At 70.8% G+C, this 44,121-nt stretch carries 33 protein-coding genes and 1 pseudogene; 14 read left to right on the top strand and 20 right to left on the bottom strand.

Going from position 1 to position 44,121, the window contains the following annotated elements:
- Positions 1–312 precede the first annotated feature (312 nt).
- Complete coding sequence (locus ASG29_RS03775; protein ID WP_055980266.1) at positions 313–2,367, top strand: TonB-dependent receptor; 2,055 nt, start codon at positions 313–315, stop codon at positions 2,365–2,367.
- Between the two features lie 7 nt (positions 2,368–2,374).
- On the opposite strand, the gene ASG29_RS03770 is transcribed toward ASG29_RS03775, so the two are convergent.
- From ASG29_RS03770 to ASG29_RS03755, 4 genes are all read right to left on the bottom strand, one after another.
- Positions 2,375–3,034 carry a hypothetical protein gene (locus ASG29_RS03770; RefSeq protein ID WP_055980264.1) on the bottom strand — a complete coding sequence of 220 codons (660 nt, stop codon included), beginning with the start codon at positions 3,032–3,034 and terminating at the stop codon, positions 2,375–2,377.
- An 83-nt stretch (positions 3,035–3,117) separates the two neighbouring features.
- Positions 3,118–3,426 (bottom strand): hypothetical protein, encoded by a 309-nt coding sequence (locus ASG29_RS03765; RefSeq protein WP_055980261.1) that lies wholly within the window; start codon positions 3,424–3,426, stop codon positions 3,118–3,120.
- Between the two features lie 129 nt (positions 3,427–3,555).
- Positions 3,556–4,173, bottom strand: a complete 618-nt coding sequence (locus ASG29_RS03760; RefSeq protein WP_055980258.1) for a hypothetical protein — start codon at positions 4,171–4,173, stop codon at positions 3,556–3,558.
- A gap of 1 nt (position 4,174) precedes the next feature.
- Positions 4,175–5,992 carry a DUF885 domain-containing protein gene (locus ASG29_RS03755; RefSeq protein ID WP_055980255.1) on the bottom strand — a complete coding sequence of 606 codons (1,818 nt, stop codon included), beginning with the start codon at positions 5,990–5,992 and terminating at the stop codon, positions 4,175–4,177.
- Positions 5,993–6,321: 329 nt separating this feature from the next.
- On the opposite strand from ASG29_RS03755, the gene ASG29_RS03750 reads away from it, so the two are divergent.
- The gene (locus tag ASG29_RS03750; RefSeq protein ID WP_055980252.1) at positions 6,322–9,153 is read left to right on the top strand and encodes a TonB-dependent receptor; all 2,832 of its coding nucleotides are present in this window, start codon (positions 6,322–6,324) and stop codon (positions 9,151–9,153) included.
- A 47-nt stretch (positions 9,154–9,200) separates the two neighbouring features.
- On the opposite strand, the gene ASG29_RS03745 is transcribed toward ASG29_RS03750, so the two are convergent.
- From ASG29_RS03745 to ASG29_RS03710, 8 genes and pseudogenes are all read right to left on the bottom strand, one after another.
- Complete coding sequence (locus ASG29_RS03745) at positions 9,201–10,808, bottom strand: phytoene desaturase family protein (protein WP_055980249.1); 1,608 nt, start codon at positions 10,806–10,808, stop codon at positions 9,201–9,203.
- A gap of 18 nt (positions 10,809–10,826) precedes the next feature.
- Complete coding sequence (locus tag ASG29_RS03740; protein ID WP_055980247.1) at positions 10,827–12,212, bottom strand: M20/M25/M40 family metallo-hydrolase; 1,386 nt, start codon at positions 12,210–12,212, stop codon at positions 10,827–10,829.
- 65 nt (positions 12,213–12,277) lie between these two features.
- A pseudogene (locus ASG29_RS03735) lies at positions 12,278–13,300 on the bottom strand (family 43 glycosylhydrolase); the annotation flags it as partial.
- The gene (locus tag ASG29_RS03730; protein WP_055980241.1) at positions 13,297–14,331 is read right to left on the bottom strand and encodes an arabinan endo-1,5-alpha-L-arabinosidase; all 1,035 of its coding nucleotides are present in this window, start codon (positions 14,329–14,331) and stop codon (positions 13,297–13,299) included. The gene ASG29_RS03730 and the pseudogene ASG29_RS03735, both read right to left, overlap by 4 nt.
- Positions 14,328–15,866, bottom strand: a complete 1,539-nt coding sequence (locus ASG29_RS03725; protein WP_055980238.1) for an alpha-N-arabinofuranosidase — start codon at positions 15,864–15,866, stop codon at positions 14,328–14,330. The genes ASG29_RS03730 and ASG29_RS03725 overlap by 4 nt, the downstream gene beginning before the upstream one ends.
- Positions 15,866–16,852 carry an AraD1 family protein gene (araD1, locus tag ASG29_RS03720; RefSeq protein WP_055980235.1) on the bottom strand — a complete coding sequence of 329 codons (987 nt, stop codon included), beginning with the start codon at positions 16,850–16,852 and terminating at the stop codon, positions 15,866–15,868. Before araD1 ends, ASG29_RS03725 begins: the two co-directional genes overlap by 1 nt.
- Before the next feature lie 108 nt (positions 16,853–16,960).
- Positions 16,961–17,902 carry a Gfo/Idh/MocA family protein gene (locus ASG29_RS03715; RefSeq protein WP_055980232.1) on the bottom strand — a complete coding sequence of 314 codons (942 nt, stop codon included), beginning with the start codon at positions 17,900–17,902 and terminating at the stop codon, positions 16,961–16,963.
- The gene (locus ASG29_RS03710) at positions 17,899–18,639 is read right to left on the bottom strand and encodes a FadR/GntR family transcriptional regulator (RefSeq protein ID WP_055980229.1); all 741 of its coding nucleotides are present in this window, start codon (positions 18,637–18,639) and stop codon (positions 17,899–17,901) included. Before ASG29_RS03710 ends, ASG29_RS03715 begins: the two co-directional genes overlap by 4 nt.
- A gap of 143 nt (positions 18,640–18,782) precedes the next feature.
- On the opposite strand from ASG29_RS03710, the gene ASG29_RS03705 reads away from it, so the two are divergent.
- From ASG29_RS03705 to ASG29_RS03695, 3 genes are read left to right on the top strand one after another with little or no spacing between them, the layout of a single operon-like run.
- Positions 18,783–19,652: a 2-dehydro-3-deoxygalactonokinase gene (locus ASG29_RS03705; protein ID WP_055980826.1), complete on the top strand. Its 870-nt coding sequence runs from the start codon at positions 18,783–18,785 to the stop codon at positions 19,650–19,652.
- On the top strand, positions 19,649–20,269 hold the full coding sequence (locus tag ASG29_RS03700) for a 2-dehydro-3-deoxy-6-phosphogalactonate aldolase (protein WP_055980226.1): 621 nt from the start codon (positions 19,649–19,651) through the stop codon (positions 20,267–20,269). The genes ASG29_RS03705 and ASG29_RS03700 overlap by 4 nt, the downstream gene beginning before the upstream one ends.
- The gene (locus ASG29_RS03695) at positions 20,257–21,204 is read left to right on the top strand and encodes a family 43 glycosylhydrolase (RefSeq protein ID WP_055980223.1); all 948 of its coding nucleotides are present in this window, start codon (positions 20,257–20,259) and stop codon (positions 21,202–21,204) included. Before ASG29_RS03700 ends, ASG29_RS03695 begins: the two co-directional genes overlap by 13 nt.
- A gap of 91 nt (positions 21,205–21,295) precedes the next feature.
- On the opposite strand, the gene ASG29_RS03690 is transcribed toward ASG29_RS03695, so the two are convergent.
- From ASG29_RS03690 to ASG29_RS03675, 4 genes are all read right to left on the bottom strand, one after another.
- Entirely contained in the window at positions 21,296–22,450 is a 1,155-nt protein-coding gene (locus tag ASG29_RS03690) for a cellulase family glycosylhydrolase (RefSeq protein ID WP_156457851.1), read from the bottom strand.
- 17 nt (positions 22,451–22,467) lie between these two features.
- Positions 22,468–23,601, bottom strand: a complete 1,134-nt coding sequence (locus tag ASG29_RS03685; protein WP_055980217.1) for an aldose epimerase family protein — start codon at positions 23,599–23,601, stop codon at positions 22,468–22,470.
- 70 nt (positions 23,602–23,671) lie between these two features.
- Positions 23,672–24,544: an SMP-30/gluconolactonase/LRE family protein gene (locus ASG29_RS03680; RefSeq protein WP_055980214.1), complete on the bottom strand. Its 873-nt coding sequence runs from the start codon at positions 24,542–24,544 to the stop codon at positions 23,672–23,674.
- A complete protein-coding gene (locus ASG29_RS03675; protein WP_055980211.1) occupies positions 24,544–26,334 on the bottom strand; it encodes an IlvD/Edd family dehydratase in 1,791 nt (596 codons plus the stop codon). Before ASG29_RS03675 ends, ASG29_RS03680 begins: the two co-directional genes overlap by 1 nt.
- Before the next feature lie 226 nt (positions 26,335–26,560).
- On the opposite strand from ASG29_RS03675, the gene ASG29_RS03670 reads away from it, so the two are divergent.
- The 3 genes from ASG29_RS03670 to ASG29_RS03660 are packed head-to-tail and all read left to right on the top strand — an operon-like array spanning position 26,561 to position 31,019.
- Positions 26,561–29,464 (top strand): TonB-dependent receptor, encoded by a 2,904-nt coding sequence (locus tag ASG29_RS03670; RefSeq protein WP_162242929.1) that lies wholly within the window; start codon positions 26,561–26,563, stop codon positions 29,462–29,464.
- 17 nt (positions 29,465–29,481) lie between these two features.
- A complete protein-coding gene (locus tag ASG29_RS03665) occupies positions 29,482–30,054 on the top strand; it encodes a hypothetical protein (RefSeq protein ID WP_055980205.1) in 573 nt (190 codons plus the stop codon).
- On the top strand, positions 30,051–31,019 hold the full coding sequence (locus ASG29_RS03660) for a family 43 glycosylhydrolase (protein ID WP_055980202.1): 969 nt from the start codon (positions 30,051–30,053) through the stop codon (positions 31,017–31,019). The genes ASG29_RS03665 and ASG29_RS03660 overlap by 4 nt, the downstream gene beginning before the upstream one ends.
- Before the next feature lie 11 nt (positions 31,020–31,030).
- On the opposite strand, the gene ASG29_RS03655 is transcribed toward ASG29_RS03660, so the two are convergent.
- Together ASG29_RS03655 and ASG29_RS03650 are read right to left on the bottom strand one after the other, a co-directional pair.
- Positions 31,031–31,780, bottom strand: coding sequence for a response regulator transcription factor (locus ASG29_RS03655; protein WP_055980199.1), 750 nt, complete (start codon positions 31,778–31,780; stop codon positions 31,031–31,033).
- A 109-nt stretch (positions 31,781–31,889) separates the two neighbouring features.
- The gene (locus ASG29_RS03650; RefSeq protein WP_082515583.1) at positions 31,890–33,269 is read right to left on the bottom strand and encodes a sensor histidine kinase; all 1,380 of its coding nucleotides are present in this window, start codon (positions 33,267–33,269) and stop codon (positions 31,890–31,892) included.
- A gap of 292 nt (positions 33,270–33,561) precedes the next feature.
- Here ASG29_RS03650 and ASG29_RS03645 point away from each other — a divergent pair, with 292 nt between their 5' ends.
- Together ASG29_RS03645 and ASG29_RS03640 are read left to right on the top strand one after the other, a co-directional pair.
- Positions 33,562–33,888, top strand: a complete 327-nt coding sequence (locus tag ASG29_RS03645) for a hypothetical protein (RefSeq protein WP_055980196.1) — start codon at positions 33,562–33,564, stop codon at positions 33,886–33,888.
- Positions 33,889–34,062: 174 nt separating this feature from the next.
- Complete coding sequence (locus tag ASG29_RS03640; RefSeq protein WP_055980193.1) at positions 34,063–35,022, top strand: PAS domain-containing protein; 960 nt, start codon at positions 34,063–34,065, stop codon at positions 35,020–35,022.
- A gap of 15 nt (positions 35,023–35,037) precedes the next feature.
- Here ASG29_RS03640 and ASG29_RS03635 read toward each other — a convergent pair whose 3' ends face one another.
- Positions 35,038–35,274, bottom strand: a complete 237-nt coding sequence (locus ASG29_RS03635) for a PilZ domain-containing protein (RefSeq protein ID WP_055980190.1) — start codon at positions 35,272–35,274, stop codon at positions 35,038–35,040.
- Positions 35,275–35,342: 68 nt separating this feature from the next.
- On the bottom strand, positions 35,343–37,397 hold the full coding sequence (locus tag ASG29_RS03630) for a FecR family protein (protein ID WP_055980187.1): 2,055 nt from the start codon (positions 37,395–37,397) through the stop codon (positions 35,343–35,345).
- A 177-nt stretch (positions 37,398–37,574) separates the two neighbouring features.
- On the opposite strand from ASG29_RS03630, the gene ASG29_RS03625 reads away from it, so the two are divergent.
- From ASG29_RS03625 to ASG29_RS03610, 4 genes are all read left to right on the top strand, one after another.
- The gene (locus ASG29_RS03625) at positions 37,575–39,221 is read left to right on the top strand and encodes a ShlB/FhaC/HecB family hemolysin secretion/activation protein (RefSeq protein WP_235532748.1); all 1,647 of its coding nucleotides are present in this window, start codon (positions 37,575–37,577) and stop codon (positions 39,219–39,221) included.
- Positions 39,221–41,494 carry an EAL domain-containing protein gene (locus ASG29_RS03620; protein ID WP_055980184.1) on the top strand — a complete coding sequence of 758 codons (2,274 nt, stop codon included), beginning with the start codon at positions 39,221–39,223 and terminating at the stop codon, positions 41,492–41,494. The genes ASG29_RS03625 and ASG29_RS03620 overlap by 1 nt, the downstream gene beginning before the upstream one ends.
- 400 nt (positions 41,495–41,894) lie before the next feature.
- Positions 41,895–43,403: a tryptophan halogenase family protein gene (locus ASG29_RS03615; RefSeq protein WP_268796204.1), complete on the top strand. Its 1,509-nt coding sequence runs from the start codon at positions 41,895–41,897 to the stop codon at positions 43,401–43,403.
- Positions 43,400–44,071: a DUF6445 family protein gene (locus ASG29_RS03610; protein WP_055980176.1), complete on the top strand. Its 672-nt coding sequence runs from the start codon at positions 43,400–43,402 to the stop codon at positions 44,069–44,071. Before ASG29_RS03615 ends, ASG29_RS03610 begins: the two co-directional genes overlap by 4 nt.
- Positions 44,072–44,121: the final 50 nt, after the last annotated feature.

The following is a 44,121-nucleotide window of genomic DNA, read 5'->3' as shown; positions in this document are numbered from 1 at the left end:
AAAGTGTAACGCAGACCGCCGCTCCCTTCATCGAAGCAGCGACGTCAGGCCGGCCGGTAGTTAGCCCTTCCGTCAGCCCGGTGCGCGACACTCCGTGTGCTCCGCGCCTCCGCGTGAACCCAAACTTCTTTGCGTCTTCGCGGCTTCGCGCGAACACCCTGCACCGGTAAATCGAATGTCGATCTGGTCTAGCGCGGGCGCCCCTGCGATGGCCGGGGAGACGGGCGTCGCCTCCCCGATTGCCGGACGCGGCGTAACCCGGCATGGCGGCAGGCGGCCTTCCGTGCCCGTGATGCCCTTCGAGGAACGCCGATGATCCGACGCCTGCTGTCCGTCCTGCCGCTGCTGGGGATCGCGCATCCCGCGCTCGCGCAGGACGGCGACCTGGTCGTCGTCGGCCGCGGGCTGGCGCAGCGTCCCGGCGACCGGGCGTTCGACGTCGTCACGATCGACGCCGACCGGATCGCGGAAAGCGCCAGCAACCGGCTCGACGGCGTGCTCGCCGACGTCGCCGGCCTGCAACAGTTCCGGCGCCTCGATTCGCGGTCCGCCAATCCCACCAGCCAGGGGATTTCCCTGCGCGGGATCAGCGGCAATGCGTCCAGCCGCGCGCTGCTGCTGCTGGACGGCGTGCCGCAGGCGGATCCGTTCGGTGGCTGGGTCGCCTTTCCCGCCTATGCCACCGACCGCATCGGCCTGATCCGCGTCACCCGCGGCGGGGGCAGCGGCTATTTCGGTGCGGGCGCGCTGGCGGGAACGGTGGAGGTCGAGAGCGCGACGCCCACCGCGGCCGCACCGCTGGCGGGGCGCGTCGCCTACGGCAGCCGGGCGTCGATCGATGCGCAGGCATCCGCCGCCCTGGTCCGCGGCGCTGGGTTCGCGACCGTGTCCGCCGCCTATGCGAAGGGCGACGGCTTCGTCCCCGTCGTGGCCGACAGCCGCGGGCCGGCGGATCGCCCCTCGCCCTACGAACAGGTGTCGGGCGCGGTCCGGGCGGTCGTCGCCGTCGCGGCCGATACCGAGCTTCAGGCCAATGTCGCCGCCTTCACCGACCGGCGGGAACGCGGCACCGCCTTCTCCCGCAACCGCAGCGACGGCGCCGACGCCAGCGTTCGCGTCGTCGGGCGCGGACGATGGGGCTATTCCGCGCTCGCCTATGTCCAGGCGCGATCCTTCGCCTCCTCGATCGCGGCGGTGAACGCGGCGCGTACCGTCGCCACCCGGACGCTGGACCAGTACAACACCCCCGCCGACGGCACCGGTGCGCGGCTGGAGATCGTGCCCCCGGTGGGCGCGGGGCGCGACCTGCGCATCGGCGCGGACCTGCGCACCGCGACGGGGCGGACGCAGGAATTGTACACCTATGTCGACGCGCGGCCCACGCGCCGCCGCGTGGCGGGGGGCAGCAGCCGCAGCGTCGGCGCCTTCGTGGACGGCAGCGCGGACATCGGCGCGCTGACGCTGACGCTGGGCGGGCGCATCGATCGCTGGCGGATCGGCGACGGGTCCCTGCGGGAGACGACGATCGCGACCGGCGGGACGCTGACCGACACGCGCTTCGCCGATCGCACCGGGACCGAATGGACCGGCCGGGCGGGCGCCGCCTGGACACCGGTCGCGCCGCTGACGCTGCGCGCGGCGGGGTATCGCGGCTGGCGGTTGCCGACGCTGAACGAATTGTACCGCCCGTTCCGCGCCGGCGCGGACGCGACCGCCGCCAATGCCGCGCTGGCGCCGGAGCGGCTGGTCGGGATCGACGGCGGCGTGGTGATCGCGCCCGCGACGGGCGTGTCGATCGCGGCGACGCTGTTCTGGAACCGGCTGGACGACGCCATCGCGAACGTGACCGAGGGGCGCGGACCCGCGATCTTCCCCGGCGTCGGCTTCGTCGCGGCGGGCGGGACCTATCGCATCCGTCGCAACCTGGACGCCATCCGGTCGCGCGGGGTGGAGGTGGACGCGCGCGCGGCACTGGGCCGCGCCTATGTCCAGGGATCGTGGAGCCACGTCGATCCGCGCGTCGAGGCATCGGGGATCGCCGCGCCGCTCGACGGCCTGCGCCCCGCGCAGACGCCGACCGACATGGTGTCCGCGACGGTCGGCTGGCGCCGCGACGGCGTCGCCGCCTCCGCCACCGTGCGCCACGTCGCGCGACAGTTCGAGGACGACCAGAACACGCGCACCCTCGCGCCCGCGACCACCGCCGACGCCTATCTCGCGCTGCCGCTGGCCCGCGGGATCGCGGTGGAGGCGCGGGCGGAGAATCTGTTCGACGCGCGGGTCGAGGCGGGCATCGCGGGCACCGGCATCGTCGAGCGCGCGACGCCGCGGACGGTGTGGATCGGCGTGCGGCTGGGCGGCGGCTAGCGGCGCGTCATGCGGGCGACGCCGCGACGCGCAGCCGCGGAAAGACGTCCTCGATCGGCAGCGTGTCGGGCAGGATGTACACATACCCGCCCTTCCGGCGGAACGCGGGGCGCAGGACCTTCGCATCGAACGCGCGCGGTACGTTGATGCAGCCGAAGGTGATGCGATTGTCCTGCGCCGTCGGCGACAGCATCCGCTCGCGCCGCCGCTCCTTGCGCGCGGCATCGGCCGGGATCGCGTGGATCGCGACCGACGTCGCATAGTCGACCCACAGGATCCGCTCCTTCCCGAACGCCAGCCCGAACTTCGCCAGGAACCGGCCCGCGGGCGTCGTCTTCTCCGCCGGGCCGATCTCCGCCAGCTTCTTGCTGCCCACGCCCGGGCTCGCCTCGTCCCCCGGCGCGATGCCGATCAGGACCGGGACTTGCGCCACCGGCCGCCCCCCGGCGTCGAACAGGTGGAGGGTGGCATCGACCTTGTCGACGATGGCGTAGGGCAGGCCGTGATTGTCCCCGGACGACGCCACCCATGCCGCCACGCGCGCCGCAGCCTGCGACGGCACCGGCGCGGGCGCCTCGTCGCGGGAAACCGGGCGCGGGTCCGATCCGGCGGCGGCGGCCGGCAGGATCAGGAGCGCCCCGGCCAACATGCGCAAAACAAGGGTCATCGTCGCATCGTCACCCTAAAAGCACATCGGCCGCCCCCGGGCAGGGGGCGACCGATGGAAACACCTATCGTCGCGGATCGCGATCAGTGGCGCGGCCGCTTCGGGCGCGCTTCCTGCGCCTGCAACCGCTGCTCCACGCCGTCGACGCGTCCGTTCAGCTGGTCGACGCGCTGCCCCTGGTTCTGCAACTGGCCCGACGCGGCCTGCGCCTCCGCCAGCGCCGACTTGGCGGTGGCGTCGGTCTGCTGGAGCCGCGTTTCCAGCGAATCGACACGCTGGCTGACCGGCGCGATCTGTTCGCGGACGTAGGATTTGGTGGCGCAACCGGAAAGCACGATACCCCCCGCGAGCAGGACGGCGGCGGGGGCGAGCTTGGACGCAAACAGAGTCATCGCGGTTCTTTCGATCGTTAACCAACTGCAACAACCAAGCCGGATCGGCGGCGTTCCAACAATCCGCATTCCGTCCGGATGTGCCGCTTCTCGGCCCAGCCGAGCCGGATAAGGCCATGAGCGTCCGCGCTATTTGCCCGACTCGCGGCGGGCGTTGGCGGCGAACGGGTCCTTCGGGATGCGGTCGTCGCGCCGTGCCGCGGGCATCGCGCGCAACGCCGCGACGCAGGCGCGCAACCGCGCCACCGCCGCGCCGCTGCCGTCGAGCGGGAGCCGCTCCACGGGCACGTCCCCGCGCGCGATGGCCAGCGTGGGGGACGCCGCGAAATAGGACGGGAACGTCGCCTCGAACCCGGTGACGAACCCCTGCTTCCCGTCCGACACGATCCCGACCGCCGCCTGCCCGACATAGCCGCCGCGCGACAGCCGGAACGTCAGCTTCAGCTTTTCGCGCGGCGCGATCGACCAATTCTCGTTCAGGACCGACAGGCGGTTGGCGCCGTCGATGTCGAGCCCGAGGAGCAGCGTCGTCGCACCGGGACGGTCGTAGGTGCGCGTGACGAAACACCCCTTCGCGTCCTCGCTCGCCGCCACGGTCCAGCCGCCGACGTCGCGCGGGGCGGGCCGGTCGCGCGCGGCGAGCGGCGCTTCCGCATGGCATCCCATGGCGCCCGCGACGATCATGCCCGCACGCATCACGCGGCGGCGCATGCCGGCGGGGACCGGCGTGGTGACGGTCCGGGCCATCCTAGCCGCGCCTTGCCGTGATATATGCGTCGACCTGCTCTTGCAGGACATCGAGCGGCAGCGCCCCCTGGCCCAGCACCGCCTCGTGGAAATCGCGGATATCGAATTTCGGCCCCAGCTCGCGCTCCGCCTTCGCGCGCAGTTCCGCTATCTTCAACTGGCCGACCATGTAGCTGGTCGCCTGCCCCGGCCAGTTGAAATAGCGGTCGACCTCGCGCGCGATGTCCTTGTCGGAGACCGAGCTGTTCGCCTTGAAATAGGCGATCGACCGGTCGCGGGTCCACCGCTTCGAATGGATTCCCGTATCCAGCACCAGCCTGATCGCGCGCCACACCTGCAACGACAGCATCCCGAACCGGTCGTAGGGGGTCTTGTAGACGCCCATCTCGTTCGCCAGCCGCTCCGAATACAGGCCCCAGCCTTCCATGTACGCGCCGTATCCGCCGTACTTGCGGAACTTGGGCAGGCCGGTCAGTTCCTGCTGCCGCGCGATCTGGAAATGGTGGCCGGGGGCGCCCTCGTGCGCGGCGATCCCGGCGACCTGCACCTTCTGCGTCGCGTTCATGTCGACCAGGTTGACGTAATAGATGCCCGGTCGCGAACCGTCGGCGGAGGGCGGGTTGTAGAAGGCGGTCGACGCCGTCCCCTCGCGCCACTTCTCCACCGCGCGCACCTCCAGCGGCGCCTTGGGCAGCACGCGGAAATAGCGCGGGGCGGCGGTCATGACGGACGCGATGACGCCGCGCGCGTCGCGCAGATACTCCTCGCGACCCGCCGCGGTGTTCGGATATTTCAGCGCGGGATCGCTGCGCACCTTGTCGAAGAATTGCTCCAGCGTGCCGGTGAAGCCGACCTCGCGCTTGATCGCCTCCATCTCCTGCCGGATCGCGGCGACCTGTCGCAGGCCCGTTTCGTGGATCTGGTCGGCGGTCAGCGTCGTGGTCGTCGCATTCTTCAGCTGGTTGGCATAGAAGGCCGCGCCGTCGGGCAGGCGCCATGCGCCGTAATTGCCCGTCGACTTCGGCTCGATCTCGTCCAATGCGGCGAACAGCATGTCGTAGCCGCGCCGGAAGGGCCCGGTCAGCGCCGCGGTCGCCTCCGCGATCAGCGCCTGCTTGGTGGCGGCGGGTGCGTCGAGCGCGGTCACCTTCTTGCGAAAATCGGCCAGCAGCGTCGAATCCTCCCCCGGCCCGAACGGCGCACCGGTGACGACCGCCCGGGCGTCGGCGCGGGCGGGGGCGAAGTTCACCTTGTTGGGCACGATCCCTTCGGCGGCCTGCCGCCGCATCGTCGCGGCGACCTCGCGCATCACGCGCTCGGTTTCGCGCAGCCGGGCGATATAGGCGCGCGCGTCGGCGACGGTGTCGACCTTGTGATTGTTGATGAGCAGGACCGGGATCGCCCCCGCCGGGCTTCCATTGGTCGACACGGGGAAGCGCAGCTTGCGGAACGGCAGCGAGCGGCGGCTGCGATCGACCTCATACTCGAACAGGCGGAAGCTGACGCGCGCGCTCGTGCCCAGCTGTTCGGGCCGGAAACGCGCGCGCATGTCCGCCAGTTGCCGTTCGGCCAGCGCCTGTTCGCGCACCGCGGCGGCGTCGGTATAATCGTCCAGCCGCCCGTAATCGGTCTTCAGCCCCAGTTGAGTCTGCGATTCCGGGCTGAGCGCCAGTTGCGCGTCATAGGCGCGGTCGAGGAACGACAGCAGCGCGGCATCCTGCGTCGCTTCGCCGTCCGGCGCGCAGCGCGCGGCGACGGGCGCGCTCGCCTGGATCAACGGCACGAGCGGCAATGCCATGAGGGCAAGGACGAGACGCATGAAAAATCTCCTGTTCACACGGCCTTCTCGCCTGCCCGCGCGCGCGGCGCAATCGCCGTCGCGCGTCGGGAAGGGTCACGCCCCCGACGCGTCCGCGCCGACCGCCGCCCTTTTTCGATCTTCCGACACGACCGGCGCGGCGATCGCGTTCATCGTTGGCCGATATGGTTGACGGCCCGGTCACCGGGCCGCGGCCCCGCTCGAAACCGTGGTACGGTTGCCACACCCGCGGAATTCCTTCCGTCGGTGGGTTGCGCTCGGCAGTTTCCCTGCCGTAGTCGAACCCCAGGTATGGCGCCCGTTGAGCGCCGACCCTTGGGAGATTGAGGATGAGGAAGACGTTGCTCCTGGCCGCCACCGGAATTGCGGCCATGGCGCTTTCCACTGCCGCCGCGGCGCAGGATGCCGCCGCCCCGACCGCACCGTCGCCCGCCAGCGCGGTCGATCAGGCCGCGGTCGACGGGCAGGACGATACCGCCGACGCCGCGTCCTCCGACATCGTCGTCACCGCGCAGGGTCGCTCGCAGGTGCTGGCCGACGTGCCGGTCGCGATCTCCGCCGTCAATGCCGAGACGTTGCAGAATTCGGGCGCGAACGACATCCGCCAGCTGAACCAGGTCGCGCCGTCGCTGCTGGTCACCTCCACCGGATCGGAAGCCAACGGATCGCCCCGCATCCGCGGCATCGGCACCGTCGGCGACAACCCCGGCCTCGAAAGCTCGGTCGTCGTCCTGATCGACGGCGTCTATCGTTCGCGCGCGGGCATCGGCCTCAACGAACTGGGCGAGATCGACCGCGTCGAGGTGCTGCGCGGGCCGCAGGGCACGCTGGGCGGCCGCAATTCGTCCGCGGGCCTGCTGTCGATCATCAGCAAGAAGCCCAGCTTCACCTTCGGCGCCAATGGCGAGGTGACGTACGGCAACTACGACTTCTGGCGCCTCGCGGGCGGCGTGACCGGCCCGATCGGTGAGAACCTCGCCTTCCGCGTGGACGGCGTGTACGTGAAGCGCGACGGTTTCTACGACGACGCCGCGAACGACACGACGATCAACGACCGCGACCGCTTCTTCGGCCGTGCGCAATTGCTGTTCGAACCCACCGACGCGATCAGCTTCCGCCTGATCGGCGACTATACGAAGCGCGACGAAAGCTGCTGCGCCGCCACCTACGTCAGCCGGACGATGAACGAGGCGATCGGCAACCTCACGAACCCGGTGGGTTCGGTGAACGCGGGCGTCGCGAACGGGGCCAACGGCAACAACATCATCAACGTCCTGCGCGACCTCGGGCAGAACCTCGGCGCGTTCAACCAGAATTACAGCCGCAACGTCTCCGTCACGCCGGGCCGCACCTATGGCGGCAAGATGGAGGATTGGGGCGTGTCGGGGCAGCTCGACTGGGACTTCGGCGGCGTGAAGCTGACGTCGATCACCGCCTATCGCGACTATTACAATACCCAGGCCGGCGACGTCGACTACGGCACCGTCGACATCCTGTACAATGCGGACGACGGCAACAACCGTCGCCAGTTCCGCACCTTCACGCAGGAACTGCGGCTGAACGGGACCGCGTTCGACGACAAGCTCGACTGGCTCGTCGGCGGCTTCTACATGGACGAGAAGTTCCGCGGTAAGAGCAACCTTCGCTTCGGCAGCCAGTACGGCCGCTTCGCGACGTGCCGCCTCGTGTCCGGTGGTGGTCTCGCCGCGCTCTACTCTCCGGCAAACGCAGGCTGCGTCGCCAGCCAGGCGGCATTCGCCGGTGCCTTCGGTGCCGCCGGCGCGCCGATCCTCGCCTCGCTGCTGCGTCTCGACGGGATCAACGATCGTGGCTCGACCGTCGATCGCTACAACCAGAACGCCACGAGCTTCGCGGCATTCACGCACAACATCATCCACGTCACCGACACGTTCGACGTGACGCTGGGCCTGCGCTACACGAAGGAGAACAAGAAGTTCTCCTCGACCTTCGGCAACGACAACGTCGCCTGCGGTCAGAACCAGGCCGCGCTGACGCCGTTCCTCGCGACCCCGGCGCTTCAGGCGGTGGCAGCCGGAATCATCGGCCTGTCGTGTCAGGGCAATTCGACCGCCGAGCTCAACGGCGTGAGCATCTCCGACGAGCGTGACGAGGACCAGTTCACCGGCACCGCCATCGCCTCGTGGAAGCCGATCGACGACCTGCTCGTCTACGGCAGCTACTCGCGCGGCTACAAGGCCGGCGGCTTCAACTTCGACCGGTCGGCGCTGAAGGCACCGACTCTGCCCTTCGCCAACTTCGGCGGCGGCAACGCGCAGGCCGGCGCGCAGGCGCTGGTCGGGCAGTTGCAGTTCGATGCGGAGACGGTGAACGCCTTCGAAGTCGGCTTCAAATACGCCACCGGGCCGTTCAGCCTGTCGGCGGCGGCCTTCCGTCAGGACTTCAGCAACTTCCAGCTGAACACCTTCGACGGCACCGTGTTCATCGTCGAGAACGTTAACGGCTGCTCGTCCAGCCTGGGCGGCGGCGACCGCGACCAGAACAAGTTCGCCACGGCGCCCAATTTCAACGCCGGCGCGGTGACGTCGGGCGCCTGTCCGCGCGACGACGTCGGTTACGGCGTGCGGTCGCAGGGCGTCGAACTGGAAGCGACATTGGTCCCGATCCGCGACTTCCGCGTGACGGCCGGCATGACCTACGCCGACACCAAGTTCCGCGACCAGCTGGTGGGCCGCGCCAGCGGCGCGGCGCTGAACCAGGCACTGCGCAAGCTGCCGGGGCAGCAGCTGTCGCTTGCCGCCCCGATCACGGTGACGGGATCGATGGTGTTCACGCCGGACATCGGCAGCAGCGGCCTGTCGGCGCTGTTCTACGTCGATACGCGCATGACCGGCGACTACAACACGGGGTCGGACCTGTTCCCGCAAAAGTCGCAGGACGGGTTCGCACTGGTCAACGCGCGCATCGGCATTCGCGGGCCGAGCCAGCGCTGGGCGGTCGAGCTGTGGGCGCAGAACGTCTTCAACCAGGATTACGCGCAGGTGGCGTTCAACTCGCCGTTCCAAGAAGGCGCCGTGTCGGGCGCGTTCCAGGATCCGCAATATCCGGGCGGTCGCCAGATCTTCTCGAACTTCCTGGCCGAACCGCGCACCTACGGCGTCACGCTGCGCGGACGCTTCTGACCTGACGAGCGGGACGGCGGGCGACCGGATCATCGGTCGCCCGCCGCCTACCGCAGCAGCCGTCCCAGCAGGCTCCGGTCGCGCAGGATAGCGTGGGCGGCATTGTGGCCCGGCGCTCCCGTCACCCCGCCGCCGGGGTGCGTGCCCGATCCGCACATGTACAATCCCGCCACCGGGCCGCGGTAATCGCCATGCCCCAGGACGGGCCGCGCGGACCACAATTGGTCCAGGCTCATCCGCCCGTGGAAGATGTCGCCCCCGACCAGCCCGAACGTGCGCTCCAGGTCCAGCGGGGAATTGATCTGGCGCGCGATCACGCTGCCTTTGAAATTGGGGGCGTGGTCGGTGACGGTATCGATGATGAGGTCCGCCACCTCCTCCCGCACGTCGTCCCACGATCGCCCGTCGGGCAGCTCGGGTGCGAACTGCTGGCAGAACAGGCTGGCGATATGCCGTCCCGGCGGCGCGAGCGTGTCGTCGACCGTCGTCGGCAGCTTCATCTCCACGATCGGCCTGCGCGACCAGCCGCGCGCCTTCGCATCGGCGAACGCCGCGTCCATATAGTCCAGGCCCGGTGCGATCACGATCCCCGCGGTATGATGCTCCGCACGCTCCTTCCCCGGCAGGACGGTGAAGTCGGGCAGCTCGCTCAGCGCCACGTTCATCCGGAACGTGCCCGACCCGGTGCGGAACCCCGCCATCCGCCGGCGGAAGTCGGCGGGCTGGTCGGACGCGTCCACCATCTGGCGATACAGCAACGCCGGGCCGACGTTGGCGGCGACGATCCCCGCCGCGATCTCCTCCCCGCTTTCCAGCCGCACGCCCGCCGCCCGGCCGCCGTCCACCAGCACCTTCGCGACCGGTGCTTCCAGCGATATCTCCACGCCCGCGTCGATGCACGCCGCGGCCATCGCCTGCGTGATCGCGCCCATGCCCCCGACCGAATGGCCCCAGGCGCCGAACTTGCCGTTCACTTCCCCGAACACGTGGTGCAGCAGGACATAGGCGCTGCCCGGCGTCGACACGCCCGCGTAATTGCCCACCACCGCGTCGAAGGCGAAGGCGCTCTTGACGTGATCGTCCTCGAACCAGCCGTCGAGGAACTCGCGCGCCGATTTCGTGAACACCTCCACCAGGTCGCGTTGCGCCTCCAGCCCCATCGTCGCCAGCGGCCGACCCTGTGCCACCCCCGACAGCAACGCCCGGATACCGCCGCCGGCGTTGGGCGGCGCCTTCAACGCCAGGTCGCGCAGCACCTGCGCCACGCGCTCCAGCGCGGCGTCGTAGGCGGGATAGGCGTCGGCATCCTTCCGGCTGAAGCGTGCGAACTGCGCCTGCGTCCGCGCGCGTCCGCCGCCCAGCGTCAGGTATGTGTCGGGAAAGGGCAGGAAGTTGCTGATCGTCCGTTCGACGATGCGGAAACCGCGGTCGTGCAGCCTCATGTCCGCGATCACCTTCGGCCGCAGCAGGCTGACGGTGTAGCTGGCGGTGGAATTGCGGAAGCCGGGATGGAATTCCTCGGTCACCGCGGCGCCGCCGACGACGTGCCGCCGTTCGAGGACGCGTACCTTCAGCCCGGCACGCGCGAGGTAGAAGGCGCAGACGAGGCCGTTATGCCCGCCGCCGACGACGAGCGCGTCGTATCGTGCCGTCACCGCCCCGCCCCGCCCGGTTCAGCGCGAAAGATCGGCGAACAGCGAGCGGTAGTAGACGATCGCGGGCGCGATACTGGCGATCGGCGTCCGCTCGTTCAGGCCGTGGCTGAAATTGTCCGAATCCTTGATGAACATCGGGCTGGCGCCGTAGCTGGGGACGTTCCTGTACCGGAACCACATGCTGTCGCTCGCGCCCGCGGACATGCTGGGGAACAGCGGGACGCCGGGATAGGCCTTTCCCATCGCCCTGGTCGCGGCGGCGACGAAATCGGGGCGCAGCGGCGACGCGTCGTTGGCGACCGATCCTTCGGTCACGTCGCGGACCGTCACCGCCGGGTCGCCCGCGACGCGCGCCAGCGTCGCCATCACGTCCGCGGGCTTCACGCCCGGGAAGATGCGGCAATTGACGTTCGCGGTCGCACGTTGCGGCAAGGCGTTGGTCGCATGGCCCGCATCGAACATCGTGGCGACGCACGTCGTGCCGATCTGCCCGACATAGGCCGGATCGGCGGCGAGCGTCTCGATCGCGGTCGCATCGGTCGGATCGGCCGCGAAGGCGCGCATCGCGGCGGCGATGGACCCGGTCTTGTGCTTCGCCGCCTCGACGAAGAAGGTGCGCGTGACGGGGCTGATCTGCGGCGGAAAGCGATAGTCGCCGATCCGCACCATCGCGGCGGACAATTGGTTGATCGCATTCGCCCGGCGCGGCTCGGACGAATGGCCGCCGGGGTTGGTGACGGTCAGTTCGAAGTCGGCATAGGTCTTCTCCGCCCCCTGGAAGGTCGCGAACTCCGGCGTGCCGCCTTCGCTCAACCGCCCGCCGCCGCCGTCGATGTTGACGACCATCTCCGCGTTCTTCAGCTGCTCCGCGATCAGCGCGCTGGTCTTCATGCGCGTTTCCTCGTCGCCCGAAAATTCCAGCACGATGTCGCGCCGCGGGCGATAGCCCTCGCGCTTCATCGCGGTCAGCGTGGCGATGACGATCGCGGCGTCCAGCTTCATGTCGGTCGCGCCGCGGCCGTAGAGATAGCCCTTCTCCACCACCGCGGTGAACGGATCGCGCTGCCAGTCGGCGGGCTTCGCCTCCACCACGTCGATATGGCCGGAAATCACCAGCGGCTTGGCCGTCGCGTCGGTCCCGGGCCAGCGCGCGATCAGGTAGGCGGTGTCGTCGACCGGCGTGACCGTCACGTCGCGGTCCGCGAACCCGCCCGCGACGAGGACCGATTTCAGATACGCGGCCAGCTGCGGGGTCTGGTTGCCCGGCCCCGCGACGCTGCGGAAAGCGATCGCGCGCTTCGCGATGTCCAGCGCGCGCGCCTGCGTGTCGGCCGCCTGCGCGGCCGCCGGCCCCGCGACGGCGAGCATCGCGGTGGCGGCCAGCGCCGTGTTCAACATCTTCATCACCCGACGACCCCGTTCGTTGCCGCGCCAGCGTAGTCCGCGGCGGTTCGAACTCAAGCGGTTCCGATGGGGCCGTTCGCCGCGGGCGCGCCGAAGTCGGGCGTGCCGTCGGCGCGATAGCGGAAATGTTGCACGCGGGTGTGGCGGTTGGGATCGAACAGCGGGTCGCCGTCGATCTTCTCGTAATCGCGCGCGTGATAGACCAGCAGGTCGCGGCCGCGCTCGTCGACGGTGAAGCTGTTGTGCCCCGGACCGTAGATCGCATGCGCGGTGGAGGTGGCGAAGACCGGCACCGGCGACTTCGTCCAGGCCGCCGGGTCCATCACGTCCGCGTCGTCGCGCGCGGTCAGCATCCCCATGCAATAGCGCGCATCGGTCGCGCTGGCGGAATAGGTCATGAACAACCGCCCGTTGCGCGCCAGGATCGCCGGCGCCTCCGCGACCTTGAACCCCCGCACTTCCCACGGCAGCGTCGGCACGGTCAGGCGGGTCGGCTTCGCCGCCAGCGTCAACGGGGTCGCCAGCGGCGCGATGTAGAGGTTGGAATTCGTGTCGATCCCCGGCTCGCGCTGCGCCCAGGCGAGGTAGCGCGTGCCGCGGTGGACGAAGCTGGTGGAATCGAGGTTGAACGTATCCCACGGCGTGCGAAGCTGGCCCAGCACCGACCATTTTCCCGTCATCGGATCCGGGCCGTCGCACACGACCGCATGGGTGCGGATCCGGAACACATCCTCCCCGCCGCCGCTGGGGCCGGCGGCGAAATACATGATCCAGCGGCCGTCGATCAGGTGCAGTTCGGGCGCCCAGATGAAGCCCGACAAGGGCCCCGTCGACAGGTGCCGCCACAGCACCTTTTCCGGCGCGGTCGACAGTCCCGCGATCGTGCGCGACCGGCGCAGGACGAGGCGATCGTATTCGGGCACCGACCCGGTCATGTAATACCAGCCGTCGCCATGACGGAACACCTGTGCGTCCGCGCGCCGGCGGACCAGCGGATTGCGCGGCGCGGCGGCTCCCTTCCCGATGGCGGGCGCGGCGACGATGGCGGCGGCACCGGCCAGGAACAGGCGGCGGGACGGATCGGTCATGGCGTGATCTCCTGCGGCACGACGCGCGGCCAGCCGTCCGCCCCCCAGCGCAGCGTCGCGAGGCGCAGCACCGGCGCCCCGTTCCGCTGCCGGTCGTAGGCGTGGTAGACGATCCGGTCGGTGCCGTCGGTATCGCGATAATGGCCCGCATGGCCGGGACCGCGGAAGCGCTGCTTTTCCTGAAGGTCGGCGCGCAGCAGGATGGTGCCGCCGCCCGCCAGCATCGAACTGCCGTCGCGGCCCAGATACGGCCCCTCGACCGATTTCGCGCGCGCAATGACGGTGTAGTAGGTGCTGTTCACGCCCTTGCAGCAATAATCGTAGGACGCGATCAGCCAGTAATGGCCACCGTGCGCGAAGATGTACGGCGCCTCCACGATCGACGGCGCACCGCTGGGCACCGGGCGGCGCGCGATCGCGCGCGGCTTCTCGCCTGGGCGCAGCGGCTTCCCCGTGGCGGGGTCCAGCGCGAACAGCTTCAGCCCGGTCCAGAAACTGCCCAGCGACAGCCACTGCCGCCCCTGCGCGTCGGCGACGAAGGCGGGATCGATGGCGTTGAAATCGTCCCGCGGCGTCGACATCACCACCATCCCCTCGTCGCGCCAGCCGTAGCCGGGCGCGCCGGGGTCGAGCGTCGCGCTGGTCGCCAAGCCGATCGCGGAACGGTTGGAGCCGAAGGTCGAGACCGAATAATACAATCGGTAGCGCCCGTTCACGAAGGAGATGTCCGGCGCCCAGATGTTCGTGGCGCCCGGGATCGCCTTTGTCGCCCAGGCCGGAAGTGCGGCGAAGGGCGCGGCGCCCTTCTTCCAGGTGACGCCGTCGGACGAGACGCGATGCGCGATCACCCCCTGCGGCCCCTCGCCCAGCCCGGTCGAGAAGACGTGCCACACGCCCCGCTCGCGGATCAGCACGGGGTCGTGGACCGGGGTGACGTCGCCCCTGACGCCGTCGTCGGCAGGCGCAGGCGCGGCGGTCTGCGCCCCCGCCCCCGCCGCCAGCAGAAGCAGCGCGAGCACCGCCGCCCTCATCGCAGTTCCAGCATGACGATCGACTTCGCGGGCAACGTCACCGTCACGACTCCCGCCTCGACCCGAGCGCCCGCGAACGGTCGCGGCGCGACCGCGTCCGGCGCGTCGAAGGTGTTCAGCGCGGTCATCGTCCCCGCCGTCAGCACCTGCCCCGTCACCGTCGCCGCGGTCACGCCCGGCACCGTCGCGACGACGGTATCGGCGCGGTTGGGATCGAGGTTGGCGAGCGCGATGCGCACCACCCCGTCCTTGCCCCGCACCGCCGACGCGCTGACGCCCGGCATCGTCCACTTGTCCTTGTTGTACCACGGCGCCTTGATCTCGATCGGCAGGACCGTGGCGTCCATGTACGGCTTGTACATCATGAACACGTGATACGTCGGGGTCAGCACCATCTTCGCGCCGTCGGTCAGGATCATCGCCTGCAACACGTTCACCATCTGCGCGATCGCGGACAGCTTCACGCGGTCGGCGTGCTTGGCGAACACGTTCAGGTGGATCGCCGCGACCATCGCGTCGCGCAACGTGTTCTGCTGCCGCAGGAAGCCGGGGTTCGTGCCCGGATCGCCCGCGAACCACGTGCCCCATTCGTCCACCGCCAGGAAGATGCGCTTGGCCGGATCGTATTTGTCCATGATCGCGCTGTGCTTCGTGACCAGGTCGTCGATCCGCCACGCCTCCGACAGCGTCTCCGCCCACCCCGCCTCGTCGAACACGGTGGCGGACGCCTTGGGGGGCCAGCCGCCGGGGATGGTGTAATAATGCAGCGACAGCGCATCGATCTGGCCTGCGGCCTCGCGGATCATCGTTTCGGTCCAGCGATAATCCTCGACGTTGGCGCCCGCCGCGATCTTCAGGATGCGCGTGCCCGCCGGTGCCTTGACGAACGTGGCGTAGCGGCGGGTCAGGTCGGCGGCATATTCCGCGCGCATGTTGCCGCCGCAGCCCCACAATTCGTTGCCGACGCCGAAATAGGGCACCTTCCAGGGCGCCTTGCGCCCGTTGCGCGCGCGCTCGTCCGCCAGGCTACCCGACGGCGCGGTCATGTATTCGACCCACTCCGCCATTTCCTGCGGGGTGCCGTTCCCGACATTGCCCGCGATATAAGCTTCCGCGCCGATCTGTTCGGCCAGGTCGAAGAATTCGTGTGTGCCGACGGTGTTGGGTTCGGTCACGCCGCCCCAGTGGGTGTTGATCTTCACCGGCCGCCTGCCGCGCGGGCCGACGCCTTCGCGCCAGTGATATTCGTCCGCGAAACATCCGCCGGGCCAGCGGATGACGGGAACGCCCAGCCGCTTCAGCGCGCCGACCACGTCGGTGCGGAATCCGCGGGTGTTGGGGATGCGCGACTTCTCGCCCACCCACAGCCCTTCGTAGATGCCGTGGCCCAGATGCTCGGCGAATTGCGTGAAGATGCGCCGGTCGTAGGTCGCGCCCGGCGTATCGCCGCGCACCGTCATCTCGGTGCGGGTCGGCTCCTGTGCCGCGGCGGGGATCGCCGCGAACGACAAAGCGGCGGCGAGGAAGCGCCGCATCACAGCGGTCGCACCGCGACGGAGGCGTCGGCGGCGCGCGCCAGCGGGTTGCGCAGCGGCAGCGCGAAGGGGGCCGCCGCGATCTCGAACACGTCGCCGACCTGCGTCCGCACGCCGTCCGCGAACGACAGCGTCGCGGTGCCGAAGAAATGGACGTGGACGTCGCCCGGTCGCCGGAACTGCGCGTATTTGAAGTGATGCCGTTCCAGATTGTGCAGGCTGTGCGACATATTGGCTTCTCCCGACAGGAACGGCTTCTCCCATATGCACGCGCCGTCGCGCAGGATGCGGCTGCTCCCCTCGACATGCGCGGGCGCGTCGCCGGTCAGCAGCTCGGCCCCGATCGCGGCCTGCCGCAGCTTGGAATGCGCCAGCCACAGGTAATTGTGCCGTTCGGTCACATGGTCGCTGAATTCGTTGGCGAGGCACAGGCCGAGGCGGAACGGCGTCCCGTCGGGACCGATCAGATACACGCCCGCCAGCTCGGGCTCCTCGCCCCCGTCCTGCGCGAAGGCGGGCATGGTCAGCGGCGCGCCCGGCGCGACCATCGCGTCGCCGTCGCCCTTGTAGAACCATTCCGGCTGCTGCCCCGTCTCCCCCGGACCGGGCTTCCCGCCCGCCACGCCTTCCAGGAACATCCGCATCGAATCGGTCTGCGCCTCCGCGGCGGCGGCGTGCATCTTGTCGCGCCCCTCGGCGGAGCCCAGGTGGGTCAGGCCGGTGCCCGTCATGGCCAGATGCGCGGGATCGACATGATCGATCGGCGCCAGCAGGCGCCCCGCGTCCAGTTCCGCCGCCAGGTCGACCGCATCGCCGCGCGGCGTCGCGGCGACGACGGCCGCGATATCGCGGTCGTCGGCGATGGCCCGCATCGCGAGGTCGTAGGTCCGCTCGACCCCCGTCACGATCCACGCATCGTCGCCCTCGGCGGCGATCACCGACCGCGCGCCCGATGCGTCGCGCCGTTGCAGCAGGCGTAGCGCCATATTCCCTCCCCTCGTGCGTGGCCGATGCGGCCCGCCCTTACATTCGACCTATTTGTCTGATATATCAGCCACATTGTCGAGGGGAAATTTCGCCGATCGCCGGGCCTGTCAGCCCGTCCAGTCGAACGCGTCGACGACGGTCCGCCGCCCGAGGAGGAAGGCGTCCGCGACCAGGCGGAACGGGGCCAGATCGGCGTCGACCTCCCCCCGCGCGACCAGGTCGGCGAAGCGATCGTACAATCGCCCGTATTCGGTGCCCGCGGGCACCGCGACATCGGCGCCGTCGATCGTCAGGCGCGCGCCGCCGTCGTGCAGGATCGCGCGGCCCGCGTCGGTTTCGACCGTGATCGTCCACGTCTGCGGCCCGCGCTGGTCGAACGAGAAGTCCGCGGTGACCGCATCCGCCGCGCTGCTGGCCAGCGACAGTTCCGCCGCGATCGGCGCGGCGCGATTTGCGGGGAAATGCAGCGTCGCGGCGTGGACGGTGACGGGATCGGGCAGCAGCCGCGTCAGGATCGACAGCGCGTTGATGCCCGGATCGAACACGCCGATACCCGGTTCCCAGATCCATTCCTGCCCCGGATGCCAGACGCGTACGTCCTCCATCCATGCGATCGCGACACGGCGGATCGCGCGTCCGGCCAGCCAGCGGCGCAGCGGCTCCACCCCCGCCGCCTCGCGCGAATGCCAGGTCAGGTACAGCGCCCTGCCCGCCTCGCGCGCCATGCGGGCGAACCCTTCCGCCTCGCTGATCGTCGCGGCGGGCGGCTTTTCCACCATCACGTGCAGGCCCAGGTCCAGCGCCTCGCGTATCAGCGCGGTGCGTCCGATCGGGGGCGTGCAGATCGAGATCGCGGCCAGCTCGGGCACCGCGCGCTTCAGGTCCGCGATGCTGCCCGCCGTGGGGACGCCCAGGTCGTCGGCATGCTGCGATACCGCGCCCGCCAGGCGGATGCGCGGATCGGCGGCGATGGTCGGCAGATGCTGGTCGCGGGCGATCTTGCCCACCCCGACGAGGGCGATCGCGATGGGATCGACGGACGGGGTCACCGCGCCTCTCCCTGCTCGGCGCCCTTTTCCTCGAATCGTTCGATCAGGACCAGGACCTTCTCGATCAGCGACGCCATCCGCACGCGCGCGGTGTCGGCGTCGCGCGCGATGATCGCGTCATGCACGGCGGCATGGTCGTCGATGCTGGCGGACCGGCCCGACAGGCGGTTGGTGAAGCGGATCGACGTGCGCAATGCGGTCGCGACGACGTCCCGGAATTGCGAGAAGAACGGATTGTTCGACGCGCGCAGGATCGCGACATGGAACGCGATGTCCGCGTCCAGCGCATCGTCGTCGCCGCGATCGGCCGAACGCATCCGCTCCATCCCCGCGGTGATCGCCGCCTGTTGCGCCTCCGTCGCGCTCGCCGCCGCCAGCGCCGCCGCGGCGGGCTCCACCGCGATCCGCAATTCGCTGAACCGGCGCAGCAGGACCAGGCTGGACTTGCGTTCCAGCAGCCAGCGCAGCACGTCGGTGTCGAACAGGTTCCACGCCTCGTCCGGACGGACGAACGTGCCCTGCTTCGGGCGGGCGCCCAGCAACCCCTTCGCCCCCAGCATCTTCACCGCCTCGCGCGTCACGGAACGGCTGACGCCGTGCTGCTTCACGATATCGGCCTCGGTCGGGAAGGGCCGGTCGCGATACTCGCCGATGACGATCGCGCGGCCCAGCACCTCCTGCAAGCCGAAGGTCAGGTTGCGCCCCAGTTCGCCGCGGACGAGCGGATCGTCAGCCATCGATTCCGCCGTCCCGCATCGCGCCCCTCCCACGGCAGACCCGCCGTTTCGGGTGAACATACAGATCGTCCCGCCCTCGACAAGTGCGATCGATCATATAAACAGCCAGCGTCGCCGGGATGGACGATGGCGGGAGGAACAGCATGGGGACCCAGGCCTTCGTCGCGGTCGATTGGGGAACGACCAATCGCCGCGCGTTCCTGATCGAGGACGGCGTCGTGCGCCGGACCGCACGCGATGCGATCGGGATCCGCGCCGTGCCGGACGGCGACTTCGCCGCGGCGGCGCATCGGTTGCGCGACGCGATGGGCGGCGCGCCGATGCTGCTGGCCGGGATGGTGGGATCGAACCGCGGCTGGGTCGACGCCGGCTACGTCCCCTGCCCCGCCACGCTGGCCGGACTGGCGGCGTCCGTCGTCGCCGTCGCCGACGGTATCGGCATCGTGCCGGGCGTCAGCATCGTCGCCGGCGCGCGCGGCGACGTGATGCGGGGCGAGGAGGTGCAAGTGCTGGGCGCGGTCGCCGCCGGCCTCGCGCCCCCCGACGCGCTGCTGTGCCAGCCGGGCACGCATTGCAAATGGGCGCGGGTCGCGGGGGGCGTGCTGGTCGATTTCGCGACCGCGATGACGGGCGAATTGTTCGCGCTGCTGCGCGACCATGCGCTGATCGGCGCGGCGATGACCGGCGCGGTGGCGCCCGGCGCGGCGTTCGACGACGGCGTCGCGCGCTCGGCCGACGGCGACCTGACCACCGCATTGTTCGGCGTCCGTCCCGCCAGCCTGCTCGGCCTGCGCGACGACGCGGATGCCGCCGCCTATGTCAGCGGGCTGCTGATCGGGGCGGATTGCCGCGCGCATGTCGCGGCGGGCGCGACCGTCCACCTGCTCGCCGACCCCGCGCTGGGCGCGCTGTACGCCGCGGCGCTCGCCGCGATCGGCGCGACCGCGACGGTGATCGACAGCAACGCCGCCTTCGTCGCGGGGATCGTCCGCATCCGGGAGCTCATGCCATGACCGATTTCGCCGCCGCCTTCGCCCGCCTGCCTCTGGTCGCGATCCTGCGCGGCGTGACGCCCGACGCGGTCGTCGATGTCGGTGCCGCGCTGGTCGACGCGGGCTTCACCCTGATCGAGGTGCCGCTCAATTCGCCCGATCCGTTCGACAGCGTCGCGCGACTGGCGCAGGCGTTCGGGGATCGTGCGATGATCGGCGCGGGCACGGTATTGCGTGTCGAGGACGTGCGCCGCGTCGCGGATGCGGGCGGGCGGATGGTGATCTCGCCCAACACCGACCTGGACGTGATCGGCGCGACCGTCGCCGCGGGCATGACCGCGCTCCCCGGCTATTTCACCCCGTCGGAGGCTTTCGCCGCGCTGAAGGCGGGGGCGAGCGCGCTGAAGCTGTTCCCGGCGGAGGCGGCGAGCCCGACCGTCCTGAAGGCGCAGCGCGCGGTGCTGCCGAAGGACGCGCCCGTGCTGGTCGTCGGCGGCGTGGCGCCCGATACGATGGCGCCGTGGCGCGCGGCGGGGGCGGACGGCTTCGGCCTGGGCGGCGCGCTCTACCGGCCGGGGGCGAGCGCGGCGGACGTCGGCGTCGCCGCCCGCGCGTTCGTGGCGGCATGGCGCGGATGATCGCGATCGCGGCGGCGCTGGCGGCGGCGACGGTCGCCCCCGCACCCGGCGGGCCGCTGCTGCCGTCCGGCCCAGATCCGTGGGTGATCCACCACGGCGGCTGGTTCTATTACATGGGCACGCAGGGCGACCGGCTGTCGATCCGGCGTACGCGCGACCTCGCGCGCCTGGCGACGGCACCCGAAACGACGGTGTGGCGCCCGCCTGCGCGCGGCCCCAACAGCGGCGCGATCTGGGCGCCCGAACTCCATCGCATCGATGGCCGCTGGTTCCTGTACTATACCGCGGTCGACAAGGCGCAGGACGACGATGCGCACCGCGCGGTGTTCGTGCTGGAGAATACGGGCGACGATCCGCTGGCCGGGCGCTGGATCGACCGCGGGCGCGTGAACACCGCGCGGGCGGGGATCGACGGCACCACCTTCGTCGTGCGGGGCACGCGCTATTTCGCCTATTCGCCCTATGTCGGCGCGGACAGCGTCATCGCGATCGCGCGCATGGCGAATCCGTGGACGCTGGCGGGCGCGGAAACGATCGTCGCCCGCCCCGACCACGCATGGGAACGGCAGGGCGGGCGACAGATACTGGAAGGCCCGGCGTTCCTGCGGGGGCCGAGGGGCGACCTGTTCCTGGCCTATTCGGGCAGCGCCTGCTGGTCCGACGGTTACGCCGTCGGCCTGCTTCGCGCCGGGGCGGGCAGCGATCCGCTGGACGCCGCCAGCTGGACGAAGGCGCCCCGCCCGGTGCTGGCGACGACGCCCGCGGCGCGATTGTTCGCGCCCGGCCACAACGGCTTCTACCGCGCGGGCGGCCGGACGTGGATCGTCTTCCACGCCAATCCCGCCGCGGACATGGGCTGCACCGGCAAACGCGCGCCGCACGTGCGCGAGGTGCGCTGGACGAAGGACGGGCGGCCGGTGATCGACCTGCGATAACCTACCGTACTCCCGCGGAAGCGGGAGCCCGGAGCCGCACAGCATACCGCCCGCAACCCTGGGCTCCCGCTTTCGCGGGATTACACGGAGGTTACCGCCGCCGCCGCGCCGCCGGCGCCGACGCATCGGGCACCACGCCCTTCGGCGCCGCGGCCAGCCGCCGGATCAGGTCCGTCTCCGCCGTGCGATACGGCGTGCCGTCGTTGCGGAACACCTCGTGGAACCAGATCGTCGGCTCGGCCAGGACATAGGGCTTCTGCCAGCTGTCCCACGGCAGCCGCGTCTGCGTCTTCCCGTCGACGAAGCCCCAGTTCATCATGCCCACGTTGTAGCGCTTGGCGATCGGCAGCGAGCCGTCGAAGGTCGATCCGTTCCCGCGCGCCATATATTCGGTGCAGATGATCGGGCGGCCGTAGGGGAGCAGCTGCCTCACCCGCGCCTCGAACGTCTCGGGCCAGCTGTAGTCGTGGAAGGTGACCACATCGGAACGGTTCAGCTGTAGTTTCTCCATCGCGGTCAGCTTGCCGCCGGTCGGGGTCCAGTCGTCGTGCCACCACACGCCGCTGGTCACCGGCTGCGTCGGGTCGGCGTCCAGCGCCCAGTCGAACACCTGCGCCAGCATCGCGCGGACCAGCGGCTCCTTCCCCTCCTGCCCCTTGTACTGGTCGGCGCCGTTGTCGGGCTCGTTCCACAGGTCCCAGCCAAGGACGCGGTCATCCTTCGCGAAGGCGCCGACGACGCCCTGCACATACGCCTTGTACGCCGGGTAGCGCGACCTGTCCCGCAGGCCCGGCAACCCCGGTCCCTGCACCCATCCCGAATTGTGGACGCCCGGGATCGGCGGATGCTGCGGCCCCGGCTTCGGGTCCGGATCCCAGCAACTGTCGAACAGGACGAACAGGGGCCGGATGCCATGGGCCTTGGCGATGGTCAGGAATTCGTCGATGCGGCGCTTGAATCCTTCCGGGTCCTGCGTCCACAACTGGTCGTGCAGGAACACGCGCATCGTGTTCATGCCGATGCCCTGCGCCAGCCCCAGTTCGTAGTCGATCCGCTTCGGATCCCACGTCTCGGCCTGCCACATCTCCAGCTGGTTGATGGCGGTGGCGGGGGCGTAATTGGCGCCGACCAGCCACGGCTGGCGATCGTACCACGCCTTCGCCTGCGCCTCGGTCCAGCGTCCCCGCGCCTCGGCGGCGGGTATCAGGGCGACGGCGGCGAGCAGGCCCGCGACGACGATCCTCATCGATCCTCTCCCCCGGGTCATCGTTGCACGAACAGGCGGTAGGTCATGACGTTGCGATACGTCTGCCCGGGGTCCAGCCGCGCGGACGGGAAGTCGCGCCGGTTCGGGGCATCCGGGAACAATTGCGGCTCGACCGCGATCGAATCGCCCATGCGATAGATCTGCCCCTTCTTGCCCGTGATGGTCCCGTCGAAGAAGTTGCCGGAATAGAATTGCAGCCCCGGCTGGTTGGACCACAATTCGAACCCGCGGCCCGACACCGGATCGACCGCGCGCACCATCAGGTGTTCGTCCGGCGTCACGCGATCGGTCACGATCCAGTTGTGGTCGTACCCGCGGCCGTAACCGATCTGGGGATCGCGGGCGTCGCGCACGCTGTCGCCGATCACGCGCGGCGTGCGGAAATCGAAGACGGTGCCCGCCACCGCCCTGCGCTCGCCCGTCGGGATAAGGGTCGCGTCGACGGGGGTGTAGCGCGTCGCCGGGATGGTCAGCACATGCCCCATCGCGCCGCGCGGCGAACCGACGCCGGCGAGGTTCCAATAGGCGTGGTTGGACAGGTTCACGATCGTCGGCCGGTCCGTCGTCGCCTTGTACTCGATCGTCAGGTGGTTGCGTTCGTCCAGCGAGTAGGTCGCGTCGGTGGTGACGGTGCCGGGATATCCCATGTCGCCGTCGGGGCTGACGTACCGCAGCGTGACGGACGCGACGGGGCCGCTCTTCACCGCGGTCACCTGCCACAGCACCTTGTCGAACCCCTTCGTCCCGCCGTGCAGCGTGTTGGGACCGTCATTGACGGGGGCGTTGTAGTTCCTGCCGTCCAGCGTGTAGCGCCCCCTCGCGATGCGATTGGCGAACCGGCCGACGGTCGCGCCGAAATATTCCGGTTTCGTCAGATATCCGTCCAGCGTGTCGTATCCCGACTGCACGTCCTCCCGCTTGCCGTCCCTGTCGGGCATCGTCAGCGACTGGATCGCCGCGCCCAGCGCGATGATCGTGGTGGACACGCCGCGCCCGTTGCTCAGCGTCACCGCGGGCACCGCGCGCCCGTCGGGCATCCGGCCGAAGGTGGATTGCTTCGCGGTGGCCGCGAGCGCGGGCGATGCGATCGCAGCGGCCAGCGCGGTGGCGATCAGGAATGCGGACTTCATATTCTCTCCCCTATCTTCTTTCGTTCCCGTCCGGCCGCCCCCGTCGTGGAACCGCGCCGGACGCATTCCCTCATCCCCCGAAGCGCATCGGCGGCAGCCCGCGGCAACCGGGATCGACCTCGAACAGGCAACCGCCCGCTTCCTCGTCCACCCCGTCCGCCGCCGACGTCACGAACATCCGGTCGAGCGCCGGACCGGCGAAGGTGCAGCTGGTGACCTGGCTGGCGGGCAGCGCGATGCGGCGGTCGACGCGCCCGTCGGGGGTGAAGCGCGTGACGCACGACCCGCCCCAGCAGGCGACCCACAGGCCGCCGTCGACATCGAACGTCATCCCGTCGGGATGGCCCCACCCGTCCTCGAACACCACGAACGGGGTGCGGTCGGCAAGCGAGCCGTCGTCGCGGATCGCGTAGCGGTAGATCGTGTCCCGCGCGGTATCGGTCTGGAGCAGGAACGCGCCGTCGGGCGACACCGCCGGGCCGTTGGGGATCGTGTAGCCGTCGTCGACGCGCGTCGCGGTGCCGTCGATGTCCAGCCGGTACAGGCTGCCCGTCGGCCGGTCGCAGGTGAACGGCATCGATCCCGCCCAGATGCGCCCCGCCGCATCCGCCTTCGCATCGTTGAACCGGTTGCCGTCGCGATCGTCCTCGGGCGCCGCGATCGGTTCGATCGCCAACGGATCGAGCGACAGGTGGACGAAGCGGCGGCCGATCCCCGCGACGAATCCGGGCGCCCCCGCGCGCTCGATTACCCAGCAGACGACGTCGGGCATGTCCCATGTCGCGACCGCTGCGTCGGCCAGCGACAGGCGGTTCAGCCGCCTGCCCAGGATATCGACCCAATATACCGCATTCTCGCGCGCCGACCACATCGGCCCCTCGCCCAGCGTATCGCGCCGGTCGCGCGCGATCGTACGGACGCTTCCGCCGGACGGGGGGCGCATCAGTGGCTGTCGCGCGGCAGGCCGCGGGTCTGCGCGATGCGCTGGTATTTCACCGCGGGTTCCAGCACCGCGCCGGTATCGAACTGCCCGACCAGCCGGCGCTGGATCTCCTGCCACGGGGTCTGCGATTCGGGCGCGAACTCGTCGCCGCCTTGGGTCAGCTCGCCCCGGCGCCGCTCGATCTCGTCCGCGTCGACCAGCATGTCCGCGGTGCGCGCGGTCAGGTCGATGCGGATGCGGTCGCCCGTACGCAGCAGCGCCAGGCCCCCGCCCACCGCCGCTTCGGGCGCGGCGTTCAGGATCGACGGACTGCCGCTCGTCCCCGACTGGCGCCCGTCGCCGATGCACGGCAACGCGCCGACGCCCGCGCGGATCAGCGCGGCGGGCGGGCGCATGTTCACCACCTCCGCGCCGCCCGGATAACCGACCGGCCCGGCGCCGCGGATGACGAGGATGGTGTTGTCGTCGATCCCCAGCGCGGGGTCGTCGATGCGGTGGTGGTAGTCCTCCGGCCCGTCGAACACGACCGCGGTGCCGACGAACGCCCCCGGGCTCGCCGGATCGCTCAGGTATCGCGCGCGGAACTCGTCGGAAATGACCGACAGTTTCATGACCGCGCCGTCGAACAGGTTGCCGCTCAGCACCGACAGCCCCGCATGCGTCCTGATCGGGTCGGCCAGCGGACGGATGACCTTCGTGTCGTCGATCTGCGCGGTCGCGACATTGTCCGCCACCGTGCGCCCGTTGACCGTCAGCGCGTCGCCGTCGAGCATGCCCGCGCGATACAATTCGCCCATCACCGCGGGCACGCCGCCCGCGCGATAATAATCCTCGCCCAGATACTCGCCCGCGGGTTGCAGGTTGACCAGCAACGGCACGTCCGCGCCATGCGCCTCCCAGTCCGCCAGCGTCAGCTCGACCCCGATGTGGCGCGCGATCGCGTTCAGGTGGATCGGCGCGTTGGTCGATCCCCCGATCGCGGAATTGACGCGGATGGCGTTCAGGAACGCGCTGCGCGTCAGGATGTCGGACGGCTTGCGGTCGGCGGCCACCATCTCGACGATCCGGCGCCCGCTTTCCCACGCCATCTCCTGCCGGTCGCGATAGGGCGCGGGGATCGCCGCCGATCCGGGCAGCGACATGCCCAGCGCCTCGGCCAGGCTGTTCATCGTCGTCGCGGTACCCATGGTGTTGCAATAACCGGTCGACGGCGCGGACGACGCGACCAGCCTGATGAAGCCGGCATGGTCGATCTCGCCCGCGGCCAGCATCTCGCGCGCCTTCCACACGATCGTGCCCGATCCCGTGCGCTCGCCCTTGAACCACCCGTTCAGCATCGGACCGACCGACAGCGCGATCGCGGGGATGTTGACCGTCGCCGCCGCCATCAGCGCGGACGGCGTCGTCTTGTCGCACCCGATCGTCAGCACCACGCCGTCCAGCGGATAGCCGAACAGCACCTCCACCAGCCCGAGATACGCCAGGTTGCGGTCCAGCCCCGCGGTCGGGCGCTTGCCCGTCTCCTGCAACGGATGCGTCGGGAATTCGAGCGGGATGCCCCCCGCCTCGACGATCCCCGCCTTCACCCGCTCCGCCAGCACCAGGTGATGGCGGTTGCACGGGACCAGGTCGCTGCCCGATTGCGCGATGCCGATGATCGGCCGCCCGGACTGCAATTCCTCCAGGCTGATGCCGAAGTTGAGATACCGCTCCAGGTACAGCGCGGTCATGTCCGGGTTGTCCTGGTTGTCGAACCAGGCGCGCGACCGCAGCCGTGTCGGCTCGCTCATGCCGCGCGAGCCCCGATCGAGTCGAAACGCTTCATCAAACCCTCTCCCGCGGCATCCGGTGCCACCGCACCCTAGCGGCCGTATCATTTGTCATACAAGAGCGATCCGCATCAAATCGAATATATCCTATAAATGTGTTGATGCGCGGCGGCAGGCGGATTACGGCAGTGATCGTATCGGACGGAAATCGGACGAAAAAATCCGCCGAAGGCACTGGGGAGGAAGTATGAGGGGTAAGGCATTGTTGTGCGCGTCGGCTTCGACGCTGGCCGTGTTGCTATGGTCGCCTGCGGCCGTCGCGCAGACCGAAACCGCGCCGCCGGTCGCGCCGGCCGCCGACGATGCGGCGCCCGCGGACCCGACCGCCCCGCCCCGTCGCACGCCGCTGGGCACCGCATCCGAAACGCCCAAGCCAACGACCGCGTCGGACCAGTCGGCGAACCCCTCCGCCCCCGCGCCCTACACGCAGGAAGCACCGACCGACGGCAGCGACATCGTCGTCACCGGCCTGCGCCGCAGCCTGGAATCGGCGCAGCAGCTGAAACGCAATTCCGACGGCATCGTCGATGCGATCGTCGCGGAGGATATCGGCAAGCTGCCCGACACCTTCGCCTCCGCCGCGCTGGCACGCGTATCCGGCGTGCAGGTCACGCGCGGCGGCGGCGAGGCCGCGGGCGTGCAGGTCCGCGGCCTTCCCGACCTGTCGACGACGTACAACGGGCGCGAGATCTTCACCGCCGAAGGCCGCTTCGTCCAGATCCAGGATTTCCCCGCCGGCACCGTCGCCGCGCTGGAGGTGTACAAGAACGGCACCGCCAACCTGGTGGAGGGCGGCATCGGCGGCCAGATCAACGTGCGCGGCCGGCGCCCGTTCGACTTCGACGGGTTCGAGATCTCGGGCTCGCTCAACGGCGTCGCCTGGGAACAGTCGGGCGACACGTCGTGGAACGGCAACCTGCTGGTCAGCAATCGCTGGGATACCGGCATCGGCGAGATGGGCCTGCTGGTGAACGCCAGCTACGTCGGCATCAACTTCCTCGATTCCACGCGCGAGCAATCGCTGGTCATCGGCACCACCAATGCCGGCAACGCGCCCGGCACGACGCAGGCGATCCGCTACCCCGACGCGCAGGGCCTGTTCTACGGCTACGGCGACCGGTTCCGCCCGTCCGCCAACGCAGCGTTCCAGTGGCGCCCGACGCCCGAGCTGGAAATCTACGTCGACGGCCTGTTCCAGGGCTATCGCGGCAAGGACGAGAACCGCTTCCTGTTCTTCCCGATCTTCGGCGGCCCCGACTTCCGCCTGACCGACGTCACGGTGCGCCCGGGCACCAACATCGCGCAAAGCGCGACGGTCAGCGGCGCGAACGCCCCCGACGGCTATTACGGTTCCGCCAACGGCAAGACCGACACGTACCAGTTCGGCGGCGGCGCGGTGTGGAAGCGCGACAATCTCCAGCTGTCGGGCGACATCGCCTATACCGACAGCACCTACACCTTCGACCTCATCAACATCGACCACGCCTTCGCCAGCTCCCCGGTGCGCAACGTGGTGTTCGAGGCCGACGGCGGCGACGGCGGCCCGTCGCTGAACTTCGTGAATTTCGACGTCACCAATCCCGCCAACTACCTCAGCCGCGGCTTCTTCCAGGAATATCTGAAGGTCGCGGGCAAGGACATCCAGTCGCGGCTCGACGCGCAATACGACTTCGACGGCGGGCTGCTGCGCCGCATCCAGGTCGGCGTGCGCTACAACGATCGCGACGCCAACCGCGATCGCGGCGCGCCGTACATCTTCAACCTGCCCGCGGGCATCCCGATCACCGCCCTGCCGGTGCAGACCACCAGCACGCGGCCGGGGTTCGACTATAACAACGTCTTCCCGGTCCGCACCTTCGCCGCGATCCCGTCGGAAAGCATCCGCGACAACCTCGCCGCGCTGCGCGCCTTCTACGGCGCGCCGGAGGGGCGGCCGGCGTTCAACCCGACCGAGAATTTCACCGCCAACGAAAAGGCCTATGCCGTCTACGCGCAGCTGAAATACGGCTTCGATCTGTCCGATACGATGGCGATCGACGGCCTGGTCGGCCTGCGCGCGGTGAAGACGAAGACCAGCATCAGCGGGTTCGTGCAGCAGGATACCGGGACCGGCCTGACCTTCTCGCCGATCACCGCGCGCAACGATTACACCGATTACCTGCCCAACGTCAGCGCGCGGGTGCAGTTCAGCCCGGAAGTGCAGCTGCGCCTGGCCTACAACCAGACGCGGACGCGGCCCAATTTCTTCGACCTCAACCCCACGCTCACCGTCGGCCCGCCGCCGCAGGTGCCCGCGGAATGCCTCGCCAATCCGGCGCTGCCGCAATGCAGTCCGACCAGCAACCTGCGCAGCGTGACCGGCGGCAACCCGAACCTGACTCCGCTGACGTCGGACAATTACGATGCCAGCCTGGAATGGTATTTCTCGCGCTCGGGGTCGCTGACCGGCGCCATCTTCCGCCGCGATGCGCGGGGATTCATCTCCCGCGTGGCGATCGCGCCGGTCGACGTCGGCTACGGCCCGTCGCGGCTCGACCTGCCGGAAAATACGGGGAAGACCCGGTTCCAGGGCGCGGAGGTGGCGTTCACCAGCTTCCTTGATATCGACGGCCTGCCCGACTGGGCGAAGGGTTTCGGCATCCAGGCGAACGGGACGTACATCGATTCCAAGGGCGACCTGGCCACCGGCCTTGCCGGATCGCCCAACGTGGCGGGGCGGCAGCTGCGCTTCAACGGCGTGTCGAAATGGGCGGGCAACCTGATCGGCCTGTACGAACGGCCGTTCTTCTCCGCGCGGCTGGCGTACAATTACCGATCCGACTTCGTGAACTATTACAGCGTCGAACCCCTCGACAACGGCGCCGACGGATCGCCGCGCACGCGCGGGCTGGTGGAACAGGGGCGCGGGCAGCTCGATTTCTCGACCACGGTCACGCCGGTGCCCAACATCACGGTCGCGTTCGACATCGTGAACCTGCTGGGCAATCCGCTGCGCCGGTATCGCGAGTTCAACGACGCCGGCGACGAATATGCGCGCCAGATCATCTATCTGGAACGCACCTATTCGCTCGGCATCCGGTTCCGCTTCTGACGATCGGGGACGGGACGATGCGACACTATTTCCGCGCCGCCATCCTCTGCCTGCCGCTCCTCGCCGTCGCGCCGACATCGTCGGTCGCGACGGCCCAGGGCGGTGCCGCCCCGCTCGGGGCCGCGGACCGGCTGGTCAACGATCCGCGGGTCGACGCGCTGCGCCCCTACGGCCTGGCGCTGCCGCCCGCGGTGCGCGCCGACAAGGGCGTGCAGTTCGGGAAGGCGCTGCGCTTCAAGCTGTCGGGCCATGCCGATTTCTGGCGCATCGGCGTGACGACGCCGACGACGCGTGCGATCCGGAAGGGGGATCGCATCGTCGTCGCCTTCTGGGCGCGCGCGACGGGCACCGACATGAACCTGCCCGGCCGCATCGGCCGGGTCCAGCTGGAGGAGACGCCGGTGGTCAGGGCATTGGTCGAGAAACCGTTCGAGATCGGACCGGAGTGGAAGATGTACCAGATGTCGGGACGCGTCGACCGCGACTACGCCCCCGGGCAGCTCAACGCCGCGCTGCATGTCGATGCGGCCAAGCAGGTGCTGGATATCGGCCCGGTGTTCGTCCTCGACTACGGACAGGATGCGTCGTGAGGCGCCCCGCCCCCCTCGCCGCGCTCGCGCTGCTGCTCGTCGCGTCCGCGGCGCGCGCGGACAATCCGCAGTTCCAGGGCGCGGACCCGCACGCCTTGTATATCGGCGACGAACTGTGGGTCTTCCCCACCGGCGGCCCCGGCGGCAGCTGGGAGGCCGATCGCTTCGGCGCCTTCTCGTCGCGCGACCTGAAGACGTGGCAGCCGCGCGGCGAGCTGATCCGGCGCGACCAGATCCCATGGATCGGCGACGACGGCGCGAAGGATCATTTCCTGTGGGCGCCCGGCGTCGCGACGCGCGACGGCAAATGGTATCTGTACTATTCCGTCGGCCCGCAGAACCCGACGCCCAGCCGCATCGGCGTCGCGGTCGCGGACCGGCCGGAGGGGCCGTATCGCGACAGCGGCAAACCCCTGGTGACGGGCGATGCGGGCAACGAACCCGGCGGGTTCGAGGCGATCGACCCGATGGTATTTGCGGATGCGCGCTCGGGCCGGACGTATCTGTATGCGGGCGGCAGCGCGGGCGCGACGCTGCGCGTGTGGGAACTGGCGGACGACATGGTCACCATCCGCCGGCAGGTGGCGGTGAAGCAGCCGCCGCTTTTCACCGAGGGGGCGTTCATGCACGAACGCAACGGCACCTATTACCTGTCGTACAGCCACGGCAAGTGGAACGGCCCGGACTATTCGGTCCATTACGCCACCGCGCGCTCCCCGCTGGGCCCGTGGCGCTATCGCGGTGCGATCCTGACCAGCGACGCACGGCATCAGGGGCCGGGGCATCACAGCTTCGTGCGCGCGCCGTCGGGCGAGTGGCTGATCGTGTATCATCGCTGGGAACAGGGGCCCGCGCCCGCGCCGCTGAAGGGCGAGCGACAGGTCGCGATCGACCGCGTCGCCTATGCGCGGGACGGCCGCATCCTGCCGATCGCGATGACCGACGGCGCCATCGCGACCCCCTGACCCGCCGGCGCCTATCCGCGCGCGACGTCCTCGTCGGCCAGCAGGCGGTAGCCGATGTTCCGCGCCGTCTCGATCACGTCGCCGCCGCCGCAGGCGTTCAGCTTCGCGCGCAGCCGGCTGACGTGGGTTTCCAGGATCTTCGTCTTCGGATCGAAACGATAGTCCCACACGCGCTCCAGCAGCACCGCGCGCGGGACCGCGATGCCCGGCTGCTGCGCCAGTTCCAGGAGGAAGCGGAACTCGCGCGGTTGCAGCGTCACGGTCGTCCCGTGCCGCCGCACGACATGGCGCGCGGTATCGATGTCGATCGATCCGACGCGCAGGATCGGTCCCGGCGAACGATACGCCGCGCCGCGGACCAGCGCGCGGACGCGCGCCAGCAGTTCGGCCAGCGCGAACGGCTTGACCAGATAGTCGTTGGCGCCCGCGTCCAGCCCGTCGACCCGTTCGCCGACGCTGTCGCGTGCGGTCAGCATCATGACCGGCGTGGACGTATCGTGCGCGCGCAACCGCCGCAGCAGGTCCATGCCGTCCATGCCCGGCAGCATCCCGTCCAGCAGGATCGCGGCGACGTCGCCGCGCAGCGCACGCGCAAGGCCGTCGACGCCGTTGTCCGCGACGACGACCTCGAACCCGCCGTCGCGCAGGTAGGGCGCGACCTCGCCCGAAACGGCGGCGTCGTCCTCGATCAGGAGGACGCGGACGGGCGCAGGCGCGCCGTCGATCGTCGCGTCGGCGCCGCAGGTGACGGGTTCCGGCATGGTCTCTCCTGTTCGACCGGTCATTCCGGCGACGTCGTTATCGGGCACCAGCCGTCAACGTAGGCTGAATCGGTCGTTCATGTCCCGTTCGCCGCGCACCCCGGCGCGGTCATGCCGCGGGAAGGACGATCGTCACCTCCAGCCCCGGCGACCGGCGCGCGGCGGCCACGGTGCCGCCATGCGCCTGGACCACCGCCTTGACCAGGCTGAGGCCCAGGCCGTGCCCCGCCTCCGTCCGCGCGCCGTCCAGCCGGACGAAGCGGTCGAAGATGCGGGCGAGGTCGCGATCGTCGACACCCGGCCCTGTGTCGCGCACGGTCAGCACCACCGCACCGCCGTCGGTGCGCAGGTCGACCTGCGCATCCGATCCGCCCGCGGCGTGGCGCAGGACGTTCTCCAGCAGGTTGACGACCGCCGCCGCGATCTGTCCCCGATCCCCCATCACCACGCAGTCGTGATCCGACCGCACCCGCAGCGCGATGCCCGCATCCTCGAACACCGGGCGCATCGATCCCGTGACGTCCAGCACCAGCGCCTCCAGCTCCACCGGCTCGACGCGCGCGGCCGGCGCGCCCTCGATCTCGGCGATGCGCAGGATGGCGTTGAACATCGCCACCAGTTCGTCCAGCTGGACGATCGCGGCACGGATCGCGGCATCCGCGCCCGGTCCCCCCGCCGCGCGTTCCAGCCGCAGACGGATGCGCGTCAACGGCGTGCGCAGGTCGTGCGCCACGTCGCCCGTCACCTGCCGCAGGTTCGCCATCAGGCCCGCGATACGGTCCAGCATCACGTTCAGCGCCAGGGCGGCGGTGTCGAACTCGTCGCCATGGCGTCCCACCGGCACGCGTCGCGCCAGGTCGCCGCCGATCACCGCGGTCGCCGTCCCGACGATCGGGGACAGCCGCCGGTCGATGTAGCGCGCCAGCAGCCATCCCATCGCGGCGCAAAGGATCGCGATCGACACCAGCGACGCCAGGAACAACCACCCGATCGCCTGCTGCGCCATCAACAGCGGGCGACGGTTTCCCGCCACCATCAGGCGATCGCCGCCCGGCAGCGCGATCGTCAGCAACCGCGCCGGATCGCCGCCCTCCACCGCGTCGGGGAGGACGGCGTCGGCCCAGCCGGGCGCGGGCATCGGCCAGTCGCCGCGCCCGGCGATGCTGCGTCCGTCGCGGTCGTACAGCGCCAGGCCGATCGCCCCGGCGCCATTGTCCTGCTGGCGGCGCATGGCGGCGACGACGGCGGCGCGACCGCCGCGCCGCGCCGCCGCGACCATCGCGTCGCCGGCGGCGACGATCCGCCGATCCAGCGCCTGCGACATGCCCGCCCGGGTGGCGGCCACCAGCCCGCCGCCGACGACGAGCGTGGCCGCCAGGAACAGCGCCGCCGCCGTGACGGCGATCCGCGTCCCCGCGCTGCGCCGCAGCCCGGCCCCCCGCCCGCCGCCCGCAAGCAGCGCCTCCCGCTTCATGTCCGTCCCCCGCATCCCGCGGGGTCATAAATGCCCGTGTCGATTCAAAAGGATACAAATTCCCAACCTTTCGGCGAAGCGGAACCGGCGGAGCGGCCCCGCGTCTGCACAGGACGGAGGGGATCGAATCATCGGCGTAACGAACCACGCCCGGTCCGTCGCGGTCGCCGACGGCGCCCGCACCCTCCCGACAGTGATCGGACGCCGCGAAGTAGGCGGCATCCGCAACGCCGGCGTTCACGCCGCGGCCCGCGTGCCGTGACCGCCGGCGTATTTCGTAACCCCGCAAGGGAACAGGGAGAGTGACATGGCCGATTACAGGACGAACGACGGGGACCGCGTCGAGGTTCGCCGCAGCGGTGCAGGCCGGACGATCGCGATCATCCTGGTGGTGGTGGCGGCGATCGTCGCGATCCTGTTCGCGACCGGATTCTGGTCCGCGAACGTGAAGGAAGGCGCCCTTCCCGACGTCGACGTCAGCGCGAAGGGCGGTGCGTTGCCGAAGGTCGACCTGGATTCCAAGGAAGTCGTCGTCGGCACCAAGGACACCACGGTGGCCGTGCCGAAGGTGAAGACGGAAGAGGAATCGATCGCGGTTCCCGTCGTCGGCGTGAAGGACAACGGCGAGAAGTGAGGCATCGGGCGGCCCCCTCGCGGGGCCGCCGATGTTTTTGGCGCTTGAGTCGCGGCGCACGCGCGATCATGCGGGCGCACGGTCCTGCCCTGCGGAGCTGATCCGGATCGATTCGACGGCGCCACCGGCGCGTCGGACATTCGGGCAGGAACCGGTGGAAGGGGAAGACGCGCGATGGACGACGAAGCGGCGGGAGGGATGATCGACGACCGGCCGGCGTTTCTCGCCACGGTGCTCGACCAATCGCACGACTGCATCAAGCTGCTGAGCCTGGACGCGGTCATCCGCTACGTGAACCGGCAGGGTGCGCTGGCGATCGGCGTGGCGTCGCCGCGCGACCTGGTCGGCCGGCCCTATCTCGCGCGGTGGCCCGCGGACCTGCACCCGGCCGTGAACGATGCGCTCGACGCGGCGCGCGCGGGTGGTCTGGGCCGGTTCACCGGATGCCGCCCGCGCCCCGACGGCCTGCCGGGCTGGTGGGACGTCACCGTCAGCCCGGTCCGCGCCGCGACCGGCGACATCACCCATATCGCCACCATCGCGCGCGACAAGACCGCGGAGGTGATGGAACACGACCGGGTGCAGGCGATCAGCCTGGAGATGCGGCATCGGCTGAAGAACGCCATGACCATCGCGTCCGGCATCGTCACCCTGTCCGCCGCCGGACGCCCGGACGTCGCCGAATTCGCGCAGGAGATCGTGGCGCGTCTGGGCCATCTCGCGTCCGTCCAAAGCGCGATCCTCGATCCCGCGTCGGACGGCAGCCTGGTCCGGATCGTGCCCGCGCTGATCCAGGCGTACGGCGAACGCACCGCGCTCGATTTCGGCGCGCTGCCCGACGTCAGGCTGGGGCAGCAGGCGTTGCAGGCGCTGGCGCTGTCCTTCGGCGAACTGGCGACGAACAGCCTGAAATACGGCGCGCTGCGCCATGGCGGACGCGTGCGGATCGACGGCGTCCCGCGCGACGGCATGGTGGAGATCACGTGGCGGGAGGAAACGCGGTTCGGCGCCGCCCGGCCCGACGGCCAGGGGCTGCACCTGATCGAGCGGCTGATCCGGACCGCGGGGGGCGGTTTCCGGCGGGAGGTCGATCCGGACGGGATGCGCGCGACGATCGTCCTGCCGGTCATCTGACCGCGTCGGGGCGGATCAGAAGCAGCGGCGGACGTCGGAAGGGGTCAGCGGGCGCGAGAAGCGCAGGCCGACGCGCGACCCGATCCGCCAGCACACGACCGCCGCCTGATCCAGCTGGTCCGATCGCAGGCAGACGTTGGTCGCCGCGCCCAGATCGCCGACGCAGTCGATCATCGCACCCGCGGTGGACAGGTTCAGGATATGACACCGCTCCGACACGGCCCCCACCGTCAGGCTGGCGATGCGAAACACCTTCCGGCGATTGTCGTGTCGCTGGTCCGGGGAACCGCCCAGGGCCGGGACGGGCGCGCGCGGGGCGCTCAACCCTTCTTTCCCTTCAGCAGCTCTTCCAGCTTCTTCGCGGCCTCTTCCGCCGCCTTGCCGGATTCCTTCACCGCCTGCTCCGCGGCCTTCGCCGCCGCCTGCGAGGCTTCCTCGGCCAGCTTCTGCGCCTCGCGGGCGGCCTTCTCCTGCGCCTTGGCGGCGTCCTCCGCGGCCTTCGCAGCGGCCTGTTCGGCTTCCTTCGCCGCCTTCTCCGCCTCCTTCGCCGCCTTGTCCTGCGTGGCGCGTTCGACCGCCTTCGCCGCCTGCTCGGCCTCCTTCGCGGCCTGTTCGGCGGCATGGTCGTGCGCCGCCTTCTCCGCGTCGCGGGCGGCCTTCTCGGCGGCGGCGCGGGTGGCGTCCTCCGCCGCCTTCGCCGCCTTCGCCGCGGCCGCTTCGGCTTCCCTGGCCACGCGCTCGACCTCCTTGGCGGCATCCTTCGCCGCCTTGTCGGCGGATTCGCGCGCCGCCTTCTCGGCGTCCTTTGCCGCCGCCGCGGCCTGATCGGCGGCGGCCTTCGCCGCATCGCGCGCGGCCTTGTCGCTTTCGGCACGCGCGACCGCCTCGGCCGCACGCGTCGCCTCTTCCGCGGCGCGCGCGGCGTCGCGTGCCGCCCGGTCCGCGGCGGCGCGGCTGTCGTCGTCCTGCGCCGCCGCGACCGCACGGGCGGCGACGTCGGCGGCGATGCGTGCCGCCTCGCGCGCATCGTCCTTCTGCGCGGCACGGCGCGCGCGCTCGGCCTCGGCGGCGGCGGCGTCGGCCGCGGCACGTTCCGCCTCCGCGGCGCGCTGGGCCGATGCCGCCCCGGCGCGGTCGACCGCGGCGCCGTTGTCCGCGGCGGCACGCGCGGCGTCCGCGGCGGCGGTGGTCGCGGCGGCGGCGGCGGCGGACGATTCGGCCTGCGCCTGCGCGCGTGCCGCCGCAGTCGCGATCCGCTCCGCCTCCGCACGATCGGCCCCTTCGGCGGCGGCGGCGGCGGTGCGCGCGGCGGCGTCCGCGGCGGCGGCGGCCGCCGTCTTGGCCGCCATGCTCTGTTCCTGTCCGGTCTGCGCGTGCGCGGCGTCCTCCGCCGCCTTCGCCGCCGCCGCGGTGGCGGCCTGCGCGGCCTCGCCGCTCTGCACGCTCGCCGTCGTCGCGGCGGTCGCGGCGACGTCGCTGCGATTCGCCACCTCGGTTGCCGCCGCGGACACCGCCTGCGCGGCGACGATCGTGGTCGCGGCCTCGACCGTGCGCACGGCGGTCGCCGCCGCCTCGGTCGCGATGCGCGTCGCATTCCCGACCATCGCGACATCGCCGCCGATCGACCCGGCCACCAGCCCCCCGGTCGTCGTCGTCAGCGAGGCCGCCGGGGCATAGACCGCATCCACCAGCGCCGCCGGGGCGGGATCGGCGACGGCCGCGATCGCGACGATGGCAGGTTCGACCGGCGCGGCGGCGACCGGCACGGCCGTATCGGGCACCGGCGGCGCGATCGGGGCGGCGGGCGACTCGATCACGCGCGACCGCCCCGCATCCTCCACCGTCATGCGGTAGCGGTTGCCCGCGGACACCATCGCGATCGCCCCCGGCGTCACCAGGTCGCGCGCGCCGCCGTCCAGCGTCGCGACGTCGACCGCCCCCTCCAGCACCTGGACCGACGTGCCCGTGTCGGACACGCCGACGGAGAAGGTCGTGCCCTTCACCACGGCGGCCAGATACGGCGTCTTCACCTCGAAATGCGGCGTCATCTTCTTCTTTATCATGAACACCACGTTCCCGAATTCCTCGATCACGCGCGTGACGCCGGTCGCCTGCTGCTCCGCGGGCAGGCGGAGGCGCGAGGCGGGGGCGACCATCATGAATTCGGTGCCGCGCACCAGGACCGCGCGACCGCCGCGCCCCGTCGTCACGACGTCGCCCGCGCCGATCGCCAGCCCGCGGGTCGCGATCTTGCTGACGCCCTCGCGCGCGATCGTGACCGGCCCCGACGCCTCGCTGATGGTCCAGCCGACCGGGCCGGCGAAGGCGGCGGAGGAACAGGTGGCCGCCAGGACGGCGAGGATGGGCCGGCGCATCGTAATCTCCCACGGCCCGGCAACGGCCGTTCCGAGCGCAGAGAGGTGACGCAGGGGCGTTGCGATCGCGTTGCGCGACGTGATGAAAATCGGTTAACCGCGAAGGCGTCCTCCTAACCAAATGCAAAGCATTGGCCGACTAGGCCGGCCGCGGGATTTCACCGGGCAGGACAGGTAATGGCGCGTTCGATGGCATGGGCGGTAGTGGCCGCGATGCAGACGGGGACGGTGGCCGCGCAGGTGCCGCTGGACCGCGCCGATCCGACGGTGGTGGAACGCGCGCTGCCGCAACCCGTCGTTCCGTCGGACGACGGCGCCGTGCGCGTGACGATCGCGCCGCCCGCTGCCGCCGCGTCCGCGCCCGTCACGGGCGTGGTGCGCGCGATCACCGTCGTGGGGCAGGACCGGCTGGGCGCGGCGGTCTTCGCCGATGCCATCGCCCCCGTCATCGGCCAGCCGCTGACCCGCGACGATCTGTCGCGGCTGGCGGGCGCGGTCGCGGACGTGGCGCGACGCCGCGGCTATCCGTTCGCGACCGCCGCGGTGGAGCCGCAGTCGCTCGCCGGCGGCATCCTGCGCGTGACGCTCGACCTGGGCCGCATCGACGCGGTGCGCGTCGTCGGCGCGCGCAACGCGGCGGCGGACCGGATCCTGGGCCGCGCGCTCGCGACGGGCGCGCCGATACGGCAGGGATCGATCGAACGCGCGCTGCTGCTGGTCGGCGACCTGCCCGGCGTGCGGGTGGTATCCAATCGCTTCGTGCGGCAGGACGGGTTCGGCATCCTGCTGGTCACGATCGAGGACGACCGCGCCGCCGCCTTCGTCCAGGTCGACAATCGCGGCAGCGACGAGGTCGGGCCGGTGCGCTCCACCATCCTGGCCAGCGTGCGCGGCGTGGCGGCGGCGGGCGACGAACTCGCCACGATCGTGTCGCAGACGCCGTTGCAGCTGTCCGAATTCGCCTTCCTGCGCGCGCGCTACGCCGCGCCGGTCGACGCCGCCGGAACGGTGGCGACCCTGTCGGGTTCGGTCGCCCGGTCGCGGCCCGGCGGGGCGCTCGCGCCGCTGCGCGTCGTCGGGCGCAGCGCGGACGCCGCGGTCGGCATCCAGCATCCGCTGCTGCGGCGGCGCACGCGCAGCCTGTGGGCGGGCGCCGAGCTGCGCACGCTGGGGTCCCAGCAGGACGTGTCCGGGCAACGCCTGCGGCGCGACCGGCTGACGACGCTGGCGGCGACGCTGACGGGGAACGCGGCCGACGTCGCCGGGGGAACGCTGCGCGGCGAGATGGTCGCGACGATCGGCCTGCCGCTTGCGGGCGCGACGCGCGAAGGGTCGCCGACCGCCTCGCGCAGCGACGGCGACGCGCGGTTCGTGACATGGGCCCTCGCCGCCGACTGGACGGTGGCGCTGGGCGGACCGTTCAGCGTCGTCGTCGCGGGCGCCGGGCAACTCGCCTCGCGCCCGCTGCTGGCGGCGGCGGAGATCGGCGCGGGCGGCCCGGGCTTCGGCCGCGCCTACGACTATGCCGAACGCACCGGCGACCGCGGCGTGCTGGGCTCGGTCGAGCTGCGCGCCGATGTCGGGCGGATCGCGAACAGCGTGGTCGATCGGTCGCAGGTGTACGGCTTCGTCGACGGCGGCACGGTCGGCAATCTGCGCGACGGGATCGGGGGCGGGACGATCGCGTCGACCGGCGCGGGCGCGCGCATCGGCACCGGCCGCCTCGACTGGCTGGCGGAGATCGCGCTGCCGCTGAACGCGGACCGGTTCGACACCGGGGATCGCCGCCCGCGCATTTCCGTGCGCCTGTCGCGGGCATTCTGATGCGGGTACGCAGTTCGCGGATCATCGTCGCGGCGGTCGCGGCGCTCGGCCTCGCCGCGATGACCGGCACGGTCGGCGGTCCGGTGGAGCGCGCGATCGAGCCGCTGCGCTTCGCGATGACCGGCAAACAGGCCGGCGGCCGCACCGTCGTGGTGGAGATGGACGCCGACAGCACGGCGTCGATCGGGCGCTGGCCCTGGCCGCGGCGCCATTACGCCGCGCTGGTCGACCGCCTGCGCGCCGCGGGCGCCGCGACGATCGTGTTCGACGTCGACCTGTCCGCCCGCTCGGACCCGGCGGACGATGCGATCTTCGCCGCCGCGCTGGCCCGGTCCGGCGGCCGCGTGACGCTGCCGACGTTCGGCCAGCAGGCGAGCGCGAGCGACCGCCGCCACCTGGACGCGCTGCCGCTGCCCGCGTTCCGCGACCACGTGTCGCTGGCATCGGTCAGCATCGCGCCCGACGTCGACGGGCTGGTGCGCGACATGCCGCTGGCGACGATGACCGCCGGGGTCCCGCGACCGTCGCTGTCCGCGTTCATCGCCGCGCGGCGGGGCACGGTGGACGCGTCCTTCCCGATCGACCTGGGCATCGATCCGGCGTCGATCCCGCGGCTCGGCTTCGTCGCCGCGCGGGACGGCCGGTTCGATCCCGCCGCGGTGCGCGGGCGCGACGTCCTGGTCGGTGCGACCGCGATCGAGATGGGCGATCGCTATGCCGTCGCCTATCGCGGTGTCCTGCCCGGCGTGGTCGTGCAGGCGCTGGCGGCGGAGACGCTGATCGCGGGCGTGCCGTCGCGCGGCACCGCGGTCGTCCCGTTCCTGCTCGCGCTGCTGGCCGCGATTCCCGTCCTGCGCGCGCGCCGCGTCCGCGTCGCCGCCGCGCGCCTCGCGGTCGCGATCGCGGCGCTGCCGGCCGCGGTCGTCGCGGCGCAGCACTGGCTGCTGATCCATTTCCCGCTGGCGTTGGGCATCGTCATGCTGCTGGGGCTGGGCACCCTGGTCGCCGCGCGCGACGTGGCGCGCCGGTTCCGCGACGGCCGCCTGTGCGACGAGGCCAGCGGCCTGCCCAATCACCGCGCCTTCGCCGCGCGGGACGTCGGCACCGATGCGTCGGCGGTCGTGGCGGTGATACAGATCACCAATCTGGAGGCGCTGTCGGCGGTGCTGGGCGCGGAGGGACTGGCGCAGGCGATCGTGCGGACCGCCGACCGCCTGCGGCTGGCGAGCGCGGACGGCCGGGTCTATCGCGTCCGCAGCCATCACCTGGCGATGATGCTGCCCACCAGCCAGCCGACCGACGACACGCTGGCGGCGTTGCGGGCGGTGCTGCTGGAACCGGTGGAGGTCGCGGGGCGCAAGGTCGACGTGGCCATCGTGGTCGGCGTGGCGGATGCCGGCGACCTGGCGGGCGCGGCGCTGGCGGCGGAACAGGCCGCGCGCGACGGCACGTTCTCGCACCATGATTCGACCAATCGCGAACGGCTGGAACGGTCGGTGTCGCTGATGGGCGAGCTGGACGAGGCGCTGGCCGCGGGCGCGATCGAGGTCCATTACCAGCCCAAATTGTGCCTCGCGACGAACCGCATCACCAGTGCGGAGGCATTGGTGCGCTGGCGTCATCCGACGCGCGGGTTCATCCCGCCCGACACGTTCATCCCGCTGGCCGAGCAGGCGGACCGGATCGCACCGTTGACGCTGCATGTCCTGTCCACCGTCCTGCGCGACGTCGCGCGCTGGCGCTGCGATGGCCACGCCATGACCGCGGCGGTCAACATCTCGGCGCGCCTGCTGTCCTCCGCCTCCTTCAACGACGCGGTCGACGACCTGCTCGCCCGGTCGCCCGTCCCCGACGACGCCCTGGTGTTCGAGGTCACCGAGTCCGCCACCATGCTCGATCCCGCGGCGGCGATCGCGGCGCTGCACGATTATCGTGCGCGGGGAATCGCGGTGTCGATGGACGATTACGGCACCGGTCAGTGCACGCTCAGCTACCTTCGCCAACTGCCGCTGAGCGAGCTGAAGATCGACCGAAGCTTCGTCCAGCACGCGCATGAGCGGGAGGAGGATGCGGTGCTCGTCCGCTCCACGATCCAGCTGGCGCATTCGCTGTCGCTCAAGGTCGTGGCCGAGGGCGTGGAGGATGCCGCCAACCTGGAATTCCTCCGCGCCAGCGGCTGCGACTATGCGCAGGGCTATTTCATCCGCCGCCCGGTGCCCGTCGCCGAGTTCCTCGCCTTCGCCGCCGGTACCGCCAGTCGCCGGGCGGCGTAGGCAACGCGGTCGGCCTGCCCGCGGGCCTTGCCGGGTCAAGCGAGGGGTCGACGGCCGGATCACGCACAACCGCGCCAGGGGCATGCGTTTCCTGCGCCGCGAACGACGCGCGGACGACCGTCGCGTGGCATCGGACGGTCACGCATCGCTGTCCTACATCGCCGCAACCGGCTATGGTCCGTCCACGCTCTTTGCCATCGTGATGTCCGCTCGCATCGTCGCGCCCGATCCGGCGCCCCCATGGGGAGGGATTGCACCCCCGACGTGGTGTCAACTTCGTCAACTTCCGCGCCCCGGTCCCGCCTGCCGACCGCCACCGGCGCGGGTTTGCGTGGACGAACATTCCGACTGAATGTCGCTCCACCCTATGGTACGTCCCGGCGGCACGGGAGGAAGAAGGTTGAACGAATCCACCGGACGCATCCGCCGTATCGTGATCCTGGGCGGCGGGACCGCGGGATGGATGACCGCGGCGGCACTGTCGGCCAGTTTCGGGCGGACGCCGTCGATCACTTTGCTGGAATCGGAGGAGATCGGCACCGTCGGCGTCGGCGAGGCCACGATTCCGACGATCCACTGGTTCAACGAACTGGTCGGGCTGGACGAGGCCGACTTCCTGCGCGCGACGAAGGCGACGTTCAAGCTGGGGATCGAATTCGTCGGCTGGCGCCGCCCGGGGCATCGCTACTTCCACCCCTTCGGCCGGTATGGCGCGACCCTTCCCGGCGTCGCCTTCCACCACCGCTGGCTGAAGGCGCGCGCCGACGGGCTGGACCTGCCGCTGTCCGACCTGTCGCTCGCCACGCGGCTGGCGGCGGAGAACCGCTTCGCGAAGCCGCAGGGGGAGGCGCGGTCGATCCTGTCCACCCTGGGCTACGCCTATCATTTCGATGCCGGCCTGTACGCCCGCCACCTGCGCACCCGGGCCGAGGAGCGCGGCGTGACCCGCGTGGAGGGGAAGCTGCGCGACGTCGAACGCGGCGACGACGGCCGCGTCACCGCGCTGGTGACGGAGCGCGGCGAGCGGCTGGAGGGCGACCTGTTCGTCGATTGCTCCGGTTTCCGCGCGCTGCTGATCGGCGGGGCGATGGGATCGCGGTTCGAGGATTGGTCGCACTGGCTGCCGTGCGACCGCGCGGTCGCGGTGCCCAGCGCGCGGGTGGGGGAAACGACGCCCTATACCCGCTCCACCGTCCGCTCCGCGGGCTGGCAATGGCGCATTCCGCTCCAGCACCGCACCGGCAACGGCTACGTCTATTGCAGCCGTCATTGCTCGGACGACGAGGCCGCGGCGACGCTGCTGGCGAACCTCGACGGGGCGGCGCTGGCCGAACCGCGGCACCTGCGCTTCACCGCGGGCACGCGCCGCGCGCCGTGGGTGGGCAACGTCGTGGCGATCGGCCTGTCGTCGGGCTTCCTCGAACCGCTGGAATCGACCTCGATCCACCTGATCCAGTCGGGCATCGCGAAGCTGCTGACGCTGTTTCCCGACGCGGACATGGACCCGGCGCTGGCGGCGCGGTTCAACGCGCTGTTCTCCGCGGACATGGACGGGATCAAGGATTTCCTGATCCTCCACTATCACGCGACGCAGGGGCACGACGATCCGCTATGGCGCGAATGCCGCGCGATGCCGCTGCCCGACACGCTGCTGGCGCGCGAGGCGCAGTATCGCCGCTCGGGCCGCATCATCCTCGACGCGGACGACCTGTTCCGGGAGGCGAGCTGGCTTGCGGTCCTGAACGGTCAGGGGATCGAGGCGACGGATTACAATCCGCTGGCCGACGCGCTCGACCCCGCGACGAACATCGCGCAGGTGCGGCAGGTGGCGGACGTGATCGCCCGCGCCGCGCCGACGCTGCCCCGCCACGACGACGCGCTCGCCGCGATCCTGGGACACCCGGTGTGACCGCGCCCGACATCGTCGCGCGCATCATCGGGGAGGAGGCGCAGCCCGTCGTGGTGGTCGACGGCTTCCACCCCGATCCCGACGCCCTGCGCGCCGCCGCGATCGCGACCCCTTTCGGTCCCGCGCACCACCATTATCCGGGCATTCGCGCGGCCCTGCCCGACGATTACCTGACGCAGGTGCGCGGCGTCGTCGCCCTGATCCTGCGCGACGCGTTCGGGGTGCGCGCCGCCGTGGATGTGATCGACGCCAGCTTCTCGATCGTGACGACGCCGCCTGATCGGCTGACCGTGCCGCAGCGGTTGCCGCATGTCGACGCGGTGGCGCCGGGGCGGATCGCGTTGGTCCATTACCTGTCGCCCGGCGGCGGCGACGGCACCGCCTTCTTCCGCCACCGCGCGACCGGATACGAAACGATCGATGCCGCCCGCGCCCCCGGCTATCACGCCGCGCTGAACCGCGAGATCGCGACCGATCCGCCGCACGGCTACGTCCACGACGACACGCCGCTGTTCGCGCGCACCGCCTTGGTGGAGGCGCGCTACAACCGCGCGGTAATCTACCGCAGCGCGATGCTGCACTCGGGCGCGATCACGCGACCCGACACGCTGCCCCCCGATCCCGCGACCGGCCGCCTGACCGTCACCGCGTTCCTTTCCGCGCGATAACGTCTCCTCCGTTCGTCCTGAGGAGCTTAGGACCGATCGACATTTAATTT

It is taken from the genome of Sphingomonas sp. Leaf412 (assembly GCF_001425405.1).
Taxonomy (GTDB): domain Bacteria; phylum Pseudomonadota; class Alphaproteobacteria; order Sphingomonadales; family Sphingomonadaceae; genus Sphingomonas.
The sequence above is the reverse complement of the archived record's forward strand: the minus strand, read 5'-3'. Positions and strand labels throughout refer to the sequence as shown.

Excerpts from the sequence above, each read along its gene's own strand:
- ASG29_RS03775 (WP_055980266.1), top strand. The coding sequence starts at position 313 with ATGATCCGACGCCTGCTGTCCGTCCTGCCGCTGCTGGGGATCGCGCAT.
- ASG29_RS03770 (WP_055980264.1), bottom strand. The coding sequence starts at position 3,034 with ATGACCCTTGTTTTGCGCATGTTGGCCGGGGCGCTCCTGATCCTGCCG.
- ASG29_RS03765 (WP_055980261.1), bottom strand. The coding sequence starts at position 3,426 with ATGACTCTGTTTGCGTCCAAGCTCGCCCCCGCCGCCGTCCTGCTCGCG.
- ASG29_RS03760 (WP_055980258.1), bottom strand. The coding sequence starts at position 4,173 with ATGGCCCGGACCGTCACCACGCCGGTCCCCGCCGGCATGCGCCGCCGC.
- ASG29_RS03755 (WP_055980255.1), bottom strand. The coding sequence starts at position 5,992 with ATGCGTCTCGTCCTTGCCCTCATGGCATTGCCGCTCGTGCCGTTGATC.
- ASG29_RS03750 (WP_055980252.1), top strand. The coding sequence starts at position 6,322 with ATGAGGAAGACGTTGCTCCTGGCCGCCACCGGAATTGCGGCCATGGCG.
- ASG29_RS03740 (WP_055980247.1), bottom strand. The coding sequence starts at position 12,212 with ATGAAGATGTTGAACACGGCGCTGGCCGCCACCGCGATGCTCGCCGTC.
- ASG29_RS03730 (WP_055980241.1), bottom strand. The coding sequence starts at position 14,331 with ATGAGGGCGGCGGTGCTCGCGCTGCTTCTGCTGGCGGCGGGGGCGGGG.
- ASG29_RS03725 (WP_055980238.1), bottom strand. The coding sequence starts at position 15,866 with ATGCGGCGCTTCCTCGCCGCCGCTTTGTCGTTCGCGGCGATCCCCGCC.
- araD1 (WP_055980235.1), bottom strand. The coding sequence starts at position 16,852 with ATGGCGCTACGCCTGCTGCAACGGCGCGACGCATCGGGCGCGCGGTCG.
- ASG29_RS03710 (WP_055980229.1), bottom strand. The coding sequence starts at position 18,639 with ATGGCTGACGATCCGCTCGTCCGCGGCGAACTGGGGCGCAACCTGACC.
- ASG29_RS03705 (WP_055980826.1), top strand. The coding sequence starts at position 18,783 with ATGGGGACCCAGGCCTTCGTCGCGGTCGATTGGGGAACGACCAATCGC.
- ASG29_RS03700 (WP_055980226.1), top strand. The coding sequence starts at position 19,649 with ATGACCGATTTCGCCGCCGCCTTCGCCCGCCTGCCTCTGGTCGCGATC.
- ASG29_RS03695 (WP_055980223.1), top strand. The coding sequence starts at position 20,257 with ATGGCGCGGATGATCGCGATCGCGGCGGCGCTGGCGGCGGCGACGGTC.
- ASG29_RS03690 (WP_156457851.1), bottom strand. The coding sequence starts at position 22,450 with ATGAGGATCGTCGTCGCGGGCCTGCTCGCCGCCGTCGCCCTGATACCC.
- ASG29_RS03685 (WP_055980217.1), bottom strand. The coding sequence starts at position 23,601 with ATGAAGTCCGCATTCCTGATCGCCACCGCGCTGGCCGCTGCGATCGCA.
- ASG29_RS03680 (WP_055980214.1), bottom strand. The coding sequence starts at position 24,544 with ATGCGCCCCCCGTCCGGCGGAAGCGTCCGTACGATCGCGCGCGACCGG.
- ASG29_RS03675 (WP_055980211.1), bottom strand. The coding sequence starts at position 26,334 with ATGAGCGAGCCGACACGGCTGCGGTCGCGCGCCTGGTTCGACAACCAG.
- ASG29_RS03670 (WP_162242929.1), top strand. The coding sequence starts at position 26,561 with ATGAGGGGTAAGGCATTGTTGTGCGCGTCGGCTTCGACGCTGGCCGTG.
- ASG29_RS03665 (WP_055980205.1), top strand. The coding sequence starts at position 29,482 with ATGCGACACTATTTCCGCGCCGCCATCCTCTGCCTGCCGCTCCTCGCC.
- ASG29_RS03655 (WP_055980199.1), bottom strand. The coding sequence starts at position 31,780 with ATGCCGGAACCCGTCACCTGCGGCGCCGACGCGACGATCGACGGCGCG.
- ASG29_RS03650 (WP_082515583.1), bottom strand. The coding sequence starts at position 33,269 with ATGCGGGGGACGGACATGAAGCGGGAGGCGCTGCTTGCGGGCGGCGGG.
- ASG29_RS03645 (WP_055980196.1), top strand. The coding sequence starts at position 33,562 with ATGGCCGATTACAGGACGAACGACGGGGACCGCGTCGAGGTTCGCCGC.
- ASG29_RS03640 (WP_055980193.1), top strand. The coding sequence starts at position 34,063 with ATGGACGACGAAGCGGCGGGAGGGATGATCGACGACCGGCCGGCGTTT.
- ASG29_RS03630 (WP_055980187.1), bottom strand. The coding sequence starts at position 37,397 with ATGCGCCGGCCCATCCTCGCCGTCCTGGCGGCCACCTGTTCCTCCGCC.
- ASG29_RS03625 (WP_235532748.1), top strand. The coding sequence starts at position 37,575 with ATGGCGCGTTCGATGGCATGGGCGGTAGTGGCCGCGATGCAGACGGGG.
- ASG29_RS03620 (WP_055980184.1), top strand. The coding sequence starts at position 39,221 with ATGCGGGTACGCAGTTCGCGGATCATCGTCGCGGCGGTCGCGGCGCTC.